General features: G+C 67.8%; 40 protein-coding genes (2 of these 40 running past the window's edge). 20 read left to right on the top strand and 20 right to left on the bottom strand.

What is annotated here, in order from left to right:
* Both CY658_RS10645 and CY658_RS10640 read right to left on the bottom strand, forming a co-directional pair.
* Positions 1-931, bottom strand: the beginning of a protein-coding gene (locus CY658_RS10645; RefSeq protein WP_101490057.1) for an ATP-dependent DNA helicase. 1,160 nt of this gene lie to the left of the window's left edge; the window shows 931 of its 2,091 coding nt (coding positions 1-931); the start codon lies at positions 929-931; its stop codon lies beyond the left edge, outside the window.
* On the bottom strand, positions 928-1,134 hold the full coding sequence (locus CY658_RS10640; protein WP_101490056.1) for a YdcH family protein: 207 nt from the start codon (positions 1,132-1,134) through the stop codon (positions 928-930). The genes CY658_RS10645 and CY658_RS10640 overlap by 4 nt, the downstream gene beginning before the upstream one ends.
* 107 nt (positions 1,135-1,241) lie before the next feature.
* Between CY658_RS10640 and CY658_RS10635 the strand changes: the two genes are divergently transcribed.
* A complete protein-coding gene (locus tag CY658_RS10635; RefSeq protein WP_101490055.1) occupies positions 1,242-2,012 on the top strand; it encodes a PP2C family protein-serine/threonine phosphatase in 771 nt (256 codons plus the stop codon).
* A gap of 15 nt (positions 2,013-2,027) precedes the next feature.
* Here CY658_RS10635 and CY658_RS10630 read toward each other — a convergent pair whose 3' ends face one another.
* The 8 genes from CY658_RS10630 to CY658_RS10595 form a co-directional block, all read right to left on the bottom strand.
* The gene (locus CY658_RS10630) at positions 2,028-2,678 is read right to left on the bottom strand and encodes a hypothetical protein (RefSeq protein ID WP_101490054.1); all 651 of its coding nucleotides are present in this window, start codon (positions 2,676-2,678) and stop codon (positions 2,028-2,030) included.
* Positions 2,675-3,772: a cell division protein ZapE gene (gene zapE / locus CY658_RS10625; RefSeq protein WP_101490053.1), complete on the bottom strand. Its 1,098-nt coding sequence runs from the start codon at positions 3,770-3,772 to the stop codon at positions 2,675-2,677. The genes CY658_RS10630 and zapE overlap by 4 nt, the downstream gene beginning before the upstream one ends.
* An 82-nt stretch (positions 3,773-3,854) precedes the next feature.
* Positions 3,855-5,285 carry a dihydrolipoyl dehydrogenase gene (lpdA, locus tag CY658_RS10620; protein WP_101490052.1) on the bottom strand — a complete coding sequence of 477 codons (1,431 nt, stop codon included), beginning with the start codon at positions 5,283-5,285 and terminating at the stop codon, positions 3,855-3,857.
* 19 nt (positions 5,286-5,304) lie between these two features.
* Positions 5,305-6,561 carry a 2-oxoglutarate dehydrogenase complex dihydrolipoyllysine-residue succinyltransferase gene (gene odhB, locus CY658_RS10615; RefSeq protein WP_101490051.1) on the bottom strand — a complete coding sequence of 419 codons (1,257 nt, stop codon included), beginning with the start codon at positions 6,559-6,561 and terminating at the stop codon, positions 5,305-5,307.
* A 54-nt stretch (positions 6,562-6,615) separates the two neighbouring features.
* Positions 6,616-9,492, bottom strand: a complete 2,877-nt coding sequence (locus CY658_RS10610; protein ID WP_101490050.1) for a 2-oxoglutarate dehydrogenase E1 component — start codon at positions 9,490-9,492, stop codon at positions 6,616-6,618.
* Between the two features lie 194 nt (positions 9,493-9,686).
* Positions 9,687-11,600: a propionate--CoA ligase gene (locus tag CY658_RS10605; protein ID WP_101490049.1), complete on the bottom strand. Its 1,914-nt coding sequence runs from the start codon at positions 11,598-11,600 to the stop codon at positions 9,687-9,689.
* Positions 11,601-11,762: 162 nt separating this feature from the next.
* Positions 11,763-12,368 carry an isochorismatase family protein gene (locus tag CY658_RS10600; RefSeq protein WP_101490048.1) on the bottom strand — a complete coding sequence of 202 codons (606 nt, stop codon included), beginning with the start codon at positions 12,366-12,368 and terminating at the stop codon, positions 11,763-11,765.
* 12 nt (positions 12,369-12,380) lie between these two features.
* Entirely contained in the window at positions 12,381-13,067 is a 687-nt protein-coding gene (locus tag CY658_RS10595; RefSeq protein WP_101490047.1) for a TetR/AcrR family transcriptional regulator, read from the bottom strand.
* A 131-nt stretch (positions 13,068-13,198) separates the two neighbouring features.
* Between CY658_RS10595 and CY658_RS10590 the strand changes: the two genes are divergently transcribed.
* Together CY658_RS10590 and CY658_RS10585 are read left to right on the top strand one after the other, a co-directional pair.
* Complete coding sequence (locus CY658_RS10590) at positions 13,199-14,824, top strand: 4-hydroxyphenylacetate 3-hydroxylase family protein (RefSeq protein WP_101490046.1); 1,626 nt, start codon at positions 13,199-13,201, stop codon at positions 14,822-14,824.
* Between the two features lie 19 nt (positions 14,825-14,843).
* Positions 14,844-15,635 carry an alpha/beta fold hydrolase gene (locus CY658_RS10585; protein WP_257884814.1) on the top strand — a complete coding sequence of 264 codons (792 nt, stop codon included), beginning with the start codon at positions 14,844-14,846 and terminating at the stop codon, positions 15,633-15,635.
* Positions 15,636-15,639: 4 nt separating this feature from the next.
* On the opposite strand, the gene CY658_RS10580 is transcribed toward CY658_RS10585, so the two are convergent.
* Entirely contained in the window at positions 15,640-16,773 is a 1,134-nt protein-coding gene (locus CY658_RS10580; protein WP_101490044.1) for a PQQ-dependent sugar dehydrogenase, read from the bottom strand.
* A gap of 241 nt (positions 16,774-17,014) precedes the next feature.
* Here CY658_RS10580 and CY658_RS10575 point away from each other — a divergent pair, with 241 nt between their 5' ends.
* On the top strand, positions 17,015-17,590 hold the full coding sequence (locus CY658_RS10575) for a C40 family peptidase (protein WP_101490043.1): 576 nt from the start codon (positions 17,015-17,017) through the stop codon (positions 17,588-17,590).
* A gap of 86 nt (positions 17,591-17,676) precedes the next feature.
* Here CY658_RS10575 and lpdA (CY658_RS10570) read toward each other — a convergent pair whose 3' ends face one another.
* From lpdA (CY658_RS10570) to aceE, 4 genes are read right to left on the bottom strand one after another with little or no spacing between them, the layout of a single operon-like run.
* The gene (gene lpdA / locus CY658_RS10570) at positions 17,677-19,503 is read right to left on the bottom strand and encodes a dihydrolipoyl dehydrogenase (protein WP_101490042.1); all 1,827 of its coding nucleotides are present in this window, start codon (positions 19,501-19,503) and stop codon (positions 17,677-17,679) included.
* Positions 19,500-20,093 carry an MFS transporter gene (locus CY658_RS10565; RefSeq protein WP_101490041.1) on the bottom strand — a complete coding sequence of 198 codons (594 nt, stop codon included), beginning with the start codon at positions 20,091-20,093 and terminating at the stop codon, positions 19,500-19,502. The genes lpdA (CY658_RS10570) and CY658_RS10565 overlap by 4 nt, the downstream gene beginning before the upstream one ends.
* The gene (gene aceF, locus CY658_RS10560) at positions 20,090-21,736 is read right to left on the bottom strand and encodes a dihydrolipoyllysine-residue acetyltransferase (protein WP_101490040.1); all 1,647 of its coding nucleotides are present in this window, start codon (positions 21,734-21,736) and stop codon (positions 20,090-20,092) included. The genes CY658_RS10565 and aceF overlap by 4 nt, the downstream gene beginning before the upstream one ends.
* Positions 21,737-21,785: 49 nt before the next feature.
* Positions 21,786-24,515 carry a pyruvate dehydrogenase (acetyl-transferring), homodimeric type gene (gene aceE, locus CY658_RS10555; protein WP_101490039.1) on the bottom strand — a complete coding sequence of 910 codons (2,730 nt, stop codon included), beginning with the start codon at positions 24,513-24,515 and terminating at the stop codon, positions 21,786-21,788.
* Positions 24,516-24,698: 183 nt separating this feature from the next.
* Here aceE and CY658_RS10550 point away from each other — a divergent pair, with 183 nt between their 5' ends.
* From CY658_RS10550 to CY658_RS10530, 5 genes are all read left to right on the top strand, one after another.
* The gene (locus tag CY658_RS10550; RefSeq protein WP_099790120.1) at positions 24,699-27,239 is read left to right on the top strand and encodes a PAS domain-containing sensor histidine kinase; all 2,541 of its coding nucleotides are present in this window, start codon (positions 24,699-24,701) and stop codon (positions 27,237-27,239) included.
* The gene (locus CY658_RS10545) at positions 27,236-27,871 is read left to right on the top strand and encodes a response regulator transcription factor (protein WP_056580071.1); all 636 of its coding nucleotides are present in this window, start codon (positions 27,236-27,238) and stop codon (positions 27,869-27,871) included. The genes CY658_RS10550 and CY658_RS10545 overlap by 4 nt, the downstream gene beginning before the upstream one ends.
* Positions 27,872-27,951: 80 nt before the next feature.
* On the top strand, positions 27,952-28,803 hold the full coding sequence (gene folD / locus CY658_RS10540; RefSeq protein WP_101490038.1) for a bifunctional methylenetetrahydrofolate dehydrogenase/methenyltetrahydrofolate cyclohydrolase FolD: 852 nt from the start codon (positions 27,952-27,954) through the stop codon (positions 28,801-28,803).
* A 5-nt stretch (positions 28,804-28,808) separates the two neighbouring features.
* Complete coding sequence (locus CY658_RS10535; RefSeq protein ID WP_101490037.1) at positions 28,809-30,866, top strand: M3 family metallopeptidase; 2,058 nt, start codon at positions 28,809-28,811, stop codon at positions 30,864-30,866.
* A 31-nt stretch (positions 30,867-30,897) separates the two neighbouring features.
* Positions 30,898-31,557 carry a glutaredoxin domain-containing protein gene (locus CY658_RS10530; protein WP_101490036.1) on the top strand — a complete coding sequence of 220 codons (660 nt, stop codon included), beginning with the start codon at positions 30,898-30,900 and terminating at the stop codon, positions 31,555-31,557.
* A gap of 41 nt (positions 31,558-31,598) precedes the next feature.
* Here the strand turns inward: CY658_RS10530 and rpiA are convergent, their stop codons facing one another.
* Positions 31,599-32,303, bottom strand: a complete 705-nt coding sequence (rpiA, locus tag CY658_RS10525; protein ID WP_101490035.1) for a ribose-5-phosphate isomerase RpiA — start codon at positions 32,301-32,303, stop codon at positions 31,599-31,601.
* 40 nt (positions 32,304-32,343) lie between these two features.
* Between rpiA and CY658_RS10520 the strand changes: the two genes are divergently transcribed.
* Positions 32,344-33,423, top strand: a complete 1,080-nt coding sequence (locus CY658_RS10520) for a quinone-dependent dihydroorotate dehydrogenase (RefSeq protein WP_101490034.1) — start codon at positions 32,344-32,346, stop codon at positions 33,421-33,423.
* Positions 33,424-33,438: 15 nt separating this feature from the next.
* Here CY658_RS10520 and CY658_RS10515 read toward each other — a convergent pair whose 3' ends face one another.
* The 4 genes from CY658_RS10515 to CY658_RS10500 all read right to left on the bottom strand — a co-directional run bounded on the left by CY658_RS10515 (position 33,439) and on the right by CY658_RS10500 (position 35,930).
* The gene (locus tag CY658_RS10515) at positions 33,439-34,140 is read right to left on the bottom strand and encodes a phage holin family protein (RefSeq protein ID WP_101490033.1); all 702 of its coding nucleotides are present in this window, start codon (positions 34,138-34,140) and stop codon (positions 33,439-33,441) included.
* Positions 34,141-34,227: 87 nt separating this feature from the next.
* Positions 34,228-34,524, bottom strand: a complete 297-nt coding sequence (locus CY658_RS10510; RefSeq protein ID WP_056580064.1) for a glycine zipper domain-containing protein — start codon at positions 34,522-34,524, stop codon at positions 34,228-34,230.
* A 135-nt stretch (positions 34,525-34,659) separates the two neighbouring features.
* Positions 34,660-35,763, bottom strand: coding sequence for an NAD(P)/FAD-dependent oxidoreductase (locus tag CY658_RS10505; RefSeq protein WP_101490032.1), 1,104 nt, complete (start codon positions 35,761-35,763; stop codon positions 34,660-34,662).
* A gap of 44 nt (positions 35,764-35,807) precedes the next feature.
* Positions 35,808-35,930 carry a hypothetical protein gene (locus CY658_RS10500; RefSeq protein ID WP_062479916.1) on the bottom strand — a complete coding sequence of 41 codons (123 nt, stop codon included), beginning with the start codon at positions 35,928-35,930 and terminating at the stop codon, positions 35,808-35,810.
* 1,312 nt (positions 35,931-37,242) lie between these two features.
* On the opposite strand from CY658_RS10500, the gene CY658_RS10495 reads away from it, so the two are divergent.
* The 10 genes in view from CY658_RS10495 to CY658_RS10450 are tightly spaced (at most 46 nt apart) and all read left to right on the top strand, a layout consistent with a single transcriptional unit that may run on beyond the window.
* Complete coding sequence (locus CY658_RS10495; protein WP_101490320.1) at positions 37,243-44,412, top strand: type I polyketide synthase; 7,170 nt, start codon at positions 37,243-37,245, stop codon at positions 44,410-44,412.
* Positions 44,409-49,409 (top strand): non-ribosomal peptide synthetase, encoded by a 5,001-nt coding sequence (locus CY658_RS10490; protein WP_101490031.1) that lies wholly within the window; start codon positions 44,409-44,411, stop codon positions 49,407-49,409. The genes CY658_RS10495 and CY658_RS10490 overlap by 4 nt, the downstream gene beginning before the upstream one ends.
* A gap of 6 nt (positions 49,410-49,415) precedes the next feature.
* Positions 49,416-50,189 carry a 4'-phosphopantetheinyl transferase family protein gene (locus tag CY658_RS10485; RefSeq protein ID WP_101490030.1) on the top strand — a complete coding sequence of 258 codons (774 nt, stop codon included), beginning with the start codon at positions 49,416-49,418 and terminating at the stop codon, positions 50,187-50,189.
* Positions 50,186-51,007 carry a serine aminopeptidase domain-containing protein gene (locus tag CY658_RS10480; protein WP_101490029.1) on the top strand — a complete coding sequence of 274 codons (822 nt, stop codon included), beginning with the start codon at positions 50,186-50,188 and terminating at the stop codon, positions 51,005-51,007. The genes CY658_RS10485 and CY658_RS10480 overlap by 4 nt, the downstream gene beginning before the upstream one ends.
* A complete protein-coding gene (locus tag CY658_RS10475) occupies positions 51,000-51,923 on the top strand; it encodes a hypothetical protein (RefSeq protein WP_101490028.1) in 924 nt (307 codons plus the stop codon). Before CY658_RS10480 ends, CY658_RS10475 begins: the two co-directional genes overlap by 8 nt.
* 28 nt (positions 51,924-51,951) lie before the next feature.
* The gene (locus CY658_RS10470) at positions 51,952-53,136 is read left to right on the top strand and encodes a polysaccharide biosynthesis/export family protein (RefSeq protein WP_101490027.1); all 1,185 of its coding nucleotides are present in this window, start codon (positions 51,952-51,954) and stop codon (positions 53,134-53,136) included.
* Between the two features lie 46 nt (positions 53,137-53,182).
* A complete protein-coding gene (locus tag CY658_RS10465; RefSeq protein WP_101490026.1) occupies positions 53,183-55,462 on the top strand; it encodes a polysaccharide biosynthesis tyrosine autokinase in 2,280 nt (759 codons plus the stop codon).
* Positions 55,459-56,139, top strand: a complete 681-nt coding sequence (locus tag CY658_RS10460) for a sugar transferase (protein WP_101490025.1) — start codon at positions 55,459-55,461, stop codon at positions 56,137-56,139. The genes CY658_RS10465 and CY658_RS10460 overlap by 4 nt, the downstream gene beginning before the upstream one ends.
* 38 nt (positions 56,140-56,177) lie before the next feature.
* Positions 56,178-57,155 carry a GDP-L-fucose synthase family protein gene (locus CY658_RS10455; protein ID WP_101490024.1) on the top strand — a complete coding sequence of 326 codons (978 nt, stop codon included), beginning with the start codon at positions 56,178-56,180 and terminating at the stop codon, positions 57,153-57,155.
* A 16-nt stretch (positions 57,156-57,171) separates the two neighbouring features.
* Positions 57,172-57,671, top strand: partial view of a hypothetical protein gene (locus CY658_RS10450; RefSeq protein WP_101490023.1) — the beginning only. Its footprint extends 841 nt past the window's final position; the window shows 500 of its 1,341 coding nt (coding positions 1-500); it begins with the start codon at positions 57,172-57,174; the stop codon falls past the right edge of the window.

Raw genomic sequence — 57,671 nt, 5'->3', positions numbered from 1 at the left:
CGGGGGCAGGACCCACCCAGCGCAGCTTCGCGCCCGGCCATTGCTTGCCGACCACCAGACGCAGTTCGCGCGCCGCGCGTTCGACACCCGCCACCAGCTGCTGCCAGTCGACCAGCCCGCGGGCATGCTGCAAGCCCGCGCCGAGCATGTCGCGCGCGAAATCGAGCGCCTGTCCGCTGCCGAGCTGCGCGCCCAGAAACTGCACGCCGGTCTCGTTGAGCTGGTGCGCCTCGTCGAACACGACGACGCTCACGGTCGGCAGCAGTTCGGCCATGCCGGTCTCGCGCACCGCCAGATCGGCGAAGAACAGATGGTGATTGATGACCACGATGTCGGCCGCGAGCGCCTCGCGCCGCGCGAGGTTGACGTGGCACGACTTGAACTGCGGACATTGCGCGCCCAGGCAGTTCTCTCGCGTGGAGGTGATCAGCGGGATCAGTGGCGAACGTTCGTCGAGCCCCGGCAGCTCAGCCAAGTCGCCGGTGCGCGTGGCTTTCGACCACTGCTCGATCTTCGCCAGCGTGCGCAGGCTGCCGCGCTCGGGCAGCGAGGCGTCGTGGCGCGCCATGTCGAGCCGATGCAGGCACAGGTAGCTGCCCCGCCCTTTCAGCAACGCCGTGCGTATCGGCAGTGCGAAAGCTTCGACGAGGCGCGGCAGGTCGCGGCCGAACAGCTGGTCTTGCAGGGTCTTGGTGGCAGTCGAGAGCAGCACGCGCTCGCCGCTCAGCAATGCGGGCACGAGGTACGAGAACGTCTTGCCCACGCCGGTGCCGGCCTCGACCACGAGGATGCCGCCGTCGGAGATCGTGCGGGCCACGGCCATGGCCATTTCGGTCTGGCCGCCGCGTTCGCGGAACTGCTCGGCGGCCTGCGACAGCACCCCGTCCTGCGCGAACGCGTCGCGCACCTGGTCTTCGAGCGGCGACGTCACGCCGGCTCTTTCGGGTCGAGCGCGTTCTCGAGCTGCGCGATCTGGTCGCGCAGGGCGAGGCGGCGCTTTTTCAGGCGGCGCATCAGCAATTCGTCCGGCGGCGCACCGTCTTCCGAGAGCCGGTCGATGGTGGCGTCGAGGTCGGCATGCGCCATGCGCAGCTCGATCAGCTGACGGGAAAGGGAATGAAGATTGGAGTCCAACGGTGGGGGTGCGCGTGCCGCATGGGGCCGCGCGTGTTCATTCGATAATACGTCCTGACACGAACCCCAGAGAAGACAGAAAGCGCGCCTCTGGCGCCCCAGCGCTCATGACCCAAGGCTTTCGACTCGCCGCCGCCACCGGCCTCCACAAGGGGGACCGCCCCTACCAGCAGGACCAGGTGCTGTTGATGAGCCACCCACGCACGCCGGGCTGCGTGCTCGGCGTCATCGCCGACGGCATGGGCGGGCGCAGCGGCGGGCGCAAGGCATCCGACCAGGTGCTGATGACCGCACGCCAGCTCTTCACCCGCTACAGCCCCGAGCGCGACGACCCCGCCGTCGTGCTGCGCCAGTTGCTCGAAGACGCCCACACGGTGATCAAGCTCACGGCGCTGTCGAGCGAACAGGAGCCGCACAGCACGCTGGCCGCTTTCCTGATGACCCCCCAGGGCGGCTGCGCCTGGATTCACGCGGGCGACTCGCGTATCTATCACTTCAACGACGGCGCGCTGGTCAAACGCACGCGCGACCATTCGTATGTGCAGGCGCTGGTCGATCGCGGCCAGATCAGCGAGGCCGAGGCCAACATCCATCCGCAGGGCAACATCCTGCTGGGCTGCCTGGGCATGACGACCACGCCGCCGCCCGTCGATCCCCACCACATTGCCAAGCTGCAGCCGGGCGACCTGCTGATGGCCTGCAGCGACGGGCTCTGGCACTACTTCTCGCCCGAGGAACTGGCCAGCGTGCTGTACGCGCAACCGCCGCGCGATGCGGTGGAAATTCTGGTGGGGGAAGCCCGGCGCCGTGCGCGCGGCACGGGCGACAACATCTCGATCGCGGTGCTCAAGCTCGACCCGCTGCCTGCGGCGGCCTGAGCGCCCTCTTCTTTTTCAGGGCGCCGGTGCCGGCGGCAACGGTGCACCGCGCGGCTTGGTGCGCTCGGCGTTCTGGCGTTCGCGGCTGGCGCGGTGTTCTGCCGCCCGCTTCTGCTTCTCTTCGAAGCGCGTGGTCGCGGCCGGTGCTTCGGCGCGGCGCTGCGCCGCCTTGGCCTGCTCATCGGCGTGGGCCTTCTGCTTGCCCTCGAACTGGCGCTGGCGCGCGTCCGCGTCGGCCGCCGTCGCAGCGCGGCTTGCCGCGTGATCGGCGGCACGCTGTTCGCGCGCCTTCTGGTCTTCTTGCGACTTCTCGCGCTGTTCGCGCGAATCCTGCGGGCGCTGATTGGCGGCCTTCTGGTCGAGCTTCTGCAGCTCGGCCGCGCCGCTGCGCTGACGCTGGATGTCGTTGATCGCGGTTTCCTGCCGCTTGATGTGGTCGGTTTCCTTGCGACGGCGGCTGCGGCTTTCGCGCAGGCAGTCTTCCACCGCAAACTTCGCGTAGCAGGCCGTGCGCTCCTTCGCGTAGCGCGACTCGATGGCCTCGCGCTCGGTGGCCAGGCGGCTGCGTTCGGCTTCGAGGTCGGCGCTGCCCGAGGCCGCATTGGACTGGGCCCAGAGCGGCAGGCTGGCCAACGCCAGGAACAGGGCAAGAGCGGTTTTTTTCATGTGAGTCGGGTGTCGACGATGCGGCGTTCCAGGGCGAGGAATTCGCTCGACTGCATTTCGGTGAGCCGGGACACCGTGCGCGGAAACTCGTGCGCCAGCGGGCCCTCCGTGTACAACGCCTCGGGCGGCACCTCGGCCGACATGATGAGCTTGCAGCGCCGGTCGTACAAGACGTCGACCAGCCAGGTGAAACGGCGTGCTTCCGAGGCCATGCGCACCGGCATGTGCGGCACGTCGGACAGCAGCACGGTGTGGAACTGGCTCGCGATCTCGAGGTAGTCGTTCTGCGAGCGCGGGCCGCCGCACAGCGTCTTGAAGTCGAACCACACCACGCCACCGGCCTTGCGCCGCGCGCGGATCTCGCGCTGCTCGATATGCAGGATCGGGTTTTCGTCCGCCGTCTCGGCCAACTTGTCGAAAGCGTGGCGCAATTCCTTCTCGGCCGCCGCGTCGTTCGGCGTGAGGTACATGCGCAGCTGCTCCAGCGTGCGGCGCCGGTAGTCGGTGCCGTTGTCCACGCTCAGCACTTCGAGCTTCTGGTTGAGCAACGCAATGGCGGGCAGGATGCGGTCGCGGTGCAGGCCGCCGGGGTACAGGTCGTCGGGCTTGAAGTTCGAGGTGGTGACAAAGCCCACGCCGTTGTCGAACAGCGACACGAGCAGCCGGTGCAGGATCATCGCGTCGGTGATGTCCGCAACGTGGAACTCGTCGAAGCAGATCAGCTTGTAGCGCTTGGAAATTCGCAGCCCGAGTTCGTCGAGTGGGTTCACGGTGCCCTGCAGGTCGCGCAGTTCGCGGTGCACCTCGCGCATGAACTCGTGGAAGTGCAGGCGCGTCTTGCGCCGCAGCGGCACGGCGTTGAAGAACAGGTCCATCAGGAAGCTCTTGCCGCGCCCCACGCCGCCGTACATGTAGACGCCGCGCGGCAGCTCCGGTCGGTTGATGAGCTTCTTCAGCGCATTGGAGCGCCGGGCCTTGTACTCACCCCACTCGGTGGCGCAGCGGTCGAGCGCCTCGACGGCCGCGAGTTGTGCGGGATCGCTCTTGAACCCGCGTGTCGCGAGTTCCGCTTCGTAAGCCTGTTTGACGCTCAAGGGATCGGATCGCTTCAAAAATGGAGAGCCCCGACCGCCCCGCGAGGGTCGATCGGGGCCGGGTTCGCTCAAGAACCGGAGATCAGAAGTTGAGCGTGCGCTTGTCCACGGCCAGAGCCGCTTCCTTGGTGGCTTCCGACAGCGACGGGTGCGCATGGCAGATGCGCGCGATGTCTTCGGCGCTGGCCTTGAACTCCATTGCCACGACGGCTTCGGAGATCAGTTCGCTGGCCTGCGGGCCCACGATGTGCACGCCCAGGATCTCGTCGGTGGTGGCATCGGCCAGGAACTTGACCATGCCGGTCGTGTCGCCCAGCGCGCGTGCGCGGCCGTTCGCCAGGAACGGGAAGGTGCCGGCCTTGTAGGCGCGGCCCGCGGCCTTGAGCTGCTGCTCGGTCTGGCCGACCCATGCGATCTCGGGGCTGGTGTAGATCACCCACGGCACGGTGTTGAAGTTCACGTGGCCATGCTGGCCCGCGATGCGCTCCGCCACGGCCACGCCTTCTTCCTCGGCCTTGTGCGCCAGCATCGGGCCGCGCACCACGTCGCCGATGGCCCACACGTTGGGCAGGCTGGTCTTGCAGTCGTCGTCCACGGCGATGGCGCCGCGTTCGTCGAGCTTCAGGCCCACGGCTTCGGCGTTCAGGCCGATGGTGTTGGGCACGCGACCGATCGAGACGATCAGCTTGTCGACTTCCAGCGTCTGGGCTTCGCCCTTGGCGTTGGTCCAGGCGACGCTCACGCCCTTCTTCGACGATTTGATCTCGCCGACCTTGACGCCGAGTTCGATCTTGAGCTTCTGCTTGTCGAAAGCCTTCTTGGCTTCCTTGGCGATCTGCTCGTCCACGGCGCCGAGGAAAGTCGGCAGTGCTTCGAGCACCGTGACTTCGGCACCGAGGCGGCGCCACACCGAGCCCATTTCGAGGCCGATGACGCCCGAGCCGATCAGGCCCAGCTTCTTCGGCACGGCGCCGATGCGCAGCGCACCGTCGTTCGAGAGGATGTTTTCCTCGTCGAACGGCGTGCCCGGCAGCGCGCGGGCGTTGGAGCCCGTGGCCAGGATGATGTGCTTGCCGCTGATCGATTCTTCGGCAGCGCCTGCCACCTTGATCTCGTAGCCGGCTTCGTCCGCCTTCACGAACGAACCACGGCCGTGGAAGAAGCTGATCTTGTTCTTCTTGAACAGGTACAGGATGCCGTCGTTGTTCTGCTTCACGACCTGGTCCTTGCGGGCCAGCATCTTCTCGATGTCGAGGCCGAGGCCTTCGACCTTGATGCCGTGGTCCGCAAAGTGGTGACCGGCCTGCTCGAAGTGCTCCGACGATTGCAGCAGCGCCTTCGAGGGGATGCAGCCGACGTTGGTGCAGGTGCCGCCCGGTGCGGGGCCGCCCTTGCCGTTCTTCCACTCGTCGATGCAGGCCACGTTGAAGCCGAGCTGCGCAGCGCGGATTGCCGCGATGTAGCCGCCAGGACCGCCGCCGATGACGACGACGTCGAATTGCTTGTTTGCCATCTGTGTCTTGCTCCCCGGATCAGATGTCGAACAGCAGGCGCGACGGATCTTCCAGCGCTTCCTTCATGGCGACCAGGCCCAGCACGGCTTCGCGGCCGTCGATGATGCGGTGGTCATAGCTCATGGCGAGGTAGTTCATCGGACGAACGACGATCTGGCCGTTTTCGACCACGGCGCGGTCCTTGGTGGCGTGCACGCCGAGGATGGCCGACTGGGGCGGGTTGATGATCGGGGTCGAGAGCATCGAGCCGAAGGTGCCACCGTTTGAGATGGAGAACGTGCCGCCGGTCATTTCTTCAATGCCCAGCTTGCCGTCTTGGGCCTTCTTGCCGTACTCGGCGATCTTCTTCTCGATGTCGGCGAAGCTCATCTGGTCGGCATTGCGCAGGATGGGCACCACCAGACCGCGCGGCGAACCGACAGCGATACCGATGTCGAAGTAGCCGTGGTACAGGATGTCATTGCCGTCGACCGACGCGTTGAGCACCGGGTACTTCTTCAGTGCGTGCACCGCGGCCTTCACGAAGAAGCTCATGAAGCCGAGCTTCACGCCGTGTTCCTTGGTGAACGCGTCCTGGAACTTCTTGCGCAGGTCCATGACCGGGGCCATGTTCACTTCGTTGAAGGTCGTGAGGATGGCGTTGGTCGATTGCGATTGCAGCAGGCGCTCGGCGATGCGGGCGCGCAGGCGGCTCATCGGCACGCGCTGTTCCGGGCGCTCGCCCAGGTCGGGTGCGGCAGGCGCTGCGACCTGTTGCAGCGCGGGCTTGGCAGCCGGTGCAGCAATGGCGGCGGCAGGCTTGGCGCCGGCAGCAACCGCGCCGAGCACGTCGCCCTTGGTCACGCGGCCATCTTTGCCCGTGCCAGCCACGTCGCTGGTCTTCAGGTTGTTGTCAGCCAGCAGCTTGGCAGCGGCGGGCATGGCGACGTCGGACTTCGAACCACCGGTGGCGGCTGCTGCCGCTGCGGGTGCAGCAGCGGTCGGTGCGGCGGCGGGTGCAGCTGCTGCAGCGGGCGCTGCGGCGGCGGCCTTGCCATCGGTGTCGATCCTGGCGATCAGCTGCTCGGCCACCACGGTGGCGCCGTCGGGCTGAACGATCTCGACCAGCACGCCAGCCGAGGGCGCGGGCACTTCGAGCACGACCTTGTCGGTTTCGATCTCGATCAGAATTTCATCGACAGCGACGGCTTCGCCGGCTTTCTTCTTCCACGTGAGCATGGTGGCTTCGGCCACGGATTCGGAAAGTTGGGGGACTTTGACTTCTACGATAGACATTTGGAGTGAGCTCCGTTTTGTTCTTGAGGGTGTTCGTGTGAAAAGGGGCGGTTCTTACTTGGTCAGCACGAAGCCCTTGAGCTTGCCAAATGCGCCATCGACCAGCGCCTTCTGCTGTTCCTGGTGCAGGTGCGAGTAGCCGACTGCCGGCGATGCCGAAGCGGCACGGCCGGAGTAGCCGAGCTTCTGGCCTTCCTGCATGTTTTCGTGGATGTAGTGCTGCACGAAGAACCAGGCGCCCTGGTTCTGCGGCTCGTCCTGGCACCACACGATGTCCACGAGGTTGGGGTACTTCTTGATCTCGGCGGCGAAGGCCTTGTGCGGGAACGGGTAGAGCTGCTCGACGCGGATGATCGCCACGTCGTCGTTGCCCTGCTCTTCGCGCTTCTTGGCCAGGTCGTAGTAGACCTTGCCCGAGCAGGCGATCAGGCGCTTGACCTTCTCGGCCTTCAGGCCCTTGCTGTCGGGAATGACCGTCTGGAAGCTGCCCTTGGTGAACTCGGACAGCGGCGAGGTCGCGTCCTTGTTGCGCAGCAGCGACTTGGGCGTGAGGATGATCAGCGGCTTGCGCAGGTTGCGCACCATCTGGCGGCGCAGGATGTGGAAGATCTGGCTGGCCGTGGTGGGCTGCACCACCTGCATGTTGGTGTCGGCGCTCAGCTGCATGAAGCGCTCCAGGCGTGCCGAGCTGTGCTCGGGGCCCTGGCCTTCGTAGCCGTGCGGCAACATCATCGTGATGCCGTTGACGCGGCCCCACTTCACTTCGCCCGAGGCGATGAACTGGTCGATCACCACTTGCGCGCCGTTCACGAAGTCGCCGAACTGGGCTTCCCAGATGACGAGCGTGTTGGGGTCGTTCGAGGCATAGCCGTATTCGAAGGCCAGCACGGCTTCTTCGGACAGGATCGAGTCGATGACGACGAACGGAGCCTGGTTCTCGGCCACGTTCTGCAGCGGCGTGTAGGTGCCGGTGTCGAACTTCTCGCGGTTCTGGTCGTGCAGCACGGCGTGGCGGTGCGTGAACGTGCCGCGACCCGAGTCTTCACCCGACAGGCGCACCGGGTAGCCGCTGGCCACCAACGAGGCAAAAGCCATGTGCTCGCCCATGCCCCAGTCGACGTTCACGTCGCCGCGGCCCATGGCGGCGCGGTCGTCCAGCACCTTCTTCACGAGCGGGTGCACGGTGAAGCCTTCGGGCGGCGTCGTGATCTTCTCGGCCAGGCGCTTCCACTCGGTGGACGGAATGGCGGTGTCGCCGGCGTCGGTCCACTTCTTGTTGAGGTACGGGCTCCAGTCGACGGCGTACTTGCTCTTGAAGTTGGTGAGCACGGGATCGACGGTGTTCTTGCCTTCGTCGAAGGCGGCGCGCTGCGCCTTGACCATGTCGTCGCCGAGCGTGTCGCCCAGGCCTTGTGCGGCCAGCTTGTCGGCGTACAGCCGGCGCGTGCCGGGGTGGGCCGCGATCTTCTTGTACATGAGCGGCTGGGTGAGCGACGGGGTGTCCTGCTCGTTGTGGCCCAGCTTGCGGAAACAGATGATGTCGACGACCACGTCCTTCTGGAATTCCATGCGGAAATCAAGCGCGAACTGGGTGGCGAGCACCACGGCTTCGGGATCGTCGCCGTTCACGTGCAGCACCGGCGCTTCGATCATCTTGACGATGTCCGAGCAGTACAGCGTCGAGCGGCTGTCGCGCGGGTCGCTGGTGGTGAAGCCGATCTGGTTGTTGATGACGATGTGCACCGTGCCGCCGGTGGAGTAACCACGGGTTTCGGCCAGTGCCAGCGTTTCCATCACGACGCCCTGGCCTGCGAAGGCAGCGTCGCCGTGCACGATCACGGGCAGCACCTGCTTGCCCAGCGGGTCGCCGCGGCGGTCCATGCGGGCACGCACCGAGCCTTCGACCACGGGGTTCACGATTTCCAGGTGCGAGGGGTTGAACGCCAGGCTCAGGTGGACCGGGCCGCCGGGGGTGGTCACGTCCGAGCTGAAGCCCTGGTGGTACTTGACGTCGCCGGAGGGCAGGTCTTCGGGGGCGGTGTGGTCGAACTCGGCGAACAGGTCGGCGGGCATCTTGCCCAGCGAGTTCACGAGCACGTTCAGGCGGCCACGGTGGGCCATGCCGATCACGATTTCCTGCACGCCCTTGATGCCGGCCTGGTTGATCAGCTCGTCCATCGAGACGATGAAGCTCTCGCCGCCTTCGAGCGAGAAGCGCTTCTGGCCGACGTACTTGGTGTGCAGGAAGCGCTCAAGGCCTTCGGCGGCCGTCAGGCGGTTCAGCACGTGCTTCTTCTGCTCGGCGCTCAGCTTGGGGTTCGTGCGGGCGCTTTCGAGCTTCTGCTGCCACCAGCGCTTGTGGTTCTGGTCGGTGGTGTACATGTACTCGGCACCCATCGTGCCGCAGTACGTTTCACGCAGGGCATTGAGCAGGTCGCGCAGCGACATGGTCTCTTTGCCGAAGAAAGTATTGCTGGTGTTGAACACCGTCTCGAGGTCGGCGTCGGTGAAACCGTAGAACGAGGGCTCGAGTTCCGGAATGGCGGGACGCTCGGCGCGCTTGAGCGGGTCGAGGTCGGCCCAGCGGGCGCCGACGTTGCGGTAGGCGGCAATCAGCTGCTGGACTGCGGTGCGCTTGCGGCCGAGTTCGGAGTCGGCACCGCTGGCCTGCACGACCTTGGTCGTGCCCTGCTTTGCCAGTTCGGCAAAGGCGTTGATGACCGGCAGGTGGGGGACGTCGCGGGCGCTGGTGCCGTCGGCGGCGGGAACGTTCTGCAGGGCGTCGAAATACGTGCGCCAGTTGTCAGGAACGCTGCCGGGATTGGAAAGGTAGTTTTCGTACATCTCCTCGACATAGGGCGCATTGCCGCCGAAGAGATAGGTATTGCCTTGATAGGCGGTGTACGCCGTGGGCGTAGAAGAATCGCTCATATTCCGCTGACCTTCGCTTCCCTGGAGGAAGCACTAGCTGGTTAAGAAACCTTCCGCGACACGGCTGGACCGATTGGCGGATGCGACTGTGGCTGGGGAAGGGCCTGAGTACCTTGGCATTGTGCCACGTCAACCATATGACGGCTGAACGCTGCTACGCAAGGCCCGCAACCCTGCCCCGTTCACGGCTTCGGTCAGGTGGCGGACAGCAACTGTTTGATCTGCTGCAGCGTGGCCGGATCGTCGATGGTGGTCAGGTCACCCGGGTCGCGCTGCTCGCACACGGCCTGGATGGCGCGGCGCAGCAGCTTGCCGCTGCGGGTCTTGGGCAGGCCGCTCACGAAGCGCACGCGCGCGGGCCGCGCCAGGGCGCCGAGCTGGTCGGCCACGAGCTTCATGATCTCGCCCTCGAGCTTGAGTGCCGCGTCGGCGTCGGTCACGGCCAGGCCGTCTTTCGGCACGACGAAGGCCATTGCCACCTGGCCCTTGAGCGTGTCGGCCACCCCGACCACCGCCACCTCGGCCACGTTGGCGTGGCCCGAGATGCTCTCCTCGATCTCGCGGGTGCCCAGGCGATGGCCGGCCACGTTGATCACGTCGTCGGTGCGACCCAGGATGTAGAAATAACCGTCGGCATCGCGGATGCCCCAGTCGAAGGTCGAATAGACCATCTTGCCCGGCACGCTCTTCCAGTAGGTGTTGACGAAGCGCGCGTCGTCCTTCCACACGGTCTGCATGAAGCCGGGTGGCGTCGGGCCTTCGACCACGACCACGCCCTTCTCGTTCGGTGCCGTCAGTTCCTCGCCCGTCGATTCGTGCAGGATCTTGATGCGGTAGCCGTACATCGGCACGCCCGGGCTGCCGAACTTGCTCGGCTTGGCTTCGACGCCGTTGGCGATGGTGATCATCGGCCAGCCCGATTCGGTCTGCCAGTAGTTGTCGATGATCGGCACGCCCAGGCCCTCGCTGATCCAGCGCGCGGTCGGTTCGTCCAGCGGTTCGCCGGCCAGGAACAGCGCGCGCAAGGTCGACAGGTCGTATTTCTTGAGCAGCGCGGGGTCCTGCTTCTTGAGCACGCGCACCGCGGTGGGCGCGCTGAACATCACCGTCACCTTGTACTTCTCGACCAGGCGCCACCAGATGCCGCCGTCGGGCTGCTGGTCGATGCCTTGCGTGGGCAGGCCCTCGTACATGATCGTCGCCATGCCCGCGATCAGCGGACCGTAGACGATGTAGCTGTGACCCACCACCCAGCCGATGTCGCTGGTCGAGAAGTAGGTTTCGCCGGGGCGGCCGTCGAAGATGTGCTTCATGCTCGCGGCCAGCGCCACCGCGTAGCCGCCCACGTCGCGCTGCACGCCCTTGGGCTTGCCGGTGGTGCCGCTCGTGTAGATGGTGTAACTGATGTCGGTCGAGGCCAGCCAGGTGCAGGGCACCTGCGCATCGATGTGTTTCTGCCGCAGTTCGCCGGCCAAGTGGTCGCGGCCGGCGACCAGGTCCATCGGCGCCAAGCCCCGATCGGTCAGCAGCACGGCCTCAGGCTTGTACTTCGACAGGCGGATGGCTTCGTCGAGCAGGGGCTTGTACGCAATGACCTTGCCGCCGCGCGAACCGGCGTCGGCACTCACGACCACCTTGGGCTCGGCGTCTTCGATGCGCGTGGCCAACGAGCCGCTGGCGAAACCGCCGAACACCACGCAGTGGATGGCGCCGATGCGTGCGCAGGCCAACATCGCGAAGGCGGCCTCGGGAATCATCGGCATGTAGATGAGCACGCGGTCGCCCTTGCCCACGCCCAGTTCGACGAGGCTGGCGGCGGTGCGCTGCACCTCGGCGTGCAGCTCGGTGAAGCTGTAGCTTTTTTCGACGCCGGTTTCGGTCGACACGAAGATCAGCGCCGGCTGGTCGCCCCGATCGGCCAGGTGCCGGTCGACGGCGTTGTGACACAGGTTGGTGGTGCCGCCGACGAACCAGCGCGCGAACGGCGGCTGGCTGGCGTCGAGGATCTGCTGCGCGGGCGTGTGCCAGTCGATCAGCTTCGCCTGCTCGGCCCAGAAGGCCTCGGGCGCATCGACGGACTGGCGGTAGAACTCTTCATAGCGGTTCATCGGGATCTGTCTCCTGTTTTATGGATGCCGTTCCGGACTCGACGCCGAAACTGAATTCATAATTATGGGAGCCGATCTTGCGGGAAGCTGACAGCCGCGGCAATCCGGGCGCCCCCCCGGTTGCCGGGCCGCCCTTCAACAGCAATTCAGTAGATCAGCCGACTAGCGGATCAGCGCCTGCAGGTCGCGGAACGCCGGGTGCTCGGCGGTGCGCAGCCACTCGAAGCCGACCATCTCGGTGGTCACGAGTTCGGCGCCGGCGCCGGCCAGGCGATCGAAGGCCGCGTCACGGTTACGTTCGGTGCGTGAGCTGCAGGCATCGGTGACGACCCACACGTCGAACTCGTCCTCGAGCAGGTCGAGCGCGGTCTGCAGCAGGCAGACATGGGCTTCGCAGCCGGCGATCACGATGGTGTTGCGCTCTTCGGCCGCGGCCGGGGGCTTCTGCAGGTGCTTGGGCAGGCTGCGGGCGTTGCCCTGCGGCGCTGCCTTGGCGGGCGGGCGCAGCCATTCGCCGAGCCCCTCTTCCACGCCGCTGAAATGCATCTTGGCCAGCGTCTTGTGGCAAAAAGCGCGGATCTCGGGCAGGTTCTCGCCCAGCTTCGACGGGTTCTGCTCCGTGCCCCAGACCGGCACGTCGACCCACTGCGCCATCTGGCCCAGGCGCGCTGCATTGCGCGCCGCCGCTTCGCCTTCGAAGATCGCCGGCATCAGCCGCGCCTGGTAATCGACCAGGACGAGTTGGGATTGCGTGGCGTCGAGCAGCATGGACTTCTTCTTTCAGGTATCGGTTGAACTGGGCTGAACCGTACCACTGAAAAGAGCGGGTTTCACTGCGTCTTCCGCTGTTGCCGCAGGGCTCGATCGCTGCGCCAACTGCGCAAGGTAGGTCTTGAACAGCGCATCGGCCGACTGATTGAACATGCGGATGCGACCCGTGTGCTGCATCAGCAGCAGGCCGACGCCGTGCGCGAACAGCGCCGTGTTCTCCTGCTGCGCGAGGTCGGCATCGAGGCCCAATGCCAAGAGCGCCTCTTCGCAGGGGCGCAGGGCGTCGTAGAGACGATCGTTCAGTTCGTGATCGAGCGCGTGCGTCAGTCCCCGGGGCCGCATGCCGTGCACCAGATAGAAGCCGAGGTCGAGGTCGCGCGGGTTCGCCGCGTAGAAGTCGAACCAGGCCTGGGCCTTGGCAGCCAGGGTCTGGTCGGGCCGGCTCTCGGACACCGCCACCTCGGCCACGGCGGCCTGCAGGCGCAGCAGCGACTCGTCGAGCAAGGCCGCGTAGATCGCCTCCTTGCTCTCGAAGTACGAATAGATGGCGCCCGGCGTGTAGCCGGCTTTCCTGGCGATTTCACGAATGCTCGCGCCCTCGATGCCGGCCTCCGCGAACACCGTGCGGGCGGCGTCGAGCACCAGGGCGCGGCGGGCGTCGGTAAGGGTCTGGCGGCGTTGGAGCTTGGCGTGCATGGGCGGGACTATAGCCCTCGACCCGTTCGCCGATCAATTTTTCAAACGTTGATCTAAAAATTGAACAGTGTTTAAATCTTTGCGCCAACGGTCAGAAAAAGATCCCCACGAGCCCCAGGAGACAACACCCCATGAACGCCCCGCCTTCCGACGCCCCCTTGATGTCCGGCGCCGACTACCGTGAATCGCTGCGCCGCTACACGCCCACCGTGTTCGTCGACGGTCGCCGCGTTGCCAGCGTGGCCGACGAGCCCGCCTTCCAGCCCGGCATCAACGCCATCGCCCTCACCTACGACCACGCGCTGAAGTCCGAGTACGCGCCGCTCATGACGGCCGTGCAGCACACCAGCGGCAAGCGGGTGAACCGGCTCTCGCACATCAACACCAGCTCGGGCGACCTGCTCAACAAGCTCGAGGCCGTGCGGCTCGTGTGCCAGGAAACCGGCTGCGCCCAGCGCTACCTGACGCACGATGCGCTCAACGCCATCGCCCAGGTGTCGGCGCGCATCGATGACGCGCGCGGCAGCACCGAACACACGGCCCGCTTTCACGAGTACCTGCACCGCATCCAGGACCAGGACCTGACCCTGGGCGTCGCCATGACCGATGCCAAGGGAGACCGCAGCCGCCGGCCGCACGAGCAGGCGAACGTCGACAGCTACCTGCACGTGGTCGAGCGCAACGCGCGCGGCATCGTCATCTCGGGCACCAAGGCCATCGTGACCGGCGCGCCCTACGTGCACGAGCTGCTGGTCATGCCCTGCCGCAACATGGGCAAGGAAGATGCCGACTTCGCCGTCTGCTGCGCCGTGCCGCTCGATGCGTCCGGGCTCACCATCGTCGCGCGCCCGGCCGGGCGGCCCGGCGAGAAGCTCGAGCACGGCGACGCCCTTTTCAGCCGCAAGTACGGCCAGAGTACCGGCGTGTGCATGTTCGACCGGGTGTTCGTGCCGTGGGAACGCGTCTTCTATGCCGGTGAATGGGAGCATTCGGGCCATCTGACCTACAGCTACGCGACGCACCACCGCCACAGTTGCATCGCGGCCCGCGCCGGCTTCGGAGACCTGCTGATCGGTGCCGGCGCGCTGATGTGCGAGGCCAACGGCTTCGACCCGGGCAAAGAGAGTCACCTGCGCGAGCAGATGGTCGAGCTCATCACCATCACCGAGGGCTTCTTTGCCTGCGGCGTGGCGGCCAGCGTCTATGGCAAGGCCGACGACCATTGCGAGGTCTTCATGCCCGACCCGGTGTTCAGCAACATCGGCAAGCTGCTGCTCGCCACCAAGATCTACGACATGCACCGCATCGCCCACTACGTGAGCGGCGGCCTCATCGTCACCCTGCCCGGCCCGGACGAAGACCACAACCCCGAGACCGCGGCGCGGCTGTCCGACGTGCTGCGCGCCAACCCCGCCATTCCCTACGAACAGCGCATCGAGACGGCTCGTTTCATCGAAGACCTCACGGCCGGCTACCAGGGCGGCTGGTACAGCGTGATCAGCCTGCACGGCGGCGGCTCGCCGGCGGCGATGAAGCAGGAGATCTGGCGCAACTACCCGGTGGGCTCGAAGGTCGAGTTGGTCGAGCGCCTGCTCGAACGCGGCATCGCGGCCGACGGCACGCCGGCCGCCGCGCCGCACGACCCGCGCCGCGCCATCACGAAGAACCGCCAGCCCGGCAAGTGCTGCGACACCGGTTGCACCGTGCCGGGACAACCCGTGATGGTCGACCTGCCGGCCCCGACGTTGCGAGCCTAGACTCCGGCGGATGCAGACCTTGCCGCCCCTTCGCCGCCGCCTCGCCCTGCTCTTCGGCGCCGCCTCGCTGCTGCTGCTCGCCGGCTGCGGCGGGTTGCGGGCGGCCGAAGCGCCGATGGCCACCACGCTGGAAAAGAGCAGTTGCACCCGCAGCGCCGACACGCTGATCGTGCTGCTGCCCGGCGCGTACTCGGCGCCCGAAGAGTTCGTGCGCGAAGGCTTCATCGACGCGCTGAACGAGAACCGGCTCGCGGTCGACACCCTGCGCGTCGATGCCCACATGGGCTACTACCGGAACAAGACCATCCTCGACCGGCTGGAGCGGGAGGTGATCGCGCCCGCGCGCCGCCAGGGCTACAAGGCGATCTGGATCGCGGGCATCTCGGTCGGCGGTTTCGGCGGGCTGCTGTATGCCCAGACGCACCCCGGCGATCTCGCCGGCCTGATCGTGCTGGCGCCTTATCTGGGCGAACGCGTGCTGAGCCAGGACATCGCCAACGCCGGCGGCCTGTCGCGCTGGCGCGGTCCGCTCGACGCGCCGCCAGGCAGCGACCCGCGCACGCCGAGCGAAACGCAGCTCTGGCAATGGCTGCGCGGCTATGTCGGCCACACCCGCACGTTCGGCGATCGGCCGCCGCTGTATCTGGGCTACGCGCTCGACGACCGCTTTGCCTTCAGCCACCGCCTGCTGGCCGGGGCGCTGCCGGCGGAACGCGTGGTCACGACCGAAGGCGGGCACGACTGGCCCGAGTGGCGACGGCTCTGGCGCAGCCTGCTGCCGACGCTCCCGCTGCCGGGTTGCCCCGGCTGATCCTTCAGTTCGGCCGCAGGCGCAGCAGCTTGCCGTCGGACTCGTCGGTGAGCACGTAGAGCAGGCCATCCGGCCCCTGCTTCACATCGCGGATGCGGGCCCGGCCGTCCGCCAGCAGCTTGTGCTCGGCGACGACCTTGTCGTCCTTCAGCTCGATGCGATCGAGGTATCCGAACTTCAGCGAACCCACGAACAGGTTGCCCTTCCAGCCAGCGCCGTAGCGGTCGCTGGTCAGAAAAGCCATGCCCGAGGGCGCGATCGATGGCACCCAGTAATGCAGCGGCTGCTCCATGCCGTCCTTGCGGGTGATGCCCTCGCCGATCTTGCCGCCGCCGTAGTTCTCGCCATAGGTGATCACCGGCCAGCCGTGGTTGACGCCGGCGCGCGGGATGTTGATCTCGTCGCCGCCCTGCGGGCCGTGCTCCGTCATCCAGAAGCGGCCATCGGGCGCGAGAGCCGCGCCCTGTCCGTTGCGGTGGCCGTAGCTCCAGATCTCGGGCAGCGCGCCCGCCTTGCCGACGAAGGGGTTGTCTTTCGGCACGCTGCCGTCCTTGGCGATGCGCACCACCTTGCCGTGGTGGTTGTCGAGCGTCTGCGCATCATCCTTGCGGCTGAAGCGGTCGCCGAGCGTGAGGAACAGGTTGCCGTCGCGAGCTTCAACGATGCGGCAGCCGAAGTGTGCGCGGCTCGCGACCTTGGGCTTCTGGCTGAAGATGACCTTCAGTGCTTCCAGCTTCGTGCCGTCGGCCGACAGGCGGGCGCGCGCGAGCGCGGTGCTGTTGGCCGATCCGCCGGAAGCCTCCGGCTCGGAATAGCAGAAGTACAGCGTGCGGTTCTGCGCGAAGCCGCTGTCGGCCAGCACGTCGAGCAGCCCGCCCTGCCCGCCCGCCGCGACCGGCGGCAGGCCCTGGATCGGCGCGCCCAGCTTGCCGTCCGCCGCCACCAGGCGCATGCGCCCGGGCTTCTCGGTGACCACGAAACGGCCCTCCGGCAAGAAGGCGACGCCCCAGGGGTTCTCAAGACCGGAGGTGACGGTTTCGGTTCGCACCTGCGCCAGGGCCGCGCCAGCCAAGCCACAACCCGCGAGCACCACGAGGCGTCCCAGGGAGCGACGAAAGGAGAAATTTCGCAAGTTCATGAAGATTTCCTGAATTTGAGGCCATCTTGACAACAAATGGAACACACATGCCGACTTTTAAGACTGCAAAGTCATATCAACCGATGCGTTTACATTCGAATCCTTATGCTGCATAAACGTTCACCGTTACATTTTTTCTTCCGCCGGATCGAAAAAGTGCATGTAAATCAATGGTTTACGCACGCATTCAACAATTCAGATTAAATTGACATAACTGCGCGTCATCAATATCCTACGCGCCATGCGTTTTTTCGTCCTACCCGCGTCCCTCCTATTTGCCGTCGCTGTTCATGCGGCCCCTCAACAGGAAAAGACCGATGACGAGTTGGCACGAATGCTGGCCGACAAAGGCATCATCGGGCAGCTCAAGCAGGTTCGCCAAACCGTCACAGAGCGCACTTCCGACTTGGTGGTGACCGCCATCGGTTTCCTCGGCGTCCCCTACCGCCGCGGCGGCAACACCGCCGAATCCGGCTTCGACTGCAGCGGCTTCGTCCGCGCCATGTACAACCAGACCGTGGGCCACGTGCTCCCGCGCCGCGCCGAAGAGCAAGCCGCCGCCACCGAGAAGATCGACCGCAGCCAGCTCAAGCCCGGCGACCTCGTGTTCTTCAACACCATGCGCCGCACCTTCAGCCACGTCGGCATCTACGTCGGCGAAGGCAAGTTCATCCACTCGCCCCGCTCCGGCGCCCAGGTCCGCGTGGAAGACATGAACGGCAGCTACTGGCAGCGCCGCTTCGACGGCGCCCGCCGCGTGCTCAGCGGCCAGGGCGACGAGGTCAAGGCTGCGGCCATGGCCAACGCCAGCGACTGATTCGATTTCCCCGAATCCAGGACGAAAAAAATCCCGCCGCGGCGGGATTTTTGTGGGCGCTCGATAGGCGCCGTAGCGCCTCTCGATCAGGCCGCCTTCTTCACCGGCGGCAGGTCGGTACACGTTCCGTGCGCCACTTCCGCCGCCATGCCGATGCTTTCGCCCAGCGTCGGGTGCGGGTGGATGGTCTTGCCGATGTCGATCTCGTCCGCGCCCATCTCGATGGCCAGCGCGATCTCGCCGATCATGTCGCCCGCATGCGTGCCGACGATGCCGCCACCCAGGATGCGATGCGTCTCGGCATCGAACAGCAGCTTGGTGAAGCCTTCGTCGCGGCCATTGGCGATGGCGCGGCCCGAAGCCGTCCACGGGAAGTGGCCCTTCTTGACCTTGATGCCTTCGGCCTTGGCCTGGTCTTCGGTGAGGCCGACCCATGCCACTTCGGGGTCGGTGTAGGCCACGCTGGGGATCACGCGGGCGTTGAAGGCGGCGCTGGACAGCTCCTTGTCGCCCTTCTGCTCGCCGGCAATGACTTCGGCCGCCACGTGCGCCTCATGCACCGCCTTGTGCGCCAGCATGGGCTGGCCCACGATGTCGCCGATGGCGAAGATGTGCGGCACGTTGGTGCGCATCTGGATGTCGACCGGAATGAAGCCACGGTCGCTCACCGCGATGCCGGCCTTCTCGGCGCCGATCTTCTTGCCGTTCGGGCTGCGGCCGACGGCCTGCAGCACGAGGTCGTACACCTGCGGCTCCTTCGGTGCGTTCTCGCCCTCGAAGGTGACCTTGATGCCTTCCTTCGTGGCTTCGGCGCCGACCGTCTTGGTCTTGAGCATGATGTTGTCGAAGCGCGGCGCGTTCATCTTCTGCCAGACCTTCACCAGGTCGCGGTCGGCGCCCTGCATCAGGCCGTCGAGCATCTCGACCACGTCCAGACGCGCGCCCAGCGACGAGTACACGGTGCCCATTTCGAGGCCGATGATGCCGCCGCCCAGGATCAGCATGCGCTTGGGGTCGGTGCCCATCTCCAGCGCGCCGGTCGAGTCGACCACGCGCGGGTCCTTCGGCATGAAGGGCAGGCTCACCGACTGCGAACCGGCCGCGATGATCGCGTTGCGGAACTTGACGGTCTGCTTCTTGCCGGTGGTGTCCCAGCTCGTGCCCGACGTCTCTTCGACTTCCAGGTGGTACGGGTCGATGAAGTTGCCGACGCCGCGCAGCACCGTCACCTTGCGCATCTTGGCCATCGCCGTGAGGCCGCCGGTGAGCTTGCCCACCACCTTGTTCTTGTGGCCGAGCAGCTTGGCGCGATCGACCGTGGGCGCGGCGAAGCTCACGCCGAGGTCGGCGAAGTGCTTCACCTCGTCCATGACGGATGCCACGTGCAGCAGCGCCTTCGACGGAATGCAGCCGACGTTCAGGCACACGCCGCCGAGCGTGGCGTAGCGTTCGATGAGCACGACCTTCAGGCCGAGGTCGGCCGCGCGGAAGGCGGCCGAGTAGCCGCCGGGGCCGGCGCCGAGCACGACCACGTCGCACTCGACATCGACCTTGCCGCCGTAGCTGGACGCCGCCACGGGCGCCGCTGCGGCCGGAGCCGGTGCAGCCGCCTTGGGCGCGGGCGCAGCAGCCGCAGGTGCGGGGGCCGCAGCAGCCGGCGCAGGCGCAGCGGCCCCGTCGACTTCGAGTGTCAGCACGACCGACCCTTGCTTGACCTTGTCGCCGACCTTCACAGCCAGCGACTTCACCACGCCGGCTGCCGACGACGGAATTTCCATCGAGGCCTTGTCCGACTCGACCGTGATGAGCGACTGCTCGGCCTTGACCGTGTCGCCGACGTTGACCAGCACCTCGATCACCGCGACTTCGTCGAAGTCGCCGATGTCCGGCACCTTGATGTGTTGTTCGCTCATTTGGACACTTTCAGTTTGAGTGTGAGAACGTCGGCCGGCAGGGCCGAATTGCGATCGAATTCGCAGGCAGCGGCGATGCCCGCCTCCGCCACGTCGCGCGCGTTGCGCGACTTGTTGTCATAGGCCGCGTGCATGGCGCCGAGCGCAAAGCTGCGTCCCGAGCCGATGGCCCAGTACTGCTTGAACTCGAACACCTCGCGGTAGCTGTAGATGCCGTAGATGCCGCTCGGGTTGGCCAGCAGCATCGTGAACTGGCTCGACTCGTAGGGCTCGTGCTCGTCTTCCTTGGTCTGCATGAAGAACGAATCCTTCAGCACCGGATGCAGCCGCGTGAAGGTGTGAAACACCTCGTGCTTGCTGCCGAACTGCAGCGCCTCGCGCGGCTGGGCGGCCAGCGCATGCTGGAGCACCAGCTGGTGCGCGGCGGCACCCGCCACCGCGAACAGGCTCTGGCCCGCGGCATCCTCGACGGTGAAGATCTTCTGGTTCGCTTCGGCGTTGTGCGACATGCGCGTGTCGCCGAAGGTCACCAGCGAATCTGACGCCATCGTGACCTGACCGCCTTTGCGGACGGCCACAACCGTGGTCATAGCAGGATGCGGCGGTAGTCTGCGAGCACTTGCCCCAGGTAGGCGTTGAAACGCGCAGCCAGGGCGCCATCGATCACGCGGTGGTCGTACGACAGCGACAGCGGCAGCGTGAGACGCGGCACGAACTGCTTGCCGTCCCACACCGGCTTCATCTGACCCTTCGAGAGGCCGAGGATGGCCACTTCGGGGGCGTTGATGATGGGCGTGAAGTGCGTGCCGCCGATGCCGCCAAGCGAGCTGATCGACATGCAACCGCCCTGCATGTCGGCCGAGCCGAGCTTGCCGTCGCGCGCCTTCTTGGCGAGTTCGCCCATCTCGGCGCTGATCTGCAGGATGCCCTTCTTGTCGGCATCTTTCAGCACCGGCACCACAAGCCCGTTGGGCGTGTCGGCTGCGAAGCCGATGTTGTAGTACTGCTTGTAGACGAGCTGGTCGCCGTCCAGGCTGGCATTGAAGTCGGGGAATTTCTTCAGCGCCGCGACCACTGCCTTGATCACGAAGGCCAGCATCGTGACCTTGACGCCCGACTTCTCGTTCTCCTTGTTGGTGGAGACGCGGAAGGCCTCGAGCTCGGTGATGTCGGCTTCGTCGTTGTTGGTGACGTGCGGGATCATCACCCAGTTGCGGTGCAGGTTCGCGCCGCTGAGCTTCTTGATGCGCGACAGGTCCTTGCGCTCGACCGTGCCGAACTTCGTGAAGTCGACCTTGGGCCACGGAATGAGGCCCAGCGCCGCGCCGTCGCCACCACCGGCCGGCGCCTTGGCTGCCGAGGCCTTGGTGCTGGCCTGGCCGCTCATCACGGCCTTGGTGAAGTTCTGGACGTCGTCCTGCGTGATGCGGCCCTTGAGGCCGGAACCCCTGACCTCTTCGAGCGGCACGCCGAGTTCGCGTGCGAACTTGCGCACCGAGGGCGAGGCGTGCGGCAGGCTGCCGGTGGGGGCCGACGTCGGCTGGTGGGCCGGCGCAGCCGTTGCCGGTGCGGCGGCCGCCGGCGCAGGTGCGCTGGCGGTTGCTGCGGCGGGCGCAGCGGCCGCGGCCTGTGCCGGCGCGGGCGCCGGTGCTGCGGCAGCACCAGCGGCGCCTTCGAGCACCGCGATCAGGTCGCCGATGTTGACGGTGTCGCCCACCTTGACCTTGAGTTCCTTCAGCACGCCGGCGCCCGACGACGGAATTTCCATCGAGGCCTTGTCCGACTCCACCGTGATCAGCGACTGCTCGGCGGCGATGGTGTCACCCACCTTCACCAGCAGTTCGATGACCGCGACGTCCTTGAAGTCGCCGATGTCCGGCACCTTGATGTCGACCGGGCCCGATGCAGCAGCCGGCGCGGCTGCTGCGGGTGCAGGCGCTACAGCCGCCGGAGCGGGAGCCGCGGCCGCAGGCGCCGGGGCGGCGGCAGCCGCGCCCTCGGCCTCGACCACCAGCACCACCGAGCCTTGCTTGACCTTGTCGCCCACGGCGATCTTGATTTCCTTGACCACACCGGCCGTGGACGACGGGATTTCCATCGACGCCTTGTCCGATTCGACCGTGATGAGCGACTGCTCGGCCTTGACCGTGTCGCCCACCTTCACGAGCACCTCGATCACCGCGACTTCATCGAAGTCGCCGATGTCGGGCACTTTCACTTCCACTGCTGCCATATCGTTGTCTCCCGCCGTCAGGCGCCGTTCGTTCGTTGGTTGTTGATGTTCAAGCGTAGAGCGGGTTGACCTTGTCGACATTGATGCCGTACTTCTTGATCGCTTCCACCACCTTGGCCACCGGCACGGTGCCATCTTCGCTCAGCGCCTTGAGCGCGGCCACCACGATGTAGTGACGATTGATTTCAAAATGCTCGCGCAGCTTGGCGCGGAAGTCGCTGCGACCGAAACCGTCGGTGCCCAGCACCTTGTAGGTGCGACCCTTCGGCACGAACGGACGGATCTGCTCGGCGTAGGCCTTCATGTAGTCGGTCGAGGCGACCACCGGGCCGGTCGTGGCACCGAGCTGCTCGGCCACGAAGGGAACGCGCGGCGTCTGGTCGGGGTGCAGCAGGTTCCAGCGGTCGGCGTCCTGGCCGTCGCGGGTCAGCTCGTTGAAGCTCGGGCAGCTCCACACCGAAGCCGACACGCCCCACTCTTTCTCGAGCAGCTCTTGCGCGGCAAAGCTCTCGCGCAGGATGGTGCCGCTGCCGAGCAGTTGCACCGTCGGCGCTTCTTTCGCGCCCTTGGCGGCCTTGACCACCGGGCCCTGCTTGGACAGGTACATGCCCTTGATGATCTGCTCCTCGGTGCCGGGCTGCAGGCCGGGCATCGCGTAGTTTTCGTTGAGCAGCGTCAGGTAGTAGTAGACGTTGTCCTGCTTCTCGACCATGCGCTTCAAGCCGTGGTGCAGGATCACGCCGACTTCGTGCGCGAAGGTCGGGTCGTAGCTCACGCAGTTCGGGATGGTGTTGGCCAGGATGTGGCTGTGACCGTCTTCGTGCTGCAGGCCTTCGCCGTTCAGCGTGGTGCGTCCCGAAGTGCCGCCCAGCAGGAAGCCGCGGGCCTGCATGTCGCCAGCCGCCCAGGCCAGGTCGCCGATGCGCTGGAAGCCGAACATCGAGTAGTACACGTAGAACGGCACCATGATGCGGTTGTTGGTGCTGTACGACGTGGCCGCCGCGATCCAGCTGGACATGCCGCCGGCTTCGTTGATGCCCTCTTGCAGGATCTGGCCGGCCTTGTCTTCCTTGTAGTACATGACCTGGTCTTTATCGACCGGGGTGTACTGCTGACCGTGCGGGTTGTAGATGCCGATCTGGCGGAACAGGCCTTCCATGCCGAAGGTGCGGGCTTCGTCCACCAGGATGGGTACGACGCGCGGACCCAGGGCCTTGTCGCGCAGCAGCTGCGTGAGGAAGCGCACGTAGGCTTGCGTGGTCGAGATCTCGCGGCCTTCGGCCGTGGGTTCCATCACCGACTTGAAGACATCGAGCGAGGGCACCGTGAAGCTCTCGTCGGCCTTGGTGCGACGGTGCGGCAGGTAGCCGCCGAGGGCCTTGCGGCGCTCGTGCAGGTAACGCATTTCGGGCGTGTCGTCGGCCGGCTTGTAGAACGGCAGCTCGGCGATCTGGCTGTCGGGAATCGGGATGTTGAAGCGGTCGCGGAAGGCCTTAATGTCTTCGTCGCCGAGCTTCTTGGTCTGGTGGACCGTGTTCTTGCCTTCGCCGATCTTGCCCATGCCGAAGCCCTTGACGGTCTTGACGAGCAGCACCGTGGGCTGGCGCTTGTGGTTCTGGGCGGCGTGGAAGGCGGCGTACACCTTCTGCGAATCGTGGCCGCCGCGCTGCAGGTTCCAGACTTCGTCGTCGGTCAGGTGCTCGACCATCTTCAGCGTGCGCGGATCGCGGCCGAAGAAGTTCTTGCGCACGTAGGCGCCGTCGTTGGCCTTGAACGACTGGTAGTCACCGTCGTTGCACTCCATCATGATCTTGCGCAGCGCGCCGTCATGGTCCTTCTCGAGCAGGGCATCCCAGCCCTTGCCCCAGATCAGCTTGATGACGTTCCAGTTGGCGCCGCGGAACTCGCCTTCGAGCTCCTGGATGATCTTGCCGTTGCCGCGCACCGGGCCGTCCAGACGCTGCAGGTTGCAGTTGATGACGAAGATCAGGTTGTCGAGGTTCTCGCGCGCGGCCAGGCCGATGGCGCCGAGCGATTCGACTTCGTCCATTTCGCCGTCGCCGCAGAACACCCACACCTTGCGGTCCTCGGTGTTGGCAATGCCGCGGGCGTGCAGGTACTTGAGAAAGCGCGCCTGGTAGATCGCCATCAGCGGGCCCAGGCCCATCGACACCGTGGGGAACTGCCAGAACTCGGGCATCAGCTTCGGGTGCGGGTAGCTCGACAGGCCCTTGCCGTCGACTTCCTGGCGGAAGTTGAGCAGCTGGTCTTCGGAGAGGCGGCCTTCCAGGTAGGCGCGGGCGTAGATGCCGGGCGACACGTGGCCCTGGATGTACAGCAGGTCGCCGCCGTGGTTTTCGCTCTCGGCGCGCCAGAAGTGGTTGAAGCCGGCGCCGAACATGCTGGCCAGCGAGGCAAAGGAGCCGATGTGACCGCCGAGGTCACCGCCTTCGGGCGGGTGGATGCGGTTGGCCTTGACCACCATCGCCATGGCGTTCCAGCGCATGTAGGCGCGCAGGCGTTGTTCGATCTCGAGGTTGCCGGGGCTGCGAGCCTCCACGCCGGGCTCGATGGTGTTCACGTAGCCGGTGTTGGCCGAGAACGGCATGTCGACGCTGTTCTGGCGCGCATGTTCAAGCAGTTGTTCGAGCAGGAAGTGCGCCCGCTCGGGCCCCTCGCTCTGGATGACGGAAGACAGTGCATCCATCCATTCACGCGTTTCCTGGGCGTCCGCATCGTTTGCGGCCGAGCCGAACAGGTTCTCGGGATTTGCCGACATGCTTGTCTCTCCTTTTAGGGCTGTGGCTGTAATTTAGTGCGCTGGGCACCGAGCGCGCCGGAGTTTCGCATAGAAGTTTCCCTATTTCAAATAGTGCTTGTTGATTTCTTAATATGAAATATCAATGCAGCACGTCCCCCGCAGGGCCTCTTCGCCGGGAGGGCCATCACCTAAACTCCGCGCATGCCCCTCTCCTCCCCGCTCGCGGTCGCCCGCAGTGCCGTCAAAGCCTCGCCGCTGTCCTGGTGGCGCACGTGGTGGCGCAAGCAGACGCCCGTGCTGCAGGACGCCGTCGCGATGCTCGCGCCGATGGCGGCCGTGCTGTTGTTTCTCGCGGCCATCGTGTCAGCGTTCTGGTACCTGCGCACTGAAGAAGTCGAGCGCGAGCAGGAGTCGGTGCGGCGCGACGTCGAGTACGCGCAACAACGCATGCGCCTGCGCTTGCTGGAGCGGCAGGAACAGCTGATGCGCATCGCGCGCGATGCCTCCAACCGCGAGATCGACCCGGTCGAATTCACGAGCCGTGCCGAGTCGCTGGTGAGCCAGTTCCCCGAGCTGCAGACCATCAGCTGGATCGACGACCGGCGCCGCTTCAAAGCCGGTTATGCCGCGCCCAGCGTCCACCCGGCACAGCAGCACCTGATCGGCGACGTGCTGCGCCCCGGCGACATCGAGAGCAACTACGCGCTGGCGCGCGAGCTGCGCCAGCCGGTGTACTCGCAACCCGTGGCCGGCGGCGAACCCGCCGCGATGCTGCAGCTGCACATTCCGCTGTTCGACCAGGGCCTGTTCGCGGGCGTGGTGCTCGGCGAGTTCTCGATCGACGGCCTGCTGCGCTACGGCATGCCTTCCGAAGTGCAGGCGCGCTACGCCGTCTCGCTGCTCGACGCCAAGGGCAACGTGATCGCCGGCAACACCACGCCGCTGAAGAACAGCGGCACCCGCCTGCTGCCCTGGACCGAAGCCACCAACGAATACGAAGTGCCGGTATCACCTGTCGGCAACGCGCTGATGCTGCGCGCCCAGGCCTACCGCACCTCGCAGGGCGTGGTGGGCAACGGCCTCTTCTGGCTCGTGTGCGCGCTCAGCGTGATGACCAGCTGGATGCTGATCGGCACCTGGCGCCACACGCGCCGACGCCTGCAGGCGCAGCAGCGGCTGGTGGCCGAAACCAACTTCCGCCGTGCGATGGAAAACTCCATGCTGACCGGCATGCGCGTGCTCGACCTGCAAGGCCGCATCACCTACGTGAACGCCGCGTTCTGCGCCATGACGGGCTGGAGTGAAGACGAGCTGGTCGGCCAGACGCCGCCCTTCCCGTACTGGCTCGAATCCGACCGCGAGGTGATGAACGAGCGCCTCGAAGAAGAACTGCACGGCCGCGCCCTGCCCGGCGGCTTCCAGGTGCGCGTGAAGCGCAAGAACGGCAGCGTCTTCAACGCGCGCCTGTATGTGTCGCCGCTGATCGATGCGCGCGGCCACCAGACCGGCTGGATGACGTCGATGACCGACATCACCGAGCCGACGCGCATCCGCGAGCAGCTGTCCGCCTCGTACGAACGCTTCACCACCGTGCTCGAAGCGCTCGATGCCGCCGTGTCGGTGGCGCCCATCGGCAGCGAAGAGCTGCTGTTCGCCAACAAGCTGTACCGCCTGTGGTTCGGCTCTGACACCGTGGGCCACCTGGGCATGGTGGCGCAGGCCGGCGTGCCGCCGTCGAACGCGCACGACGAGGGCCTGGACGACGTCGATCCCTACGCCGGCCTGCCGATCGACACCCTGACCGCCGCGCAGACCGCGAACAACGAAATCTTCGTGCCGCACCTGGGCAAGTGGCTCGAGGTGCGCTCGCGCTACCTGACCTGGGTCGACGGGCGCCTGGCGCAGTTGGTGATCGCCACCGACATCACGCCGCGCCGCGACGCCGAAGAGCAAGCCGCCGCCCAGGCCGACAAGGCCCAGGCCGCGAGCCGCCTGATCACCATGGGCGAAATGGCCTCCAGCGTGGCACACGAGCTCAACCAGCCGCTCACCGCCATCGCCAACTACTGCAACGGGATGATGTCGCGCATCAAGGGGCAGACGATCGACAACGACGCCCTGCTTGCCGCACTCGAAAAAACCTCGAAGCAGGCGCAGCGCGCGGGCCAGATCATCCAGCGCATCCGCTCCTTCGTGAAGCGCAGCGAGCCCAACCGCACGCCGGCCGACGTTGCCACCATGGTGAGCGAGGCGGTCGAACTCGCGGGCATCGAGCTGCGCCGGCGCAACGTGCGCCTGAACCACTACGTGGCCGCGCGGCTGCCGGTGGTGCGCGTCGACCCGATCCTCATCGAGCAGGTCATGGTCAACCTGCTGAAGAACGCGGCCGAATCCATCGACATCGCCGACCGCCCGCTGGCGCGCCGCAGCGTCGAACTGCGCGTGCTGCCCAAGGTGATCGAGGGGCAGAATGCCATCGAGTTCTCGGTGCAGGACACGGGCAAGGGCCTCTCGCCAGAGGTCATGGACCGGCTCTACGAGGCCTTCTTCTCCACCAAGCCCGAAGGCATGGGCATCGGGCTCAACCTGTGCCGCACCATCGTCGAGTCGCACCGCGGCCGGATGCAGGCAGAGAACATCTACAATGGCCCGGATGTGATCGGATGCCGTTTTTCCTTCTGGATTCCGGTGTTGGACGCTATCAGTTCCGTAGCAAGCGACGAGGCAAAGGTACCTGCATGAGTTTGATTCCGAAGAAGGGCACGGTCTATGTCGTCGATGACGACGAAGCCGTCCGCGATTCACTGCAATGGCTGCTCGAAGGCAAGGACTACAGAGTCCGCTGTTTCGAGTCCGCCGAATCCTTTCTCTCCCGATACGACCCGCGCGAAGTCGCCTGTCTGATCGTCGATATCCGCATGGCCGGCATGACCGGCCTCGAATTGCAGGATCGACTGATCGAACGGCGTTCTCCGTTGCCGATCGTGGTCATCACCGGCCACGGCGACGTGCCGATGGCGGTCGACAGCATGAAGAAGGGCGCGATGGATTTCATCCAGAAGCCCTTCAACGACGAAGAACTCGTGTCGCTGGTCGAGCGCATGCTCGAACACGCACGCGGCGCCTTCACGCAGCACCAGCAGTCGGCCAGCCGCGACGCACTGCTGTCCAAGCTCACCGGCCGCGAGGCCCAGGTGCTCGAGCGCATCGTTGCCGGCCGCCTGAACAAGCAGATCGCCGACGACCTGGGCATCAGCATCAAGACGGTGGAGGCGCACCGCGCCAACATCATGGAAAAGCTCAACGCCAACACCGTGGCCGATCTGCTCAAGATCGCGCTCGGGCAAGCGGCTCCAGCCGCCAAGGCCTCCTGAGCTGCAGCTATCCCTCCGATAGCCACGCACCTTCCCCACGCCTGCGCAAGCGGGCGTTTTTACTTGGAAAATCAAAACCGATGACCGCCCAACTGATCGACGGCAACGCCCTCGCCAAAACCATCCGCGCCGAGGTGTCCGGCCGCACCGCTGCGCTGAAGGCACGCGGCGTGAACCCGGCCCTGTCCATCATCCTGGTGGGCAGCGATCCGGCGAGCCAGGTCTACACCAAGCACAAGGTCAACGACAGCACCGAGACCGGCCTGCAGGCCACGCTCGAGACCTACCCCGCCGACCTGAGCGAGGCCGATTTGCTGGCGCGCATCCGCGCCCTCAACGACGACCCGACGGTGCACGGCATCCTGGTGCAGCTGCCGCTTCCGAAGCACATGGACAGCCAGAAGGTCATCGAGACCATCTCGCCCGCCAAGGACGTCGACGGCTTTCACGTCGCCAGCGCCGGCGCACTGATGACCGGCGCCCCGGGCTTCTGGCCCTGCACGCCGCACGGCTGCATGAAGATGCTCGAATCGATCGGCTACGACCTGCGCGGCAAGCACGCCGTGGTCATCGGCCGCAGCAACATCGTCGGCAAGCCGATGGCCATGATGCTGCTCGCCCAAAGCGCCACCGTGACCATCTGCCACAGCGCCACCCAAGACCTGGGCGCGATCACGCGCCAGGCCGACGTGATCGTCGCTGCCGTGGGCAAGCTCAACCTGCTCACAGCCGACATGGTCAAGCCCGGCGCGGTCGTCATCGACGTGGGCATGAACCGCAAGGCGGACGGCAAGCTCGCCGGCGACGTTGATTTCGACGGCGTGAAGGAAGTGGCCGGCTGGATCACGCCCGTGCCCGGCGGCGTCGGCCCGATGACGCGCGCCATGCTGCTCGTCAACACCCTTGAAGCCGCCGAACGCGCCGCCAAGTAATTTCCATGGCCATCACGAACAACCCCCTCCTCGACTTCACCGACCTCCCGCTGTTCGACCGCATCCAGCCCGCGGATGTGTCGCCCGCGGTCGACACACTGCTGGCCGATGCCGAGGCCGCGCTGCAGACGGTGACGGCGCCCGAATTCCCGGCCGACTGGCTCGCGATCTCCAAGGTGCTCGACGTGGCTTCCGAACGCTTCAGCCGCGCCTGGGGCGCCGTCGGCCACCTCAACGCCGTGGCCGACACGCCCGAGCTGCGCGCCGCCTACAACGAGGCCATGCCGCGCGTGACCGCGTTCTGGACTCGACTGGGTTCCGACGAGCGCCTGTACGCCAAGTACAAGGCCATCGACCCGGCCACGCTCAACCCCGAGCAGCGCCAGGCGCACAAGAACGCCGTGCGCAACTTCGTGCTCGGCGGCGCCGAGCTGCAGGGCGAGGCCAAGCAGCGCTTTGCCGACATCCAGGAACGCCAGGCCGAGCTGAGCCAGAAGTTCAGCGAGAACGCCCTCGACGCCACCGACGCCTTCGCGCACTACGCGCAGCTGGGTGAACTCGACGGCGTGCCCGAAGACGTGGTGAGCGCCGCGCGCTCGGCCGCCGAGGCCGACGGCAAGGAAGGCTACAAGCTCACGCTCAAGATGCCGTGCTACCTGCCGGTGATGCAGTTCGCCAAGAGCAGCGCACTGCGCGAAACCCTTTACCGCGCCTACGTCACGCGCGCCAGCGAACTCGGCGATCCGAAGTTCGACAACACCGCGCTCATCACCGAGATCCTCGCGCTGCGCGAAGAAGAATCGAAGCTGCTGGGCTACAAGAATTTTGGCGAACTCTCGGTCGTGCCCAAGATGGCCGAATCGCCCGAGCAGGTCGTCAAGTTCCTGCGCGACCTCGCCGTCAAGGCCAAGCCCTACGGCGAACGCGACCTGGCCGACCTGCGCGCCTTCGCTGCCGAGCAGTTGAACCTCGTCGATCCGCAGGCCTGGGACTGGACCTACGTCGGCGAGAAGCTCAAGGAAGCGCGCTACGCCTTCAGCGAGCAAGAGGTGAAGCAGTACTTCCCGGCACCGAAGGTGATGGCGGGCCTGTTCAAGATCGTCGAGACGCTGTTCGAAGTGTCGATCCGCCGCGACAGCGCGCCCACCTGGCACCCGAGCGTCGAGTTCTACCGCATCGAGCGGGCCGGCCAGAAGGTCGGCCAGTTCTACCTCGACCCCTCCGCCCGCGCCGCCAAGCGCGGCGGCGCCTGGATGGACGACGTGCGCGCCCGCTGGCTGCGCCCCGACGATGGCGCGCTGCAGACGCCCATCGCGCAGCTGGTGTGCAACTTCGCCAGCGGCGTCGACGGCAAGCCGCCGCTGCTCACGCACGACGACGTGACCACCCTTTTCCACGAATTCGGCCACGGCCTGCATCACATGCTCACGCAGGTGAACGAGCGCGACGTCTCGGGCATCAGCGGCGTCGAGTGGGACGCGGTCGAGCTGCCGAGCCAGTTCATGGAGAACTTCTGCTGGGAGTGGGACGTGCTCACCCACATGACGGCCCACGTCGACACCGGCGAGCCGCTGCCGCGCGCGCTGTTCGACAAGATGACCGCCGCCAAGAACTTCCAGAGCGGGCTGCAGACGCTGCGCCAGATCGAGTTCTCGCTGTTCGACATGCTGCTGCACACCGAGCACCAGGCCGCCGCCGCCCCGACGGGCGCCGTGATGGCGCTGCTCGGCCAGGTGCGCGCCGAAGTGGCCGTGATGCCCTCGCCGCCGTTCAGCCGCACGCCGAACACCTTCAGCCACATCTTCTCGGGCGGCTACGCGGCCGGCTACTACAGCTACAAGTGGGCCGAGGTGCTGAGCGCCGACGCCTACGCGGCCTTCGAGGAAACCGTGGGCGCCAATGGCGAGCCAAACATCGAGACCGGCCGCAAGTACCGCCAGGCCATCCTCGAGGCCGGCGGCAGCCGCAGCGCCATGGATTCGTTCAAGGCGTTCCGGGGCCGCGAGCCGCAGCTTGATGCGCTGCTGCGACATCAGGGCATGGCTCAGGCCCAGCCCGCTTGATACGGCGCCGAAGCTTGCGATACTCGGGAGGATGTATCCGACTTTTTACAAACTCCCCTCGCGTCGCCTGATCGGCCTGGCCGTCTTGCTGCTCTCGGCTGCTGCCAGCGTGCTGGCGCAGCCGGTCTACCGCCAGGTAGACAAGAACGGCAAGGTCACGTTTTCGGATCAGCCCCCCGTCGTCACCAACGCACCGACGGGCGGGCCGCAACCGGCCGGCGTCAATGCGCCGGCCAACAGCGGGCTTCCCTATGAACTGCGTCAGGTGGCACAGCGCTACCCCGTCACGCTGTACAGCGGCGAAAGCTGCGGCCCCTGCAACGAGGCGCGCACGCTGCTCACCACGCGCGGCATTCCCTTCGAGGAACGCACCATCAAGAGCAACGAGGACGTCGACGCCCTGCAGCGCCTGAGCGGACAGAACGCGCTGCCGCTGCTGACCGTCGGCTCGCAGCAGCTCAAGGGCTTCTCGGATGTGGAATGGTCGCGCTACCTCGATGCGGCCGGCTACCCCAAGAGCAACAGCCTGCCCGCTGGCTACCGCCCGCCCGCAGCGCGACCGCTTGTGGCCCAGCAGGCACCGGCTGCGGCACCCCGTGCGGCCGACGCGCCCCTGCAGCCCCCGAACCCCGCGCCGGCTCCGCCTTCGAACGCACCGGGCCCGAGCAACCCGGCTGGCATCAAGTTCTAAAAAATGACGGGGCCTTGGCCCCCGTTTCGCATCGCCGCCGTTCAGCCGGCGAACTGCATCGTCTTCACGCCCGACGCCGTGCCCAGCAGGCACACGTTGGCCTTCTGATGGGCGAAGACCCCAACCGTCACCACGCCGGGCCACTGGCTCACTTCGGATTCGAAGGCGCGCGGGTCGGTGATCCGCAAGCCGGTCACGTCGACGATGTGCTGGCCGTTGTCGGTCACCAGCGGCAGGCCGTCCTTCTCGCGCACCTGGGCAATGCCGCCCAGGCTGGCGAACTGGCGCATCACGCGGCGCGCGGCCATCGGAATCACTTCCACCGGCAGCGGAAAGTCGCCGAGCGTCTCGACCAGCTTGGAAGCGTCGGCAATGCAGACGAAGCGCTTCGACTGCGCCGCGACGATCTTCTCGCGCGTGAGCGCCGCGCCACCGCCCTTCACCATGAAGCCCTGGTGGTCGATCTCGTCGGCGCCGTCGATGTAGACGGCCAGCTCTTCCACCTCGTTGCTGTCGAACACCGGGATGCCCAGCGCGCGCAGGCGCTCGGTGGACGCGACCGAACTGGAGACGGCGCCCTTGATCTCGTCCTTGATCGTGGCCAGCGCGTCGATGAACTTGTTGACCGTGGAGCCGGTGCCCACGCCGACGATCTCGCCCTTGACCACGTAGGCCAGCGCGGCAAGGCCGACCTGGGCCTTGAGTTCATCCTGGGAAAGAGGGCTTGGGGAGGTGGGTGCGGTCATCGCGGAGAATCCTTGGCTCATTGAAGTCGAGAATTATCCGATGCCCCTGCTGCTGCCCTCTTCGCTCTATGGCCTGGCCCGCCCTTTTCTGTTCGGTTTCGATCCCGAGCACGCCCATGAAATCACCCTCGACGGGCTGGCCCGCACCCAGAACACGCCATTGGCCTGCGCTTATGCGGCGGCGCGCGTCGAAGACCCCATTCAGCTGGCGGGCCTGAATTTCCCCAACCGCGTCGGCCTGGCCGCCGGGCTGGACAAGAACGCACGCTGCATCGACGCCTTCGCGGCCATGGGCTTCGGCTTCGTCGAGGTCGGCACGGTCACGCCCAAGGGCCAGCCGGGCAACCCGAAGCCGCGCATGTTCCGCCTGCCGCAGCGCGACGCGCTGATCAACCGGCTCGGCTTCAACAACGAAGGGCTCGACGCCTTCCTGGCCAACGTGCAGAAGGCGCGTTTCCGCAAGCAGGCCGGCGGCGGCAAATCGCCCATGCTGCTCGGCCTGAACATCGGCAAGAACGCAGCCACGCCGATCGAGCGCGCGGTGGACGACTACCTGGCCTGCCTGGACGGCGTCTACCCGCACGCGGACTACGTCACGATCAACATCTCGAGCCCCAACACGGCCAACCTGCGCTCGCTGCAAAGCGACGAAGCCCTCGACGCCCTGCTGGGCGCCGTGGCCGAACGGCGCGAAGCGCTGGCCACACGCCACGGCAAACGCGCACCGCTGTTCGTGAAGATCGCCCCCGACCTCGACGACGCTCAGGTCGCGGTGATTGCGGCCACGCTGCAGCGCCACGGCATGGACGGCGTGATCGCCACCAACACCACGCTCGCGCGCGATGCGGTGGCGGGCCTGCCGCACGCGCAGGAAGCCGGCGGCCTCTCGGGTGCACCGGTGCGCGAAGCCAGCAACCGGGTGATCGCGCAACTGCGCGCGGCACTGGGCAAGGACTTTCCGATCATCGGGGTGGGCGGCATCCTGAGTGCGGCGGATGCCAAGGCCAAGATCGCCGCGGGCGCGGACGTGGTGCAGATCTACACCGGCCTGATCTATCGCGGCCCCGGGCTGGTCCGCGAAACGGCCCAGGCGCTGCAGCATGATCGCCGCAAGGCCTGAGCCGGTTCTTCGTGCTCAGCGCATGCGCCAGAGCACGGGCGCAATGACCGTGGCCCAGCGCAGCAGCCGCTTCGGGCGAATCACCACCACGGCGGCAGCAGCGACAACCCCGGCAGCCACCGGGTGCTCGCGTGCAATGCGCAACGCGGTGGCCGCGGCCGATTCGTTCGCAGGCTCGCCTGAGGCCGGCTGCGTGTCGCGGCCACCCTGCAGGGTCGCGATGCGCTCACGCTGACGCTCCATGCGGGCCAGCAACTCTTCGCGCGTGGCGGGGCGCGGCGGACGCGGTGCTTCGTCGTCCAGCTCCGGGTCCTTGCCGAGGTTGAAACGGTCCTGGACCCAGGCCCAGTCGCGCTCGAACTCCTGAAAGGTCGGAGCAAAGCTGTTGGAGGCGTTGCTCAGGCTGCGCATCAGGCTGATGACGGCCGCCAGCCACAGCACCGCCCAGACACCGGCCACCACCCAGGCGGCGGTGACGCGGTACGGCGTGTCCCAGTAATGCACGACCACCGCCATCGAGAGCAGCGCCACCGCAACGGTGGTCAGCCCCAGCACGGCGACGACCAGGACCAGGGTCAGCTTCAGGCGCTGCTTCTCGTCCTCCCAGGCCATGCGCAACAACTGCACCCGGTCCTCGGCCGCCAGCGCACCTTCGGCGGCGGCGATGCGCAACCGACGGATGCGGGCGTCGAGCCCGAACAGGGACAGCAGTTTCATGCGCCACCTCCGCCCTCGCCGGCCACCTCAGCGTGGCAACGGCGAACGAACGGACGGCGGTGCGCGCTCAGGCCGGTTCGGTGACGCTCAGCGGCGGCCAAGCAACAGGCCCACCAGCACGCCGACGGCCAGTGCGGCGCCGGCAACCTGCCAAGGTTCGTCGTGGGCGTAGGTGTTGGTGGCAGTGGCCGCCTGGCGCGCCTTCTTGGCGGCCAGCTTGCTCTTTTCGGAAGCCAGTTCGCGTGCGATGGCGAGCTTGGTGTCGATGCGTTGGCGCAGCGCCTTGATGTGGGGAACCGAATCCAGGTCCTTGCTGGCCAGCACGCCGCGCACGTCGCTCGCGATGTCTTCGGCTGCTGCTTCAAGATTGTTGGATGCACTCATTGGAATCTTTCCTCCGTGATGACACCGGCACCGCGCCGGCGGCTTCACGCCAGCATATGGCGTGCTGTCATGTTACAGGCTCGAAAGCCCCTCATGCGCGACAGAGATGTGCTCAGTTGTGCCGAGCGCGTGCGATCAGGCCTCGGCGAGCAGCTGCGCCACGTGCCGTCCGATGGCCAGGCTGCTGGTGAGCCCCGGCGACTCGATGCCGAAGAGATGGACCAGCCCCGGCACCCCATGCGATGCGGGCCCCGAAATCATGAAGTCGGCCGCGGGCTCGCCCGGCCCCGAGATCTTCGGACGCATGCCTGCATAGCCGGGAATCAACGCACCGTCGGGCAACGCGGGCCAGTACCTGCGCACCTCGTCGTAGAAGCGGTCGCCACGTGCCGGATCGACCACGAGATCGTCGGCGCTCTCGACCCACTGCACGTCGGGCCCGAACTTGGCTTGTCCGCCGAGGTCGAGCGTCAGGTGCACGCCGAGCCCGCCCGGCTCCGGCACCGGATAGATGAGCCGGCCGAAAGGCGCGCGGCCCGCGAGCGTGAAGTAGTTGCCCTTGGCGAAGTATTCGCGCGGCACGGCCGACGCCGGCATGCCCTCGAAGCGACGCGCCAACGCAGGAGCGCCCAGCCCCGCGGCATTGACCACCGTGCGGCAACGCAGCGCCGTGCCATCGGCGGCGATCAGCACGACAGCGCCGTCCACGCATTCGGCGCGATCGATGGGCGACTTGAGCGCCAGCATGCCGCCCGCGTTCTCGAGGTCGCCGAGCAGGCTCAGCATCAGCGCGTGGCTGTCGACGATGCCCGTGCTCGGTGAATGCAGCGCCGCAACGCAATGCAGTTGCGATTCCATCGCGAGGGCTTGCTGCGCGGTGAGCAGGACCAGGTCGCCCACCCCATTGGCCGCAGCCTTGGCGCGGATCACGTTGAGCTGGCCCACCTGTTCGGCGGAGGTCGCCACGATGAGCTTGCCGCAGCGGCTGTGCGGCACGCCGCGCGCCTGTGCGTACTTATAGAGCGCGTCGCGTCCTTCCACGCACAGCGTCGCTTTCAGCGAACTCTGCGGGTAGTAGATGCCCGCGTGGATCACCTCGCTGTTGCGGGAACTCGTTCCCGTGCCGATCGCCCCTTCGGACTCCAGCACCAGCACCTCCCGGCCCGCGAGCGCCAATGCGCGCGCCACGGCCAGCCCCACCACGCCAGCGCCGATGACGGCGCAATCGACTTCATCCATCGCGCGAGCTTAGCGCGGCGCAAGAGGCACAAGAGGCGCTGTTCTCACCTCGCGCTGGGCGGCGGCTCGGGATCGGTGGGCTCGTCGGGCGCGTGCTCCGGCCCTTCATCGGGCTCGACCGGCAGGTCGGGCGTGATCGGAGACGGAAGATCGGGTTGGGTGGCCATGGCTGCACTCCTTCGTTCCATCTCTTCGTTCTAGCGCGTTCTCACGCGCCTGCAAGCAGCCCGCGGCGGAAGGCGTCGTCGGTGCGCACCGACAGCAGCCCTCCGCTCAGGCCCCCCTTCAACACTTCAACACTTCAACGAGAAGACTCACGTTTCACGATGCATCGCAGGGCCATTCTAGGAATCGCCGTGCCTTCGCACATGAGCGAAGCGCCCTTTTGCGAGGGAGCCATGCGCCCTGCCACGGCGCGCATGCGCGCGTGACAAAGCGCCTGCCCAAGACCGCGCGGCGCGAACGCGGGACCCGGGCCAGCGCAACGCAGCGATGGCGGTGGGTGCGTTCCGGCGGCCTGGCCGCGCATCGGCGCGGCCCATCGGCGCCGCAGAAAAAGTAAGCCATTCGACCTAAAAACCCATCCCCCGCAAAGCGTCTCAGCCGCGGTCCGGCGGCGAATTGCGGACGAAATGGCGGGCCCGCGGTGTCGATGTCCGGGCCCGGTCCGGACCTTCCGGCCCACCCGAAAGAAATCAACCGGGATCAATGCCGGGCCCCACGACGCGGCTGACTGTCCGAATTTCGTGGGCCACTGCCACGGGGCATCTGGGCGTTCGGCGCGCTGACAGAGGGAAAAGCACCCCGTTTTCTGTTTTCCCATATTTCACAAAAGAAATGGGCCGAAATTGAATTCAAACCCTTCAAGAGGGCCGAGAAAAATTGCAAATCAAGCATCTCCAACGCAATCCAGTAACAGATTTCATTGAATTCAATGGGATTTTCAATAAATTCAAAGTTCAATTTCGACTTAATTGAAAGACAGATTATTTCTCCCATCGAAGAAAAACATCTACCCCATTTGAGCCGACGACCTTTGAATGCCGATGCTCTCCATCTGACTCAATTTGCGAAAAATCTCTGATCGATCTTCAAATTTTGGCGCATTACCGCTGTTTTCCTCAAGAAAACATAGCAACTCAGACTATCAAGAATGTCGCCGAAGCACAGAAGAGCGGCCAAAGGTTCGAACCGGCGTGTCGCCGCGGCTCCACAAATGGGTGACAAACCGCCCATGCCGAATGGGCGTGGTACCTCAAACGTCACGATTAAGGTAGTTCGATTCAGAAATATTTATATCCAAATGTAAACACAGAGAAAAGACCTCAACAGACGCCTCGCCAAGTTCATAGGATCGCGACAAATCAAGGCCAATGCTCCATTGAATTCAATTCAGTCGGATCAATTGAATTTTTCATTCACAGTCTGCAGCCGGGTAATTGCATGGAAACCCACATTGCTTCGTCGCCGGAGGCCGCCATGGCTTCGGAGGCCGCGCTGGGCGATCTCTTCGTCTCCCCGTCCGCGCGCGCGGCGACAGGCGAACGGCTCGGCGTCTCGCTGGCCCTCGACGCCGGGTTCGCGCAGCGATGGCTGGCGTCGCTGGGTGCCACGGGGTACCTGCCCGACACGCTGTTCGTCGGCGCCTGGCTGCTGCTGCGATCGCGCTGGCTAGGCACGGCCCTGCCGATGCCGCCGTCCGGCACCGCGAGCGCCTGGCTGACCCAGCTCGACCTCGACCGCCGGTCCGCGCACCCAACTTCCGAGACCTTGCCGCACCTGCGGATCGAAGCCCGCGCGGAGCTCCCCGCCAGCCTGCATCTGGACGTCGACGCGCGCCTGATGGATACGCCCTGCGCCACCCGCCTGCTCGCGGCCATCGCCAACACCGCTGCCGATCTGCTGGCGCGCCCCGACGCTGCGCTCGACAACATCCGCGCCCTGCCCGACGCCGACCGCGACGACCAGCTCGCCGCATGGACCGCGCCGCCCGCCGCGCCCGACCTGTCGCTCACCGTGCCCGCCGTGTTCAGCCGCCAGGCTGCGGCCACGCCCGACGCGCTGGCGCTGGTGGAAGGCGACGAAACGATGCGCTACGGCGAGCTCGACGCGCGCAGCGACCGGCTCGCACGGCGCCTGCAGCAGTCGGGCGTGCGGGCGGGCGACAACGTCGGGATGGTGTTCGAGCGTTCGATGGACGCCATCGTCGCCATGCTCGGCATCCTCAAGGCGGGCGCGGCCTACGTGCCGGTGCCGACCGACTTTCCGCCCGAACGGGTCGCCACCATGTTCGACCAGGCCGGTGTGACCCGGGTCGTGACGACCGATGCGCTGGCCCCTCTCGTGCCGGCCAACCGCGCCGCCGTGCGGATCGACGGGCCTGACGACGCCACGGACCGTGCATCGTGGACAGCACCGGCCATCGACGGCGAGTCGCTGGCGTACCTCATGTACACCTCGGGCTCGACCGGCGTACCCAAGGGCATCGAGACCAGCCATCGCGCCATCCTGCGGCTGGTGGTCGATGTCGACTACATCGAACTCGCACCCGGGCGCGCGATGCTGCATGCGGCGCCGCTCGCCTTCGACGCATCGACGCTCGAAGTCTGGGGGCCCTTGCTGAACGGCGGGCGCTGCGTGATCCACGACGAACGGGTACCCACCGGCGCCGGCCTCGCACGCACCATCGCCCGCCACGAGGTACACACCGCGTGGCTCACGGCATCGCTCTTCAACGCCGTGGTCGACGGCGATCCGCAGCACCTCGCGGGCCTGGCGCACCTGTTCACCGGCGGCGAGGCGCTGTCGGTACCCCATGTGCTGCGCGCGCTCGATGCACTCCCCGGGCTCACGCTCAGCAACGGCTACGGGCCGACCGAGTGCACGACCTTCGCGACCACCCATCGCATCGAGCGCGCCGCCATCGCGGCGGGCCTGCGCTCGGTGCCGCTCGGGCGCCCGATCAAGGACACCGTGCTGCGCGTGCTGAGCCCGACGCTGGCCCTGCTGCCCAGCGGCCTCGTGGGCGAGCTGTGCATCGGCGGACACGGCCTGGCCCGCGGGTACCTGGGGCAACCCGAACTCACGGCCGCGCGCTTCGTGCCCGATCCTTTCGGCGCACCCGGCGACCGGCTCTACCGCACCGGCGACCTCGCCCGCTGGCTGCCCGACGGCACGATCGAATTCATCGGCCGCATCGACGGCCAGGTCAAGATCCACGGCCACCGCATCGAGACCGGCGAGGTCGAGGCAGCCATCCTTGCGCATCCCGCGGTGCAGTCCTGCGCGGTGGTCGCGCGGCCCGGTCGCGACGGCCAACTGCGTCTGATCGCCTACCTGGTCGCACGCGCACAGAAGCTCGCGTGGGACACGCTGCGCGCGCACCTGGCGACCCGCCTGCCCGCGGTGATGCTGCCTTCGGCGCAGGTCTGGCTCGCGCAACTCCCCGTCACGCCCAACGGCAAGCTCGACCGCAACGCGCTGCCCGAGCCGGCCGGTGAGCGCCCCGACCTCGCGCAGCCTTTCGAGGCCGCGCGCGACACGCGCGAGCAGCAGGTGTGCGACGCCTTCGCACGCGCCCTGGGCATCGACACCGCCGGACGCAACGACAACTTCTTCGATCTGGGCGGCAGCTCGCTGCTGGTGCTGCAGGTGCTCGCGGACCTGCAGCGCGAGGGCGCGCCAGCGCTGTCGACCAACCTGTTCTTCCGCCATCCGACGCCGGGCGCCATCGCGGCGCAACTGCAGCCGGCCGACGAGGTACCGCAGCCCCTGCCCGTGCGGAAAGACGCCACCCGCGCGGGGGCCGACGCCCCGGAGCCGATCGCCCTCATCGCCACCGCCGGTCGCTTCCCCGGCGCGGGCGATGTGGAGCAGTTCTGGGACAACCTCGTCGCCGGGCGCGACACCGTCAGCTTCTTCGACGACGCCAGCCTGGACGCCGGCGTCAGCGAGTCGCTGCGCCGTGACCCGGCCTATGTGCGGGCGCGCGGCGTGATCGACGGCATCGAGGGCTTCGACGCCGCCTTCTTCGGCCTCGGCCCGAAGGAAGCCGCGCTCATGGACCCGCAGCACCGCGTGTTCCTCGAGATCTGCTGGGAGTGCCTGGAGCGCGCGGGGTACGTGCCCGACGAGGCGCCGGGCCCGGTGGGCGTGTATGCGGGCACGTACAACGCCACCTACTTCCAGCGCCACGTGGCCTCGCGGCCCGACCTCGTGGAGGCCGTCGGCGAGTTCCAGGTGATGCTGGGCAACGAGAAGGACTACATCACCACCCGCGTGGCCAACCGGCTCAACCTGCGCGGGCCGGCCGTGAGCGTCAACACCGCGTGCTCGACCTCGCTGGTCGCAATCGCCCAGGCCTTTCACGCGTTGCGCACGGGCCAGTGCTACATGGCGCTTGCGGGCGGCGCCTCGGTCACCTGCCCGCCCCGCAGCGGCTACCTCTACAACGAGGGCTCGATGCTCTCGCCCGACGGCCACACGCGCAGCTTCGACGCGCAGGCCAAGGGCACCGTGTTCAGCGACGGCGCCGCCGTGGTGCTGCTCAAGCGGCTGTCCGACGCGCAGGCCGACGGCGACACCATCTATGCCGTGCTGCGCAGCGCCTGCGTCAACAACGACGGCGGCGCCAAGGCCAGCTTCACGGCGCCCAGCGTGGACGGCCAGGCCGCGGTGATCCGGGCCGCACTGGCCGCGGCGGACGTGGACGCGCGCAGCATTTCCTACGTGGAAGCGCACGGCACCGCCACGCCGATGGGCGACCCGGTCGAGGTCGAGGCGCTGGCCGTCGCGTACGCCGAGCACACCGACGCGCGGGGCTACTGCACGCTGGGCTCGCTCAAGAGCAACGTGGGCCACATGGTCACGGCCGCGGGCGCCGCCGGGCTCATCAAGACGGCGCTGGCGCTGCACCACGAACTGATTCCGCCCACCGCGCATTTCACGGCACCGAACCCGGCGATCGACTTTGCGCGCACGCCGTTCCACGTCAGCAACCAGCTGCAGCCGTGGCCGCGGGCCGACCTGCCGCGCCGCGCGGGGGTCAGCTCCTTCGGTGTCGGGGGCACCAACGCGCACGTCGTGCTCGAGGAAGCGCCGGCGCGGCAGGCGCGCTCCACGCAGCCTGGCGTCCACGTGCTGGCGCTGTCGGCCCGCTCGGAGGCAGCACTGGCGGTCGCGACGCAGCAGCTGGCGACGCACCTGGAAGAACAGCCCGAGCTTTGCCTCGGCGACGCGGCGTTCACCCTGTGCGTCGGCCGCAAGGCCCATGCCTTCCGTCGCGCCGTGGTGGCCGGCGATGCGGCGCAAGCCATCGAGGCGCTGCGCTCGGAGAACGCGGCCTGGCGCGTGAGCGACCGGATCGCCGAGCGCGCGCCGCAGCCCCTGCTGATGTTCCCGGGCCAGGGTGCGCAGTACCCGGGCATGGGCCGCGCGCTGCATGCGGGCGACCCGGTGTTCGCGGCTGCGTTCGACAACTGCCTGCGTGCCTTCGACGGCGCGCTGGACTTCGACCTGCGCGAGCGCATGTTCGCCGCCGACCCGCAGGCGCTTGCGCCGACGGCCGTCACGCAGCCCGCGCTCTTCACGCTCGAGTACGCGCTCGCACGGCGGCTGCTGTCGCTGGGCCTGCGCCCGCACGCCCTCATCGGCCACAGCGTCGGGGAATTCGTCGCGGCCGTCATCGCCGGCGTGATGCGCCTGGAAGATGCCGCCCGGCTCATTGCCCGCCGCGGCGCGCTCATGCAGGCACAGCCCGCCGGGACGATGCTGTCGGTGCGGCTCGGCGCGGACGCGCTGGCCCCACGGCTCTCGGCCTCGCCCCAGGTCTCGCTCGCCGCGGAGAACGCACCCGGCGCCTGCGTGGCCGCCGGTCCGTCCGAGGCCATCGCCGAACTCCAGGCCGCGCTCGAAGCCGAGGGCGTCGCCTGCCGGCTGCTGCAGACCTCGCACGCCTTTCACTCCGCCATGATGGACGCCGCGGTGGCGCCCTTCGAGGCGCTCGTGAGCCAGGTCGCGCTGCACGCGCCGCAGATCCCGATCTACTCCACGTTCACCGGCTGCCTGCTCGAAGACGCGCAGGCCACCAGCCCGGCCTACTGGGCGCAGCACCTGCGCGGCACCGTGCGCTTCTCGCCGGCATTGCAGAGCGCGGCGGGCGACGCCACCCATCCGGTGTTCGTGGAAGTCGGCCCCCGCAACACGCTGGCCGCGCTGGTGCGCCAGCACCGTCTGCCAGGTCTCGCCCCGGCGTCGAAGGCCGGCGCCGTGGCGGTGTCGCTGCTGCACGGCGAACCGGCCGACGAGACCCGCACCCTGCGCCTTGCCGCCGCGCGCCTGTGGACCTGCGGCGCCGAGGTCGACCTCGCCCTGCTCGCACCGCGCGCCGGCGCCCGGCGCGTGTGCCTTCCCACCTACCCGTTCGAACGCAAGCGTCTGTGGGTCGACATCGCGCCCGCCGCGCCGGTGTCGCCCGCCCTTGCGCCCGCCCTGCCTCTTCTGCCTGCCCTGCCTGTTTCATTGGAGCCGATCGTGACCGCTGCCGCGCCCTCGCCTCACCTGCCCCTGCCGTCTCCCCAGCCGCCCGATGCGTCGCGCGCGGCGTCGGTCGACACCCGATTGCGGGCCCTGTTCGAAGACATCTCGGGCATCGACATGGCACAGGCCGAGGGCCACGCCCCGTTCGGAGAGATCGGGATGGACTCGCTCACGCTGACCCAGGCCGCCACGCAGATCAAGAAGCGCTTCAAGGTCGAGCTGAGCTTCCGGCAGCTGATGGAGAACTACCGCAGCTTCGACGCGCTGGCCGCGTACCTGCTGCAGAGCCTGCCGCCCGAGGCCGAGCCGGTGGCCGCGCCCGTCATGCCCGCCATGCCTGCGGCCTCCGCCGTGCAGGTGTCGATGCCAACGCCACCGCAAGGGCTCGCGCAGCCCACCGGCCTGCTGAACCAGGTGATCGCGCAGCAGATGGAGCTGATGCGCCAGCAGCTCGCGCTCCTGTCCGGCGCGGCCGCTCCAGTGCCGGCAGCGATGCCCGTGGCGGCAGAGCCCGTGCCCGTCGCGCAGCAACAGCCGCCGACCGAAGCGCCGCTTCGCTACGACGTCAACAAGGCCTTCGGCGCCATTGCCCGCATCCACACCCAGCGCACCGCCGAACCCAGCGCACGGCAGAAGGCGCGGCTGGCCACCTTCGTGCGGCGCTATGTCGAACGCACGCAGAAGAGCAAGCGCTTCACCGAGGAGAACCGCGCCCACATGGCAGACCCGCGCGTGGTCAACGGTTTTCGCCCGCTGACCAAGGAGATCACCTACCAGATCGTGATCGAGCGCTCCAAGGGCTCGAAGATGTGGGACATCGACGGCAACGCGTACGTCGACGCGCTCAACGGCTTCGGGCTGAACCTGTTCGGCTGGCAACCCGATTTCGTGCAGGACGCCGTGCGGGCCCAGCTCGATGCCGGCTATGAGATCGGACCGCAGCATCCGCTCGCGGCCGACGTGACCCGCCTCATCTGCGAACTCACGGGCAGCGAGCGCGCCGGCCTGTGCAACACCGGCTCCGAGGCCGTGATGGCGGCGCTGCGCATCGCGCGCACCGTCACCGGACGCAGCACGGTGGTGGCCTTCACGGGCTCCTACCACGGCACCTTCGACGAAGTGCTGGTGCGCGCCGGCAAGGGCGGCAAGGGCCTGTCGGCCGCGCCCGGCGTGATGAGCGGCATGTTCGGCGACATCCGCGTGCTCGACTACGGCACCCCCGAGGCGCTCGCCTTCATCCGAGACAACGCCGCAGACCTGGCGGCCGTGCTGGTCGAGCCGGTGCAAAGCCGCCGCCCCGATTTCCAGCCGCGCGAGTTCCTGCACGACGTGCGCGACATCACCACAAAGAACGGCTGCTGCCTCATCTTCGACGAGGTCATCACCGGCTTTCGCACCGCGCTGGGCGGCGCGCAGGAACTGTTCGGCGTGCGCGCCGACCTCGCCACCTACGGCAAGGTGATCGGCGGCGGCTTTCCGGTCGGCGTGATCGCCGGCAAGCGCGAGTTCATGGACGCGCTGGACGGCGGCGCCTGGCAGTACGGCGACGACTCGATCCCGGGCGTCGGCGTCACCTATTTCGCCGGCACCTTCGTGCGCCATCCGCTCGCGCTCGCCGCGGCCAAGGCCTCGCTCATGCACCTGAAGGAGGCCGGGCCCGCGCTGCAGGCCGGGCTCAACGCCAGCACGACCGCCATGGCCGCCGAACTTTCGGGCTGGTGCCAGGAGGTCGGCGCGCCGCTCGCGATCCGTCATTTCTCCTCGCTGTGGCGCGTGAGCTGGCTCGAAGACCACCCGCTGCAGGACCTGCTGTTCGCCATGATGCGCAGCCGCGGCGTGCACATCCTGGACAACTTCCCGTGCTTCCTCACGAGCGCGCACAGCGCCGAGGACATCGCTTTCATTCAGAGCGCCTTCAAGGAATCGGTCGCCGAGATGCAGGAATCCGGCTTCCTTCCGCGCCGCGCTCCTGCTCCCAACCGCTTCGATGCGCGCAAGCCCGTCGAAGACGGCAGCGTGCTGGCCCGCGACAGCGACGGCCGGCCGTTCTGGCACGTACCCGAAGACGCCGCCTCGCACGAGCGCCTCATCAACGGAAAGGCCGCAGCATGAACGCCGCACTCAAGCCCACCGCGAGTGGTGGCCTCGTCGAATGCATCATTCCGACGACCGAATCGCAACGCGAAATCTGGCTCGGCGCCACGATGAGCACCGAGGCCTCGATGGCCTACAACGAGTCGGTCGTGCTGCGATTGCGCGGCGCGCTGGACGGCTCGGCCATGGCGCGCGCCACCGACCACCTGCTCGAACGCCACCAGGCGCTGCGCGCCACGATCTCGCCGGACGGCACCTTCATGCTGGTCAGCCCCCCAGGCGGGAACCACCTGGTGCGGCAGGACCTGGGCGGGCTGGCGCCGGAAGCCCTCGAGCAGGCCCTGCACGCGGCCCACGCCGAGGCGGTCTGCACGCCGTTCTCGCTCGAACACGGTCCGCTGTTCCGGGCGGTGCTGTACCGCCTGGGCGATGCCGAGCACGAACTCGTGATGTCGGCGCACCACGTGGTCTGCGACGGCTGGTCGTGGGCGGTCATCACCGAGCAGCTGGGCCACCTCTATGCCGAGGAAACCGGCACCGGGCTGAAGCTCAAGCCCGCGCCGCTGTTCGCGGACTTCGCCGCCGAGGAAGCCGTCGCCGCCGCGAGCCCCGACATGCAGGCGCACATCGACTACTGGCTGGCGCGCTTTTCCGGCACCACGCAGCCGGTGCTCGACCTGCCGCTGGACCGCCCCCGCCCGGCCGCGCGCACCTTCAACTCGCGCCGCGCCGAGCGCCTGCTCGACCGGCGCGTGGTCGGCGCCGTGCGCACCGCGAGCACCAAGGCCGGCGTCAGCCTGTTCACGGGCCTGTTCAGCGGCTTCATCGCGACGCTGCACCGCCTCACGGGCCAGGAAGACATCGTGGTCGGCATCCCGACCTCGGGTCAGCTCGCGCACGACGTGCCCGGCCTCGTCGGCCATTGCGTGAACCTGCTGCCGCTGCGCATTGCCGTGCATGCCGCCACGCGCTTCGACGCGCTGATGGACGAATGCAGCACCGCCGTGCTCGACGCCTTCGATCACCAGGCCCTCACCTATGGCGCGTTGCTGGGCCAGCTGTCGCTCGTGCGCGACCCGAGCCGGCTGCCGCTGGTGAGCGTGGCCTTCAACGTCGACCCCGACGTGGCGAGCAGCGCGCAGGCGTTCACCACGCTCGACGTGGTGCAGGACACCATCGCCCGCCGCTACGAGAACTTCGAGCTGTTCGTGAACCTGCGCCCGCACGCCGGCAGCCTGCAGATCGAGGCGCAATACAACACCGACCTGTTCGACGACGTGAGTGTGGAGCGCTGGCTCGACATGTTCGAGTGCGTGCTGCAGTCGGCCGCGCACAAGCCCGACGAAACCATCGGCGGGCTCGAGGTGCTGTCGGCCGGCGCCGCGCGCGCGCTGCTGGCGCTGCAGCCCGCGCGCGTGCCGCTGCGCGGCGCGCCGCTGGCGCATGCCGGCTTCGTGGCGCGCGTGCCGCTGCAGCCCCACCGCCCGGCGGTGCGCGACGGTGCGCGCAGCTGCAGCTACGGCGAACTCGATGCGCTGTCCAACCGCCTGGCGCGTGCGTTGCGCGCGCGCGGCGTGGGCCGCGGCCAACGCGTGGGGTTATGCCTCGAACGCAGCCTGGAGATGGTCGTCGCGATGCTCGGCATCCTCAAGGCGGGCGCGTCCTACGTGCCGCTGGACACCGCGTTTCCGCAGGCGCGGCTGGACCACTACGCCAGCGACGCCACCCTCAGCCTGATGCTGACCTCCTCCGACATCGCGGTGGCGCCCCGCGACTGGCGCGGCGACGCCGAGCAGCGGATCTTCGAGATCGATCGCGACACCGCCTGGCGCCACCTGTCGGGCGACGCCCTGCCGCCGAGCAGCGACGACCCGGGCTCCGAAGACGCCGCCTATGTGATCTACACCTCCGGCTCGACCGGCCTGCCCAAGGGCGTCATTGCGCACCACCGCGGCGTGGCGCACCTGCTGCAGTGGATGCAGCGCGAATCGAACGTCGGCCCGTCCGACCGCATTGCCGCCGTCACCACCCTGTCGTTCGACATGGCCGTGCCCGACCTGCTGCTGCCGCTGGCAACGGGTGCGGAACTCGTGATGGTGCAGCGCGAGGTCGCCATGGACGGCAACCGCCTGTCGCAGGCGCTCGACGACGAACAGATCACGCTGCTGCAGGCCACGCCCGGCATGTGGCAGCTTCTGCTCGACGCCCAGTGGGCCGGCGGCACGCCCGGTTTCCGCGGCTGGACCGGCGGCGAAGCGCTGCGCCCGAGCATGGCGCTGGCGCTGTGCGAGCGCATGGAAGGGCTGTGGAACGGCTACGGCCCGACCGAGACGACGGTGTACTCCACGGCCTGGCACGTCCGCCCCGAAGAGATCGCTTCGCGCGGCGTGTCGATCGGCAGGCCCGTCGACAACACCGAGATCTGGATCCTCGACGCCGACCTGCAACCGTGCCCGATCGGCGTGCCCGGCGAAATCTGCATCGCGGGCGAAGGTGTTGCGCTGGGCTACCTCGACCGCCCCGCGCTGACCGCCGAGCGCTTCGTCACGGTGCGCATCTTCGGCACCACGAAGAAGGTCTACCGCTCCGGCGACCGCGGCCGCTGGCGCAACGACGGGCTGCTCGACCACCTCGGGCGGCTCGACTTCCAGGTCAAGGTGCGCGGCTACCGCATCGAGCCCGGCGAGATCGAGGTGCGCTGCTGCGAAGTCGCCGGCGTCTCGCGCAGCGTGGTCGTGGCCCGCGAGGACAACCCCGGCGACGTGCGCCTGGTGGCCTACCTGGCGCTGATCCCGGGCGCCGGCTTCGACCTCGATGCGCTGATGGTGCACCTGCGCAAGCACCTGCCGGCCTTCATGCTGCCGCAGCACGTGGTGACGCTCGACGCCCTGCCCACGCTGGCGAACGGCAAGGTCGACCGCGTCTCGCTGCCGCCGCCGCAAGCGGTGGCGCGCGACGAAGTGCGGCGCGGCGCCGGTCCGCGCAACGCGCACGAGCGCAAGGTGCTCGTGATCATGGAGAAGGTGCTGAGCCTGCCGGGCCTGGACATGCACGACAACTTCTTCACCATGGGCGGCCACTCGCTGCTGGCCGCACGGCTCACCACGCTGCTGAGCCGCGAGTTCCAGGTCACGCTGCCGCTGCGCTCGCTGTTCGAGGCGCCCACGGCCGAAAAGCTGGCCGCGGTCATCGAGGCCCTGCAGGGCGCGGGCGTCGGCCTGCAGGCGCCCATTGCCTGCCACCCCGATCGCCGCAGCGCGCCGCTCACGCCCTCGCAGGAACGCATCCGCTTCATGGAGCAGCTGTACACGGGCCGGTCGGTCTACAACGCGCCCTCGGCGCAGCGGCTCACCGGCAAGCTCGACGCGGCGCGCTTCGAAGGCGCGCTGCGCGAGATGATCCGCCGCCAGCCCTCGCTGCGCACGTGCATCGGCTTCGACGAGGATACGGGACAACCGATCCAGTCGATCGCAGTGTCGGTGGAGTTCGCCCTGCCGCTGGTCGACCTGCGCGGCCTGCCGGCGGACCAGCGCGAGGCCGAGCTGGCCGAGCAGATGCAGGTGCTGTCCGACCGGCCGATCGACATCCACAGCGCGCCGATGATGCGTGCGACGCTGTTCCAGCTCGACGACCACGAGCACGTCTTCCTGTTCGTGCCGCACCACCTGATCTGGGACGGCTGGTCCTTCGACCTGATGCAGCGCGAGCTGGGCGCGTTCTACGACGCCGCCGAACGCGGCCGCCCCCACAACCTGCCCGCGCTCGCCACCACCCACGGCGACTACGCCGAGTGGCTGGAAAAGTGGCTGACCGAGCCTGCCTGCGAGGAGCAGCTCGCGTTCTGGCGCGGCCGGCTCGCGGGCGCCGCCAAGACCGTGCGGCCGCCCCGGACCGACATGCCGCGCCGCGCGGGCAAGAGCGGCCAGGGCGGCGCGCACTGGATCCACATCGACCTGCAGAGCACGCAGCGGCTGCGCGAGGTCGCGCGCGACATGGACGTCACGCTCAGCATGCTGACCTTCGGCATCTACGCGCTGACCATGGCCCAGGCGACCGGCAACGACGCCATCGTCATCGCGAACCCGGTGCGCGGGCGCCAGCAGGCCGAGACGGAAGACGTCATGGGCTTCTTCAACAACGTGCTGCCAGTCTCGCTCGCGGTCGACATGGCGCTGCCGCTGCCCGACTTCATGCGCTACGTGAAGCAGGAGCTGCTGTCGATGATGAACCACCAGCAGGTGCCGTTCGAGCGCCTGATGGCCGAGCCCGGCTATGCGGGGCAGATCAAGCACGCCGGGCCCTACCAGGCGATGTTCTCGTTCCAGGACGCACGCGAACGCGCGCGCACCGTCGGCAGCCTGCAGACCCGCCAGGTGCACGTGATGCAGCACGGCGCCACCGACGACATCGGCGTGTGGCTGATGGACAAGCCGCACGGCCTGGAAGGCGCGCTGCTCTACAACGCCGACGTGTACCTGCGCGAGACCGGTGCCCAGCTGCGCGAGCGTTACCTCGAAGTGCTGGCCCGCGTCGCCGACCACCCGGGGGCCACGCTCGCCGAGATCGCCCGCACCGAAGGCTCGGCCAGCGCGCTCTATCTGCGCAAGCTGGCAGCCGAAGAGGCGGACAAGGGTGCGCCGGCCGATGACACCGACAGCGACGCACGCGAAGCGAAGCGAGGGCTGCTCAGCCCCGAGCACGCACAGCTGGCCCAGATCTGGTCCGACGTGATCGGCATCGACGTCGACGAGATCCGCGCCAACGACAACTTCTTCGACCTCGGCGGCGACTCGCTGCTGGTGCTGCGCGCCGTGCAGCAGGCGGCGCAGACGCTGGGGCACCGCGTGGAGCCGCGCCGCTATCTGTTCGAGAACCTCGGGCAGATCGCCTCCTCGGCGCACGGCACCCCGCACGGCGTGCCCTCGGACCTCGCCGACCTGGCCGCCGGCACGGCCGTGCATGCACAGCGCGGCGGGCTGCTCGGCGCGCTCGGCAGCTGGCTGCGCAAGGGGTGATCGACCATGACCAGCGCCGCCCACGCCCTGTCCATCGACGCACCGGTCTGCCGGTACGTCGAGCTGGACAGCGTCACCGACACCCTGCTCGCCCAGGTCCTGTCGGACGAAGAGCGCGCGCGTGCCGAGAGCCTGCGCTTTCCCGTCGACCGGCAGCGCTTCGTGGCGGCGCATCTCGCGCTGCGCCAGGCGCTGTGCGCGTACACGGGCCTGGCTCCCGCCGCGCTGACGCTGGCCACCGGCGCCTTCGGCAAGCCGTCGCTGGCGGGCCACCCGCGCACCCAGTTCTCGCTGAGCCACAGCCAGGGCCTGGCCTTGATCGCCATCGGCGGGCGCGGCCCGCTGGGCGCCGACGTCGAGCTGCTGCGCCCGATGCCGGACGCGGCCGCTTTGGCGGCGGCGCATTTCACGCAGCACGAACAGGACGCACTGGCCGCCCTGCCCGCGCATGAACGCGACCACGCCTTCCTGACCTGCTGGACCCGCAAGGAAGCCTGCCTGAAGGCCATCGGCGTGGGCCTCTTGATGTCGTCGCAGAGCTTCGAGGTGGGCGTGGTGCCGGACTGCCGCAGCGTCGAACTGCCGGTGGCAGGCCGCACGCTGGTGCTGGTGTTGGGGCCCGCGCCCGCGCGGGCGGACAGCGTGGGCTCGCTCGCCGAATGGCGCCACACCGAAGCCCGCGTCCAGGCCTCGGGGGGCGGTTTCGAAGGCGGCCCCATGCGCCCCCTGAACGCGCTCCAGGGGATGACCGAAGCGCGATGCGCGAGGGGTGTCGCATGACCCTCTTCACGCCGCTCATGTTCGGGCCGGCCTCGCGCCAGGTCTTCGGCGTGTTCCATGCCGCCGACGACCACCGGGGCGAGCACACCGCGGTGCTCCTGTGCCCGCCCTTCGGACAGGAAGGCCTGCGCACCCATCGCTTCTTCAAGGTGCTGGCCGAGCGCCTCGCACGCGCCGGCGTTGCCACGCTGCGCTTCGATTTCTACGGCTCCGGCGACTCGCCGGGCGACGAGAGCGAGGGCGAGCTCGACGGCTGGCGCCGCGACCTGTGCGCGGCGCACGAGGAGCTGCGGCGGCACGTGCCGCATGCCGCCATCGTGTGGATCGGCGCACGGCTCGGCGCCACCCTGGCCGTGCTGGCCGCGCGCAATGGACTGTGCGATCCGGCCCGTCTGGTGCTCTGGGAGCCGGTGATCGACGGCCAGGGCTACGCGCGCCTGCTGCGCGAGCGCCACGTCGAAGCGATCGACACGACCTTCTGCATCCCTGACCTGTCGTGGCGCCGCAGCCTCGCGCGGGAACCCGACGCGCTGCCCGAGGAGGCGCTCGGCGTGCGTCTCTCGCCTGCCCTGCAGGCGCAGCTGCGCGCCCTCACGCCGCAGTCGCTGCCACTCACGGCCCTGCACGACACCCTGGTGCTGGCCCCGCCCGACGACACGCCCACCGCGCAATGGGCGGCCGAGCAGCAGTCGCGCCACATGCCGGTGCGCCTGGCCTACCTGAGCCACCCGCTGGACTGGACGTCCGACCCCTATCCCCACAGCGCGATGGTTCCGGCCGATGCGCTCAGCCGCCTGCAGGGAGCCATCCATGAATGACCTGACGCAGACCCCGGTGTGCTTCGGCCCCGGAAACGCACTGATGGGCATGCTCACCGTCCCCGCGCAGCGGATGCCGGCGCCCGTCGCCTGCCTGATGTTCAACATGGGCGCGAACCACCGCGTCGGGCCGCGCCGCATCAACGTGAAACTGGCGCACGTGCTCGCCGCGCGCGGCGTGGGCAGCCTGCGCTTCGACCTGGGTGGCATCGGCGACAGCGAGGCGCTGGACACCGGGCCCGACCTGCAGACGCGCGCGGTGCACAGCCTGCAGGCCGCCATGGACCTCGCGCAACGCATGCTGGGCATCCGCCAGTTCGCGGTCGTGGCCATGTGCTCGGGCGTGGAGCACGCCATGTCGGCAGCCGCGGTGGACGCGCGCATGGTGGCGCTCTCGCTGTTCGACGGCTTTGCCTTTCCCCAACGGCGCACGCGCTGGGAACTCACGGTGCGCCGCGCGCTGGCGGCGCCGCTGCACCCGTCGTTCCCGGGCAAGGCGCGGCGCTGGGTCTTGCGCCATCTGCCGGGCAACACGACGACCAAGGCGCTGCCGGGCTACTTCGTGGACCGGCGGCCCCCCAACGTCAATGCGATCTGGTTCGAGGCCACCATGAAGCGGCTGGTCGAACGCGAGGTGGCGGTGCAGCTCCTGTACTCGGGATCGCTGCATGTCTGCGACCGCGACCGCGACCAGCTCGGCGCCCTGCGCCACGAACCGTTCATGCAAGGCCTGCAGTACGAGTTCATGCGCGAGGTGGACCACACCGTCTGCACCGTGAAGGGCCAGCAGCTCTTCCTGCAATCCGTCGGCGACTGGGTCGTCGAGCACTGCCTGGCCACCCCCAGCCCGGAGCGGCAGGGCCGACCGGCGGCAGGCACCCCGCGCGCCATTGCGGCCACGCTCGCCGCGCCTTGAAACAACAACCGAAGCCAAGGAGAGACTCATGAAAACCGTCACCCCAGCGAATCCGCGCGGCGAGCGCCTCCTCGCCACCGAGGGCGCCCGCGCCCTTCCCGGTGGCCGCTTCCGGTCGCGCGCCATGGCGCTGCTGCTGTCGCTCGGGTTGTGCGGCTGCGCACCCGGCTTCGGCACGCCGGGCCCGCTGCAGTCGGCCGACGGCAAGAACGGCGGCACCGGCAAGGTGGAAGTCATCACCCCGGAGCTGATCCGCACACAGCTCGCGGGGAACACGGGCATCCCGCCCGACGTGAAGGCGCTGTTCGGCCGGCCCGCGCCCTACACCATCGGGCCGGGGGACGTGGTGGGCATCACCGTCTACAACAATCCCGAGCTGCAGCCCAACCTGGGCGCGGTGATCGCGCAGCAGAGCGACCCGACCGGCGTCACCGTGGCGCCGGGCTTCATCGTCGATGCCGCGGGCGAAATCAGCTTTCCCTACATCGGCCGCACCCGGCTGCAGGGGCTGACCGAAAGCGGTGCGTCCGAGCTGATCGCGACGCGCATCGGCAAGATCATCAAGGCGCCCCTGGTCAGCGTGCGCATCCAGTCGTTCCGCAGCCAGCGCGCCTATGTCGAGGGCGAGGTCCGCACACCGGGGCTGCAGATCTTCACGGACATCCCGATGACGCTGTCCGAAGCACTCAACCGCGCGGGCAGCATCACCGCCGTGGGCGACCGTTCGCATGTGACGCTCACGCGCGGCGACCGCACGGTGATCATCGACACGCTGCAGCTCAAGCGCTTCGGCGCCGACGCCAACAACATTCCGCTGCGCAACGGCGACATCGTGTACGTCGGCAGCCGGGACGACAGCCGGATCTACGTGATGGGCGAGATCATGCGGCCCTCGGCGCTCCTGATGCGCAACGGCCGCATGAGCCTGAACGAAGCCCTCGGCGACGCGGGCGGGCCCGACCTGCTCACGGCCGACCCCGGACAGATCTACGTGATCCGCAACTCGCCGCAGACGCCCGACACGCCGCAGATCTTCAGCCTGAACGCGAGGAACCCGGCTGCGCTTGCGCTGGCCGACCGCTTTGAGCTGCGGCCGCGCGACGTGGTCTATGTCGACCGCGTGCCGCTGGTCTCGTGGAACCGGGTCGCCAACCTGATCCTTCCCGCCGCCCAGGTGATCAACCTCGCGCGCGACACCGCCCGCAGCAGGTAGGTCCGCGCAGCGCCCCGGCCCGAACACGACAAAGAAGGTGAAGCCCATGAATGCGCGTTGGTACCCCCCCCTTCCCGCACCGTACAGCCCGGAACCCGAGCGCCCGTACTCAAGGTTCAAGGAATACGTCGACCTGATGCTGGACAACCGGTGGCTGATCGCCTCGGTCACTGCCGTGGTGCTGGTGCTGGGCGCGGGCTACGCGCTCTTCGGGCCGCGGGTGTACGAAGCCAACGTGCTGATCCAGCTCGAGGATGCCGAACGCTCGCCCGGCGGCGCAGGCGATGCCGCGGTCAACGGCGTGGGCGTGAAGACGCCGACCTCGGGCGAGGCCGAGATCCTGAAGTCGCGCATGGTGCTCGGCCAGGCGATCGAGAACACCAAGCTGTTCATCACGGCGCGGCCGCACTACATCCCGGTCGTGGGCGCCTTCATGGCGCGGCATTCGAAGACGCTGTCCCAGCCGGGCTTCTTCGGCATGCGCGGCTATGTGTCGGGCACCGAGCAGATCGCGGTCGCGCAGATGGACGTGCCGCCGGCCCTCGAGGGCAAGAAGTTCCTGCTGACCGCAGGCAAGGACGGCCACTACACCCTGACGCATCCCGACCTCGACACCCCGCTGCAGGGCCAGGTCGGCGTACCGCAGGACAGCACCGTGCCGGGCGGAACGGTCCACCTGCTGGTGGCCGCTATCGACGCGCGGCCCGGCGGCGCCTTCGAGCTGACGCGGCATTCCACGCAGCTCACCATGCTCGAGCTGCAGCGCGAGCTGCGCGTCATCGAGAAAGGCAAGCAGTCCAGCGTGATCGATGTGAGCTGGCAGACCGACGATCGCGACCATCTGGCGAACCTGCTCAACGAGGTGGCGCGCCTGTACATGCGGCAGAACATCGACCAGAAGACCGCGCAGGCCGAGCGCACGCTGGACTTCCTGGGCACCGAGCTGCCCAAGTTCAAGCAGCAGCTGGAACAGTCGGAAGAGGCCTACAACCAGTACCGCAACCAGAACGGAACCATCAGCCTGGACGACGAGGCGCGCAACGCGCTGTCGCAGAACGTCGACCTGCAGGCCAAGCTGCTCGACGCGCGCCAGAAGCGCCTGGACCTGGCGAGCCGCTTCACCAGTGCGCACCCGATGCTGATGACGCTCGACGCGCAGATCGCCTCGTTGCGCAGGGAGCTGGGCGGCGTGGACACCCGCATTCGCCGCATGCCGATGCTGCAGCAGAACTCCCTGCGCATGCAGCGCGACATCAAGGTCAACACCGAGCTCTACGCGTCGCTCCTGAACAGTTCGCTGCAGATGCGCCTGGCCCGCGAAGGCCGCCTCGGCAACGTGCGCGTGCTCGACCAGGCGCTGTCGCCGGAGAAGCCGGTGCGGCCCAAGGCGGTGATCGTGATGGCGCTGGCGCTGGCCGTGGGGCTGTTCCTGGGCGCGCTCACCACGATCCTTCGCAAGGTGCTCAAGAACACGGTCGCCACCCCCGACGAGATCGAGATGCGCACCGGCCTGAACGTCTACAGCACGATCGCGCTCAGCACGCGGCAAGGCGCGCTCGACCGCGCCATCCGCCAAGGCCGGCCCGGGCTGAAGCTGCTGGCGGCCCAGCATCCGGACGACCCGGCGCTCGAAGGCGTGCGCAGGCTGCGCACCACGCTCGGCTTCCTGATGGCCGCGGCACCGAACAACCGCATCCTGCTGACCAGCGCGACGCCGGGCGCGGGCAAGACCTTCCTGTCGACGAATTTCTCGGCCGTGCTGGCGACCTCCGGCAAGCGCGTGCTGCTGATCGATGCCGACATGCGCCGCGGCACCGTGGCGAGCCAGTTCGGGCTGAAGCCCTCCGCGGGCCTGTCGGAGCTGATCGCCGGCACCTGCACGCTCGCGCAGGCGGTTCACGTGCAGGTGCTGCCGCACCTGGACGTGATCACCACCGGCAAGCTGCCGCTCGATCCGGCCACGATGCTGGGCGCCAGCGCGTTCACGCGCTTGCTGGAAACCCTCTCGTCGCTCTATGACGCCGTGGTCGTCGATGCCCCGCCCATCCTGCTGGCGACCGAGACCGTGGCGATGGCCCCGGACATGGGCACCCTGATGCTCGTGGCCCGCGCCGGCGACAGCGAAATGGGCGACCTGGTGGAGAGTGCGAAGCGGCTGGCGCACGTGGGCGCGTCGTTCCACGGCGTGGTGCTCAACGCGCAGGACGCACGGCAACGCCACAGCGCCTATGGCTACGAGTACGGCCCCCACGCCCTGCCGCCGAACGTCTATCCGCCCGCGCTGGGGCACACCCCCCACGCCGCACCGGAGCGCGCGACATCATGAGCACGCACCTTTCACGCACGCCGCACCGCACCGCCGCCCGCCCCGTGCCGGTGGGCGGCTCGCGGCTCCTGCAGGTCGCCAAGCGCACCATGGACATCGTCCTGGCGGGCTCGTTCTTCCTGTTCCTGGGCTGGGCCTACGCACTGATCGCCGTCGGCGTGCTGCTGACCTCGGGCGCCCCGGTCATCTACGTGCAGCCGCGCTATGGCCGCAACGGCCGGATCTTCCGCTTCTACAAGTTCCGCACCATGGCGCCCAACGCCGATGCCGTGCTGGCGCGGCACCTGCGCGAGAACGATGCGGCGCGGCGCGAATGGGAGAAGTTCCAGAAGCTCGAACACGATCCGCGTATCACCCGCTTCGGCGCCTTCCTGCGCCGCTACAGCATCGACGAGTTTCCGCAGTTCTGGAACGTGCTCAAAGGCGACATGAGCATGGTCGGTCCGCGACCGTGCATGTTTGCGCAGAAGGAGCTGTACGGCCCGTACTGGGCGTACTACTGCGCGGTGCGCCCGGGCATCACCGGCCTGTGGCAGATCAGCGGGCGCAACGAAGTGAGCTACCGCCGCCGCGCGGCCATGGACGCCGAGTACGTCGCCAAGCTCTCCCTGCTGCGCGACCTCGTGATCGTGCTGAAGACCTTCCGCGTCGTGCTCGGAGCGCGCGGTTCGCGCTGAGCCCCCGGAGTCACCGAATCCTTCACTGAAAGAACGCCATGCGAATCTACGTTGCAGGTCATCGCGGGATGGTGGGCCAGACGCTCACGAGGCGCCTGTGCGAACTCGGCCACGAGGTCGTGACGCGCAGCCACGCCGAGCTCGACCTGCTCGACCAGGCGGCCGTTGCTCGCTTCTTTGCGACCGAGCCTGTCGACCAGGTCTACGTGGCGGCGGCCAAGGTCGGCGGCATCCACGCCAACATGACCTACCCCGCGCAGTTCATCTACGAGAACCTGCTGATCGCGGCGAACCTCACGCACCAGGCCTTTGTCGCCAACGTCAAGCGGCTGCTGTTCCTCGGCTCGAGCTGCATCTACCCGCGGCTGTCCGACCAGCCGATCCGCGAAGACGCTTTGCTCACCGGCAAGCTCGAGCCCACCAACGAGCCCTACGCGATCGCCAAGATCGCGGGCATCAAGCTCTGCGAGAGCTACAACCGGCAGTACGGCGCCACGCACGGCGTCGACTTCCGCAGCGTGATGCCGAGCAACCTCTACGGCCCCGGCGACAACTACCACCTGGAGAACAGCCACGTGGTGCCCGCGCTGATCCAGCGCTTTCACCTGGCCAAGATCAGCCGCTCGCCGAGCGTGCTGATCTGGGGCAGCGGCCGGGCACGGCGCGAGTTCCTGTACGTGGACGACATGGTCGAAGGCTGCCTGGACGTGATGAACCTGTCGCGCGCCGCCTACGACCAGCACACCGATCCGATGCGCGGCCATATCAACCTCGGCACGGGCGAGGACGTGTCGATTGCCGAACTGGTGGAGCACATCCGCGAGGTCGTGGGCTACGAGGGAAACATCCACTACGACCTGGCACAGCCCGACGGCGCACCGCGCAAGCTGCTCGACGTGTCGCGCGCGGCCAGTTTCGGGTGGCACGCCACGGTGCCGCTGGCCGAAGGCCTGCGCCGCACCTACGCGGACTACCAGACGGCCCCGCGGACCGCCGCCGAGGCGGCGCACGCCTGACGAACCGAGCCCCGCCATGAGAACCCTCGTCATCTGGTCCGGCATCGTCTGCGCCGCGCTGTGCGGGCTCATCGATCCTGTCTGGGGCTACGGCGTTGTGTTCGTGCTGGCGCTGGTGCAGCTGTCGATGCTGGGCACCGCCGGCGACAGCGTGTTCCTGCTGATCCACTACACGGTGGTTCTCGTCTACTTCTCGCTGGCCCCGGCGATGCAGATCGCGGCCGACGTCGACTTCTGGGAGGTCGGCATCGTCGGGCCCGCCGCGCACACGCAGGCGCTGATGCTCGTGCTGCTGTACATGGCCGGCGTGGAAGCCGCACGGCTGGGCCTGCCCGCGCAGCCGGCCGGGCCCGGGCCGGCGCACCGCGCGCGCGGCGCCGGCGTCGCCCACCCCTTCCTGCTGTTGGGCTGCCTGGAGGTGGCGTTCGCGGTGCTTTTCGTCCACTTCGACATGAACTTCGTGGCGCGCGGCGTGCTGAGCGAAGAAGAGAGCACGCCGATCCAGTACATCGTCTA

This window comes from Variovorax sp. RO1 (assembly GCF_002849325.1).
Classification (GTDB): Bacteria; Pseudomonadota; Gammaproteobacteria; order Burkholderiales; family Burkholderiaceae_C; genus Variovorax.
This window is presented reverse-complemented; position numbering and strand designations above follow the sequence as displayed.

Excerpts from the sequence above, each read along its gene's own strand:
- CY658_RS10635 (WP_101490055.1), top strand. The coding sequence starts at position 1,242 with ATGACCCAAGGCTTTCGACTCGCCGCCGCCACCGGCCTCCACAAGGGG.
- CY658_RS10630 (WP_101490054.1), bottom strand. The coding sequence starts at position 2,678 with ATGAAAAAAACCGCTCTTGCCCTGTTCCTGGCGTTGGCCAGCCTGCCG.
- lpdA (WP_101490052.1), bottom strand. The coding sequence starts at position 5,285 with ATGGCAAACAAGCAATTCGACGTCGTCGTCATCGGCGGCGGTCCTGGC.
- odhB (WP_101490051.1), bottom strand. The coding sequence starts at position 6,561 with ATGTCTATCGTAGAAGTCAAAGTCCCCCAACTTTCCGAATCCGTGGCC.
- CY658_RS10610 (WP_101490050.1), bottom strand. The coding sequence starts at position 9,492 with ATGAGCGATTCTTCTACGCCCACGGCGTACACCGCCTATCAAGGCAAT.
- CY658_RS10605 (WP_101490049.1), bottom strand. The coding sequence starts at position 11,600 with ATGAACCGCTATGAAGAGTTCTACCGCCAGTCCGTCGATGCGCCCGAG.
- CY658_RS10600 (WP_101490048.1), bottom strand. The coding sequence starts at position 12,368 with ATGCTGCTCGACGCCACGCAATCCCAACTCGTCCTGGTCGATTACCAG.
- CY658_RS10595 (WP_101490047.1), bottom strand. The coding sequence starts at position 13,067 with ATGCACGCCAAGCTCCAACGCCGCCAGACCCTTACCGACGCCCGCCGC.
- CY658_RS10590 (WP_101490046.1), top strand. The coding sequence starts at position 13,199 with ATGAACGCCCCGCCTTCCGACGCCCCCTTGATGTCCGGCGCCGACTAC.
- CY658_RS10580 (WP_101490044.1), bottom strand. The coding sequence starts at position 16,773 with ATGAACTTGCGAAATTTCTCCTTTCGTCGCTCCCTGGGACGCCTCGTG.
- CY658_RS10575 (WP_101490043.1), top strand. The coding sequence starts at position 17,015 with ATGCGTTTTTTCGTCCTACCCGCGTCCCTCCTATTTGCCGTCGCTGTT.
- lpdA (WP_101490042.1), bottom strand. The coding sequence starts at position 19,503 with ATGAGCGAACAACACATCAAGGTGCCGGACATCGGCGACTTCGACGAA.
- CY658_RS10565 (WP_101490041.1), bottom strand. The coding sequence starts at position 20,093 with ATGACCACGGTTGTGGCCGTCCGCAAAGGCGGTCAGGTCACGATGGCG.
- aceF (WP_101490040.1), bottom strand. The coding sequence starts at position 21,736 with ATGGCAGCAGTGGAAGTGAAAGTGCCCGACATCGGCGACTTCGATGAA.
- aceE (WP_101490039.1), bottom strand. The coding sequence starts at position 24,515 with ATGTCGGCAAATCCCGAGAACCTGTTCGGCTCGGCCGCAAACGATGCG.
- CY658_RS10550 (WP_099790120.1), top strand. The coding sequence starts at position 24,699 with ATGCCCCTCTCCTCCCCGCTCGCGGTCGCCCGCAGTGCCGTCAAAGCC.
- CY658_RS10545 (WP_056580071.1), top strand. The coding sequence starts at position 27,236 with ATGAGTTTGATTCCGAAGAAGGGCACGGTCTATGTCGTCGATGACGAC.
- folD (WP_101490038.1), top strand. The coding sequence starts at position 27,952 with ATGACCGCCCAACTGATCGACGGCAACGCCCTCGCCAAAACCATCCGC.
- CY658_RS10535 (WP_101490037.1), top strand. The coding sequence starts at position 28,809 with ATGGCCATCACGAACAACCCCCTCCTCGACTTCACCGACCTCCCGCTG.
- CY658_RS10530 (WP_101490036.1), top strand. The coding sequence starts at position 30,898 with ATGTATCCGACTTTTTACAAACTCCCCTCGCGTCGCCTGATCGGCCTG.
- rpiA (WP_101490035.1), bottom strand. The coding sequence starts at position 32,303 with ATGACCGCACCCACCTCCCCAAGCCCTCTTTCCCAGGATGAACTCAAG.
- CY658_RS10520 (WP_101490034.1), top strand. The coding sequence starts at position 32,344 with ATGCCCCTGCTGCTGCCCTCTTCGCTCTATGGCCTGGCCCGCCCTTTT.
- CY658_RS10515 (WP_101490033.1), bottom strand. The coding sequence starts at position 34,140 with ATGAAACTGCTGTCCCTGTTCGGGCTCGACGCCCGCATCCGTCGGTTG.
- CY658_RS10510 (WP_056580064.1), bottom strand. The coding sequence starts at position 34,524 with ATGAGTGCATCCAACAATCTTGAAGCAGCAGCCGAAGACATCGCGAGC.
- CY658_RS10505 (WP_101490032.1), bottom strand. The coding sequence starts at position 35,763 with ATGGATGAAGTCGATTGCGCCGTCATCGGCGCTGGCGTGGTGGGGCTG.
- CY658_RS10500 (WP_062479916.1), bottom strand. The coding sequence starts at position 35,930 with ATGGCCACCCAACCCGATCTTCCGTCTCCGATCACGCCCGACCTGCCG.
- CY658_RS10495 (WP_101490320.1), top strand. The coding sequence starts at position 37,243 with ATGGCTTCGGAGGCCGCGCTGGGCGATCTCTTCGTCTCCCCGTCCGCG.
- CY658_RS10490 (WP_101490031.1), top strand. The coding sequence starts at position 44,409 with ATGAACGCCGCACTCAAGCCCACCGCGAGTGGTGGCCTCGTCGAATGC.
- CY658_RS10485 (WP_101490030.1), top strand. The coding sequence starts at position 49,416 with ATGACCAGCGCCGCCCACGCCCTGTCCATCGACGCACCGGTCTGCCGG.
- CY658_RS10480 (WP_101490029.1), top strand. The coding sequence starts at position 50,186 with ATGACCCTCTTCACGCCGCTCATGTTCGGGCCGGCCTCGCGCCAGGTC.
- CY658_RS10475 (WP_101490028.1), top strand. The coding sequence starts at position 51,000 with ATGAATGACCTGACGCAGACCCCGGTGTGCTTCGGCCCCGGAAACGCA.
- CY658_RS10470 (WP_101490027.1), top strand. The coding sequence starts at position 51,952 with ATGAAAACCGTCACCCCAGCGAATCCGCGCGGCGAGCGCCTCCTCGCC.
- CY658_RS10465 (WP_101490026.1), top strand. The coding sequence starts at position 53,183 with ATGAATGCGCGTTGGTACCCCCCCCTTCCCGCACCGTACAGCCCGGAA.
- CY658_RS10460 (WP_101490025.1), top strand. The coding sequence starts at position 55,459 with ATGAGCACGCACCTTTCACGCACGCCGCACCGCACCGCCGCCCGCCCC.
- CY658_RS10455 (WP_101490024.1), top strand. The coding sequence starts at position 56,178 with ATGCGAATCTACGTTGCAGGTCATCGCGGGATGGTGGGCCAGACGCTC.